The organism is Micromonospora reichwaldensis (genome assembly GCF_031845925.1).
Taxonomy (GTDB): Bacteria; Actinomycetota; Actinomycetes; order Mycobacteriales; family Micromonosporaceae; genus Micromonospora; species Micromonospora reichwaldensis.
On the sequence record NZ_JAVRFL010000002.1, the window covers coordinates 1 to 57671 of the forward strand.

The 57671-nt window shown below is 75.6% G+C and carries 8 protein-coding genes (1 of these 8 running past the window's edge); 6 read left to right on the forward strand and 2 right to left on the reverse strand.

From position 1 onward, the window contains the following. The 4 genes from RM555_RS01815 to RM555_RS01830 form a co-directional block, all read left to right on the forward strand. A partial coding sequence (locus RM555_RS01815; RefSeq protein ID WP_311410110.1) for a phosphopantetheine-binding protein occupies window positions 1–691 on the forward strand: 691 nt, incomplete at its 5' end. A gap of 244 nt (window positions 692–935) precedes the next feature. Continuing rightward, window positions 936–1796, forward strand: coding sequence for a metallophosphoesterase family protein (locus tag RM555_RS01820; RefSeq protein WP_311410111.1), 861 nt, complete (start codon window positions 936–938; stop codon window positions 1794–1796). Between the two features lie 324 nt (window positions 1797–2120). After that, window positions 2121–24725: a type I polyketide synthase gene (locus tag RM555_RS01825; RefSeq protein WP_311410112.1), complete on the forward strand. Its 22605-nt coding sequence runs from the start codon at window positions 2121–2123 to the stop codon at window positions 24723–24725. 26 nt (window positions 24726–24751) lie between these two features. Then, entirely contained in the window at window positions 24752–54580 is a 29829-nt protein-coding gene (locus tag RM555_RS01830; RefSeq protein ID WP_311410113.1) for a type I polyketide synthase, read from the forward strand. Between the two features lie 151 nt (window positions 54581–54731). On the opposite strand, the gene RM555_RS01835 is transcribed toward RM555_RS01830, so the two are convergent. After that, entirely contained in the window at window positions 54732–55133 is a 402-nt protein-coding gene (locus RM555_RS01835) for a hypothetical protein (protein WP_311410114.1), read from the reverse strand. Next, complete coding sequence (locus RM555_RS01840; RefSeq protein WP_311410115.1) at window positions 55126–55884, reverse strand: hypothetical protein; 759 nt, start codon at window positions 55882–55884, stop codon at window positions 55126–55128. The genes RM555_RS01835 and RM555_RS01840 overlap by 8 nt, the downstream gene beginning before the upstream one ends. 115 nt (window positions 55885–55999) lie before the next feature. Here RM555_RS01840 and RM555_RS01845 point away from each other — a divergent pair, with 115 nt between their 5' ends. Together RM555_RS01845 and RM555_RS01850 are read left to right on the forward strand one after the other, a co-directional pair. Then, a complete protein-coding gene (locus RM555_RS01845) occupies window positions 56000–56503 on the forward strand; it encodes a hypothetical protein (RefSeq protein ID WP_311410116.1) in 504 nt (167 codons plus the stop codon). A 71-nt stretch (window positions 56504–56574) separates the two neighbouring features. Further along, window positions 56575–57671, forward strand: partial view of a PrsW family intramembrane metalloprotease gene (locus RM555_RS01850; RefSeq protein WP_311410117.1) — the 5' portion only. Its footprint extends 274 nt past the window's final position; 1097 of the gene's 1371 nt are visible here — the first part of the coding sequence; its start codon is at window positions 56575–56577; the stop codon falls past the right edge of the window.

Here is a 57671-nt window from a genome sequence, read left to right on the forward strand (position 1 = left end):
GTTGCAGCGGGTGTTGGATGGTGGTGAGGGTCAGGTGGTGGTGGCGGATGTGCGGTGGGATCGGTTTGTGCCGTCGTTCACGGCGTTGCGTCCGTCGCGTTTGTTCACCGACATCCCCGAGGCACAGCCCGCACAGGCTGAGAAGACGCCGAAGGGTGAGGACCGCGGCGCGGCGTCGGCGCTGCGCGAGCGGCTCGCCGCCGCCTCCGGACCGGAGCGCGACCGCATCCTGCTCGACCTGGTCCGCAGCACCGCCGCGGCGGTGCTGGGACACGCCACGCCGAGCGGGATCAGGCCCGCCCGCGGCTTCCTCGAACTGGGTTTCGACTCACTCACCGCCGTCGAGCTGCGCAACCGGCTGACCGCCGCAACGGGCATCGGACTGCCCGCCACCCTCGTCTTCGACCATCCCACCCCGAACGCGCTCGCCGGTCACCTGCGGGCCGAGCTGGCGCCCGAGCAGCCGGCGTTGCCGATCGTGGCCGAGATCGAACGCCTCGACAAGCTCCTCGGTGGGCTGCCGGGCGACCAGGTCGACGACGCGGTCGTCGGTCGGCTGGAGGACCTGGTGGCCAGGTGGCGGGGACGACCCGCCGCCACCGCACCGGCGCCGGCCGCCACGCAGGAGTTGGAGTCGGCGAGCCGGGACGAGCTCTTCGACATCATCCAGCGGGAGTTCGGCAAGTCCTGAGCGGACACTGCCCGACCCCGGGCGGGACGGGCCGGGGAAGGGACACCCGACGGCGCCGGACGCCTGACCGGCGCCGTCGGGCAGGTGCGGCTGCCTAGGGGTGCGCGGACCCCGTCTAGGGGTGTGCCGGTGCGGGCCCGGCTCCGTAGGGTCGGAGCCCGTCAGGCCGTCTCGCCCTGCCCACCGGCAGCCGAGCGGTACGGATGTGGGTGCGTGCGGTACCCCGGATGGACGGGAGGTCCGCATGGCCGGATCCGGCCTGCCTCAGTTGCTCGCCATCAGTGACCTGCACGTGGTCCACGCGGAGAACAAGGCCATCGTCGAGCGGCTGCGGCCGGAGCGCGACGGCGACTGGCTCATCGTCGCCGGCGACGTCGGCGAGTTCGTCGCCGACATCGAGTGGGCGCTGGGACTGCTCAGCAGCCGGTTCGCCAAGGTGATCTGGGCCCCGGGCAACCACGAGCTCTGGACCCCCCGCGAGGACCCGATCCAGCTGCGGGGAGACGCGCGCTACCAGCACCTGGTGGAGCTGTGCCGCGGGCTCGGGGTGGTGACTCCGGAGGACCCGTACCCCGTCTGGGACCCGCAGGGCGACGACCCGGTCCTGATCGCGCCGCTGTTCCTGCTCTACGACTACAGCTTCCGGCCGGCCGGGACGTACACGAAGGAGCAGGCCCTGGCGCGGGCCCACGAGGTCGGCGTGGTCTGCACCGACGAGATCCTGCTGCATCCGGACCCGTACCCGACGCGCGACGCCTGGTGCCGGGCGCGGCTGGCCCTGACCGAGCGCCGGCTCACCGCCGAACGCAACGGGCTGCCCACCGTCCTGGTCAACCACTTCCCGCTCGTCCGCGAACCCACCCGGATCCTGCGGTACCCGGAGTTCGCGCAGTGGTGCGGCACCGAGGCCACCGCCGACTGGCACGTCCGGTTCGACGCCCGCGTCGCCGTCTACGGCCACCTGCACATCCCGCGCACCACCTGGTACGACGGGGTCCGGTTCGAAGAGGTCTCGGTGGGCTACCCACGGGAGTGGCGCCGCCGCTCGACGCCGCCGGGGCGGCTGCGCCGCATCCTGCCGGCGGTCGCCGGACAGCCCGCCTGAGCGCCGTCGCGATGCTGGTCACCGCTTCGTCCGGGACCCGTCGCGACGGCCCTCACGGGCCGGTCGATCAGGGGTTCTCTAGGGGTTGGGCGCGTGATGGGCGCTCAGTACCGTCCAGTCACGGTGGCGGGCATGTGTCGGCGGGACGGCCCGGCGTGGCGGGCGCCTGAGCAGGCACGACAACCGGAATCAGGAGCAGGTGTCGGGATCGTTGGCCGAACGGCCATGTCTCCACCCACCTGTGCACGAAGCCGGGCCGTCGGCGGTGGTGTGGTCAACGAATCGGCAGATTCCGATCGATAGCAAGCTCTGGGCGGGTGGGTCATGGCGGACGAAGACAAGCTCCTCGAACACCTGAAGTGGGTGACCTCCGAGCTCCGCCTGGCGCGCCGGCGCCTGACCGAGCTGGAGAACGAGGACGCCGAGCCGATCGCGATCGTCGGGATGGCCTGCCGGTTCCCCGGCGGGGTCGCCTCGCCGGAGGACCTCTGGGAGCTGGTCGCGGGCGGGGTGGACGCCACCGGCACCTTCCCCGACGACCGGGGCTGGGACCTCGACGGGCTCTACGACCCCGACCCGGACCACCCCGGCACCACCTACAGCAACCGGGGCGGCTTCCTGCGCGACGCCGGCCTGTTCGACCCGACCCTGTTCGGCATCTCGCCGCGCGAGGCGCTGGCCATGGACCCGCAGCAGCGGCTCCTGCTCGAGGTGACCTGGGAGGTCTTCGAGCGGGCCGGCATCGACGCCGCGTCGGTGCGGGGCAGCCGTACCGGGGTGTTCGTCGGCACCGCGGGGCAGGACTACACGTCGGTGCTGCGGCAGCTGCCCGAGGGCACGGAGGGTTACGTCCTCACCGGCACGGCCGCCAGCGTCATGTCCGGCCGGCTGGCGTACTCCTTCGGGCTGGAGGGCCCGGCCGTCACCATCGACACCGCCTGCTCCTCGTCGCTGGTCGCCCTGCACCTCGCCGGTCAGGCCCTGCGCGACGGCGAGTGCTCCCTCGCCGTGGCCGGCGGCGTCACCGTGCTCGCCACGCCCGGCGCCTTCGTCGAGTTCTCCCGACAGCGGGGGCTCGCCTCCGACGGCCGCTGCAAGGCCTTCTCCGCCGACGCCGACGGGACCGGCTGGTCCGAGGGCGTCGCCATGCTGCTCGTCGAGAAGCTCTCCGACGCCCGGCGCAACGGTCACCCCGTCCTGGCGGTGATCCGGGGCAGCGCCGTGAACCAGGACGGCGCGAGCAGCGGCCTCACCGCCCCCAACGGCCCCTCGCAGCAGCGGGTCATCCGGCAGGCGCTGGAGAACGCCCGGCTCAGCCCGTCCGACGTGGACGTGGTCGAGGCGCACGGCACGGGCACCCGGCTGGGCGACCCGATCGAGGCGCAGGCGCTGCTCGCCACGTACGGGCAGGGACGCTCCGCCGACCGGCCGCTGTGGCTGGGGTCGCTGAAGTCGAACATCGGTCACCCGCAGGCCGCGGCCGGCGCCGGCGGCGTCATCAAGATGGTGATGGCGATGCGGCACGGCGTGCTGCCGCCCACCCTGCACGTGGCCCAGCCGTCCCCGCACATCGACTGGTCGACCGGCGCCGTGTCCCTGCTGGACGAGGCCCGCCCGTGGACGGGCGGCGACCACGTCCGCAGGGCCGCCGTGTCGTCCTTCGGCATGAGCGGCACGAACGCCCACCTGATTCTGGAGCAGGCCCCGGCCCCCGACGCGGCTGCCGACGAGGCCGCCCCGTCGCGCCGTCCCGTCGTCGCGCCGGTGCTGCTCTCCGCCGCGCAGCCCGCCGCGCTGTCCGCCCAGGCCGACCGGCTGGCCCGTTGGCTGGGCGACGACGAGGAGCCGCGCCCGCTCGACGTGGCCTGGTCGTCGGTGGTGTCCCGCTCGACGCTCGACCGGCGTGCGGTGGTGCTCGCCGAGGACCGCGCGGGCCTGCTGGCGGGCCTGGAGTCCCTGGCGGCGGGAGCGCCGTCGGGCACGGTGGTCACGGGCCAGGCCGGGGACCGGGGTCCGCTGGCGGTGCTCTTCTCCGGCCAGGGCGCGCAGCGCGCCGGCATGGGCCGGGAGCTGTACGCCGAGTTCCCGGTCTTCGCCGCCGCGCTGGACGAGGCGTGCGGGCACCTGGACCGGGTGCTGCCGCGCCCGCTCAAGGAGGTGCTGTTCGCAGCCGAGGGTTCCGCCGAGGCGGAGTTGCTGGACCAGACCGCGTTCACCCAGGCCGGGCTCTTCGCGGTCGAGGTGGCGCTGTTCCGCCTGGTGGAGTCGTTCGGCGTGGTGCCGGACTTCGTGGGCGGGCACTCGATCGGCGAGGTCGCCGCGGCGCACGTGGCCGGGGTGCTGTCCCTCCAGGACGCCTGTCTGCTGGTGGCGGCGCGGGGCCGGTTGATGCAGGCGCTGCCCGACGGCGGCGGCATGCTCGCCGTGGCCGCCGACGAGGCGGCGGTGGTCGAGTCGATCGCCGGCCTGACCGACCGGGTCGGCGTCGCGGCGGTGAACGGCCCGGCCTCGGTCGTGGTCTCCGGCGCCGTCGACGCGCTGGACGAGCTGGAGCGGGCCTGGCGGGACCGGGGTGTGCGTACCCGCCGGTTGACCGTCAGCCACGCGTTCCACAGCCCGCTGATGGAGCCGGTGCTGGAGCGCTTCCGCGGCATCGTCGAGCGGCTGGACTTCGCCGCCCCCGCGCTGCCGATCGTGTCGAACCTGACCGGGGCGCTCGCCGACGCCGACGAGATCCGCACCGCCGACTACTGGGTGCGGCACGTGCGTGAGGCGGTGCGCTACGCCGACGGGATCGCGGCCCTGCGGGACGCGGGGGTCGACACGTTCCTGGAGGTCGGCCCGCAGAGCGTGCTGACCGCGATGACGGCGGACGCCCTGCCCGACGACGACGTGCTGACCGTCGCCGCCCAGCGCCGGGACCGGCCGCAGGCGCAGGCGCTGCTGGCGGCGCTGGCCGAGCTGCACGTGCACGGAGTGCCGGTCGCCTGGCAGGAGTGGTTCGCCGACACCGGGGCGCGGCGGGTGGAGCTGCCCACGTACGCCTTCCAGCGGGAGCGGTTCTGGCCCGAGGTGGTGCCGTGGCGCGTCGGCGACGTGTCGGGTGCCGGTCTGGGCGTGGCGGGGCACCCGCTGCTCGGCGCCGCGGTGCGCCTCGCCGGTGACGACGAGGTCGTGCTGACCGGCCGGCTGTCGGCGTCGACGCACCCGTGGCTGGCGGACCACGTGGTCGGCGGTGCCGTGGTGGTGCCGGGCACCGCCCTGGTCGAGCTGGCGGTGCGCGCCGGCGACGAGGTGGGCGCGTCGCGCGTACGGGAGCTGACCGTGGCGGCGCCGCTGGTGCTGCCGGAGTCCGGCGCGGTACGCGTGCAGGTGCGCGTCGGGGCGGCCGACGACTCCGCCGTCCGGTCGGTCTCCGTGTACTCCCAGCCCGAGGACGACGACGACTCCGAGTGGACGCGGCACGCCGACGGTGTGCTCGAACCGGTGTCGGCCGACGAGCCGGTCGTCGGCGCGTGGCCGCCGGCGGGCGCGACCGAGGTGGACCTGACCGGCTGGTATCCGGCGCTGGCGGAGCACGGCCTGTCGTACGGGCCGGTGTTCCAGGGCGTGCGGCGGGCCTGGACGGCCGACGGTGCGGCGTACGCCGAGGTGGCGTTGCCGGACGGCGCGGCCGGCGACGCGGGCGCGTTCGGGGTGCACCCGGCGCTGCTGGACGCCGCCCTGCACCCGGTGGCCCTGCTGCTGGCGGCGGAGCCGGCGGGCGGGCCCCGCGTGCCGTTCGCGTTCGAGGGCGTGCAGGTGCACGCCTCGGGCGCCAGGACGCTGCGGGTGCGGCTGACCCGGGACGGCTCCGGGGTGCGGCTGGTCGCCTGCGACGGCTCGGGCGCGCCGGTGGTGTCGGTGGACTCCCTGGTGCTGCGGGAGATGACCGCGACGGCGACCCGGAGCGGCGCCGCCCGGTCGCTGTACGAGGTGGCCTGGCAGGCCGAGCAGATCGACGGCGTCGACGACCTTCCGGGGTGGGCGGCGCTGGGCCGGCCGGCCACGGACGCGCTGCCGCAGGTGCCGGTCTTCGCGGACGTGGCGGCCCTGGCGGCGGGCGGGGCCACCGCCCGGCAGGTGCTGCTGACGGTGCCTGCCGGCGAACCCGGCGTCGCCGTGCCGGAGGCCGTGCGGACGGTCACCGGCGGTGTGCTGGACGTGCTGCGGTCCTGGCTCGCCGCCGAGCCGCTGGCCGACACGAGGCTCGTGGTGGTGACCCGGGGCGCGGTGGCCGCCGGGGACGACGACCAGGTCACCGACCTGGCCGCCGCCGCCGTCTGGGGCCTGCTGCGCTCGGCGCAGTCGGAGCACCCGGGGCGGATCGTCCTCGCCGACGTCGAGGGCGAGTTGACCCCCGCGACCCTCGCCGTGCTGGCCGGGGCCGCTGTCGACCCGTCGGTCTCCGGCGGCCAGCTCGCGGTGCGCGGCGAGCGCACCCTCGTGCCGAGGCTGGCGCGGCCGGTGGGCGACGAGCTGACCCCGCCGTCCGGGCCGTGGCACCTCGCCCCCGTCACTCCCGGCACCCTGGACGGGATCGGGCCGGTCCGGGCCACGCCCGTCGCCCTGGACGCGGGCCAGGTGCGCGTCGCGGTGCGCGCGGCCGGCGTGAACTTCCGGGACGTGCTGATCGGCCTGGGCATGTATCCGGATCCGGCGGCCGTGATGGGCAGCGAGGGTGCGGGTGTCGTGGTCGAGGTCGGCCCCGGCGTGACCGACCTGGCGCCGGGCGACCGGGTGATGGGCATGTTCGAACTCGGATTCAGCCCGCAGGCGGTCGCCCACCGCCAGCGCATCGCCAAGATGCCCGCCGGCTGGTCCTTCACCCAGGCGGCGTCCGTCCCCCTGGTCTTCCTGACGGCGTACTACGCGCTGCGCGACCTGGCCGGGCTGCGGTCCGGCGAGTCGGTGCTGATCCACAACGGCGCCGGTGGCGTCGGGATGGCCGCCATCCAGCTCGCCCAGCACCTCGGCGCCACCGTCCACGCGACGGCCAGCCCCGGCAAGTGGGGTGTGCTGCGGGGCCTGGGGGTGGCCGGGGAGCGGATCGCGTCGTCGCGGACCACCGAGTTCGAGCAGGTCTTCGGCGCGGCCACGGGTGGTGCCGGGGTGGACGTGGTGCTCGACGCGTTGGCCGGTGAGTTCGTCGACGCGTCGCTGCGGCTGCTGCCGCGCGGCGGCCGGTTCGTGGAGATGGGCAAGGCCGACGTGCGCGACCCGGAGACGGTCGCCACCGACCACCCGGGCGTGACGTACCGCGCGTTCGACCTGAACGAGGCGGGCAGCACCCGCATCGGCGAGATGCTCACCGAGATCCTCGACCTCTTCGCGCGGGGCGCGCTGCGTCCGCTGCCCGTACGGGCGTGGGACGTGCGTCAGGCCCGGCAGGCGCTGCGGTACGTCAGCCAGGCCCGCCACGTCGGCAAGGTGGTGCTGCGCGTCCCCGCGCCCGCCGACCCCGACGGCACCGTGCTGCTCACCGGCGCGGCCGGGACCCTGGCCGGCGTACTCGCGCGGCACCTCGTCGCCACCGGCCAGGCCCGCCGCCTGCTGCTGGCCTCCCGCCGCGCGCCCGGCCGGGACGACGCGTACGCCACGCTGGTCCGGGAACTGACCGACGCGGGCGCTGACGTCACCGCCGTGGCCGTCGACGTCAGCGACCCCGCGCAGGTCACCGAGCTGGTCGGCGGGATCGATCCGGCGCACCCGCTGACGGCGGTGGTGCACACCGCCGGCGTGATCGCCGACGCGACCATCGGTTCGTTGGACGAGTCCGCCCTGCGTACGGTGTTGGCGCCGAAGGTGGACGCCGGGTGGGCGTTGCACGAGGCGACCGCGCACCTGGACCTGTCGGCGTTCGTGCTGTTCTCCTCGGTGGCGGCCACCCTCGGCTCGCCGGGGCAGGGCAACTACGCCGCCGCGAACGCGTTCCTCGACGCCCTCGCGCAGCACCGCCGGCAGCAGGGGCTGCCCGGCACCAGCCTCGCCTGGGGCATGTGGGCCACCGACAGCACGATGACCGTGCACCTCGACGGCGACGACCAGCAGCGGCTGCGGCGGGTCGGGATGAGCCGGCTCTCCCCGGCCGAGGGCGCCGAACTCTTCGACGCCGCCCTGCCGGCGGTGCAACCGGTCGTCGTCGCGGCCCGCCTCCACGTCACCGGCGAGGCGAGCGGCGTACCGCCGCTGATGCGGCACCTGCTGCGCGGTGGCGGCCGACGCCGCGCCGCCACCGACCGGCCGAGCGCCGGGGCGTCGTGGCGGGAGCGGCTCGACGGGCTGTCCGAGGCGGACGCCCGCCAGGCGCTGGTCGACCTCGTCTGCGGCCAGGCCGCCACGGTGCTGGGGCACGCCTCGGCACAGGCGGTCCCCGCCGCCCGCGCCTTCAAGGACCTGGGCTTCGACTCGCTGACGTCGGTGGAGCTGCGCAACCGGCTGGGCGCCGCCACCGGGCTGCGGCTGACCGCCACGCTGGCCTTCGACCACCCCACCCCGGCCCGGCTCGCCGAGCACCTGTTCGCGCAGCTCGGCCGGGCCACCGGCGCCGGCACCGCCGTCCGTACGGTCGTCACCGCCGACGCCGACGAGCCGATCGCCATCATCGGCATGGCCTGCCGCTACCCGGGCGGCGTCGCCACCCCCGAGCAGCTGTGGCAGCTCGTCAGCTCCGGGTCCGACGCCATCGGCGGCTTCCCCACCGACCGCGGCTGGGACCTCGACCGGCTGTACGGCACCGACGGCGACCAGGCCGGCGGCACCGTCACCGACCAGGGCGGCTTCCTCTACGACGCGGCCGACTTCGACGCCGGCTTCTTCAACATCAGCCCCCGCGAGGCCCTCGCCATGGACCCGCAGCAGCGGCTGCTGCTGGAGACCGCCTGGGAGAGCTTCGAGTACGCCCGCATCGACCCCGCCGCCCTCGGCGGCACCGCCACCGGCGTCTTCATCGGCGCCGCCTCCTCCGGCTACGCCACCAGCGGCCGCGACGACCTGGACGGCCTCGAGGGGCACCTGCTCACCGGCACGGCGGGCAGCGTCGCCTCCGGGCGGGTCGCCTACATGTTCGGCCTCGAAGGCCCGGCGGTCACCGTCGACACCGCCTGCTCCTCGTCGCTGGTGGCGCTGCACCTCGCCGCCCAGGCGCTGCGCGGCGGCGAGTGCGACATGGCACTGGCCGGCGGGGTGGCGCTGATGGCGCAGCCCGGCATGTTCTCCGAGTTCTCCCGGCAGGGCGGCCTCGCCCCGGACGGGCGGTGCAAGGCGTTCGCCGCCGGCGCCGACGGCACCGGCTGGTCCGAGGGCGTGGGCATGCTGCTCGTGGAGCGCCTCTCCGACGCCCGGCGCAACGGGCACCGGGTGCTCGCCGTACTGCGCGGCTCCGCGATCAACCAGGACGGCGCGTCCAACGGGCTGACCGCCCCGAACGGCCCGTCGCAGCAGCGGGTGATCCGGCAGGCCCTGGAGAACGCGCGGCTGAACCCGGCCGACGTGGACGCCGTCGAGGCGCACGGCACCGGCACCGTCCTCGGCGACCCGATCGAGGCGCAGGCGGTGCTGGCCACCTACGGGCAGGATCGCGCCGACGCCGAGCCGCTCTGGCTCGGCTCGATCAAGTCGAACATCGGCCACTCCCAGGCCGCGGCCGGCGTGGCCGGCGTGATCAAGATGGTGCTGGCGATGCGGCACGGCGTGCTGCCGCCCACCCTGCACGTGGACGAGCCGTCGCCCCACGTCGACTGGAGCGCCGGGGCGGTCGCCCTGCTCACCGAGGCCCGTCCGTGGCCGGCGGTGCAGCGGCCGCGCCGGGCCGCCGTGTCGTCGTTCGGCATCAGCGGCACCAACGCGCACACCATCATCGAGCAGGCGCCCGACGAGCCGGCCCCGGCGACGACCCCGCCGGCGGGGGACCTTCCCGGCCTGGTCGGCCCCGCCGCCGTACCTCTGCTGGTCTCCGGCCGCAGCCCCCGCGCGCTCGGGGCGCAGGCCGCCCGGATCGGCGAACGGCTGGCCGGCGACGCCGACCTGGACCTGCGCGACCTCGGGTTCTCCCTGGCCGCCCAGCGGGCGCACCACCCGTACCGGGCGGTCGTCGTGGCCGCCGACCGGGACGACGCGGCCGCCCGACTGGCCGCCCTCGCCTCCGCCGACGGCACGCCGGCCGGCGTGGACGCCGCGTCGAAGGTCGTCTTCGTCTTCCCCGGCCAGGGCTCCCAGTGGAAGGGGATGGCGCTGGACCTGCTGGAGACCTCGCCGGTCTTCGGGCAGCGGATGGGGGAGTGCGCCGAGGAGCTGTCCCGGCTGGTGGACTGGTCCCTCACCGACGTGCTCCGGGAGGCGCCCGGGGCCCCGCCCCTGGACCGGGTGGACGTGGTCCAGCCGGTGCTCTTCTCCGTCATGGTGTCCCTCGCCCAGCTCTGGCGCTCGTGCGGCGTCGTGCCGGCCGCCGTCGTCGGGCACTCGCAGGGTGAGATCGCCGCGGCCTGCGCGGCCGGCGCGCTGACCCTCGCCGACGCGGTACGGCTCGTCGTGGCGCGCAGCCGTGGCCTGCTGGCCATCTCGGGCCGGGGCGGCATGGTCTCCGTCCCGCTGCCGGCCGCCGACACCGAGCAGCTCATCGCGCAGTGGCGGGGCACCCTCTCCGTGGCCGCCCTCAACGGCGCCGCCGCGACCGTGGTCTCCGGTGACGCGGCGTCGGTCGCCGAACTGCTCGCGCACTGCGCCGAGCGGGACATCCGGGCCCGCGCGATCGCCGTCGACTACGCCTCACACTGCGACCACGTCGACGCCGTACGCGACGACCTGGTGGCGGCGCTCGGCACGGTCGACTCCCGCTCGACCGGGGTGGCCTTCCACTCGACGGTCACCGGCGAGCCGATCGACACCGCCGAGCTCGACGCGGGCTACTGGTACCGCAACCTGCGGGAACCGGTCCGGCTCGCGCCGGTGCTGGACCAGCTGATCGACCAGGGCTTCCGGGTCTTCGTCGAGGTCAGCCCGCACCCCGTGCTGAAGGTGGTGGTGCAGGACGCGCTGGAGAAGGCCACCGGCGCCGTCGACGCGGGCGTCGTGGTCGGTTCGCTGCGCCGCGACGAGAACGGGCCGCACCAGCTCCTGACCGGCCTCGGTGACCTGCACGTCGCCGGGGTGCCCGTCGACTGGGCGGCGGTGTTCGCCGGCTCCGGCGCCACCGGCGTCGACCTGCCGACGTACGCCTTCCAGCGGGAGCGGTTCTGGCCGGCGGTGGATCACTCCGCCGGCGGCGACGTGTCGGGCGCGGGCCTGGGGGCGGCGGGACATCCGCTGCTCGGCGCGGCGGTACGCCTCGCCGGTGACGACGAGGTCGTGCTGACCGGCCGGCTGTCGGTGTCGACGCACCCGTGGCTGGCCGACCACGTGGTCGGCGGTGCGGTGCTGGCGCCGGGCACCGCGCTGGTGGAGCTGGTGGTGCGCGCCGGCGACGAGGTGGGCGCGTCGCGGGTACGCGAGTTGACGGTGGCGGCGCCGCTGGTGCTGCCCGCCGCCGGTGCGGTCCGCGTGCAGGTGCGCGTCGGCGCGGCCGACAGCTCCGGCGTCCGGTCGGTGGCGGTCCACTCGCAGCCCGACGGCGACCCGGAGGCCGAGTGGACGCGGCACGCCGACGGTGTGCTGGAGCCTGCCGCCGACGAGCCGGAGGTGGGCGCCTGGCCGCCCGCCGGGGTGCCCGAGGTGGATCTCGCCGGCTGGTATCCGGCGCTGGCGGAGCGGGGCCTGACCTACGGCCCGTCGTTCCAGGGGCTGCGCCGGCTGTGGGCCGCCGGCGACCACGCGTACGCCGAGGTGGCGTTGCCGGACGAGGCGACCGTCGACACCGACCGGTTCGCCGTGCACCCGGCGCTGCTGGACGCGGCGCTGCACCCCGTGGGGCTGCTGCTGGCGGACCGCTCCGGCGGGCCGCGGGTGCCCTTCGCCTTCGAGGGCGTGCAGGTGCACGCCTCCGGGGCCCGGGTGCTGCGGGTGCGGTTGACCCGGACGGGTTCCCGGGTGCGGCTGGTGGCCGGCGACGAGTCGGGCGCGCCCGTGGTGTCGGTGGACGCGCTCGCGTTGCGGGAGATGACCGCGTCCGCCGGCCAGGACCCCGCCGAGCGGGCGCTGTTCGAGGTGACGTGGCAGCCCGAGCGGGTCACGCCGGCGCGCGACGTCACCGGCTGGATGCTGCTCGGCGACACCGAGGTGCCGGCGGACCTGTCCATGCCGGCGTTCCCGACCGTCGACGACCTGGTCACGGCGATCTCCGGCGGCGTGGTCGAGGCGCCCCGCGCGCTGGTGCTCCCGGTCCGGGCGGAGACGCCGGACGCCGGGCTGCCCGACCTGGTGGGCACGGTCACCGCCCAGGTGCTGGACGTGCTGCGCTCCTGGCTGGCCGCCGAGGCCCTGGCCGACACGAAGCTGGTGGTCCTGACCCGCGGCGCGGTGCTCGCCGCACCGGCCGACGCGCTGCGGGACCTGGCCGGCGCGACGGTCTGGGGCCTGCTGCGCTCGGCGCAGTCGGAGCACCCGGGCCGGATCGTCCTCGCCGACGTCGACGGCGCGCTCACCCCGGCTGTCCTCGCGGTGCTGGCCGCGGTGGCCGAGGACCCGTCGGCCACCGGCGGCCAGGTGGCCGTACGCGGCGACGAGGTGCGCACCCCGCGCCTGGGCCGGCCCGTTGGTCCGGCCGCCGAGGAACTCGTCGCGCCGGCCGGGCTGTGGCAGGTCGGCGCGGTGAGCCCCGGCACCCTCGACGGGATCGGCATGGTGCCCGCCACGCCCGTCGCTCTGGACGCCGGGCAGGTGCGCGTCGCGGTGCGCGCGGCCGGCGTGAACTTCCGGGACGTGCTGATCGGCCTGGGCATGTATCCGGATCCGGCGGCCGTGATGGGCAGCGAGGGTGCGGGCGTCGTGGTCGAGGTCGGCCCCGGCGTGACCGACCTGGCGCCCGGCGACCGGGTGCTCGGCATGTTCGAGCCGGCCTTCGCCCCCGAGGTGGTCGCCGCCCGCGACCTCGTCGCGAAGATCCCCGACGGCTGGTCCTTCACGCAGGCCGCGTCGGTGCCGGTGGTGTTCCTGACCGCGTACTACGCGCTGCGCGACCTGGCCGGGCTGCGGTCCGGCGAGTCGGTGCTGATCCACAACGGCGCCGGTGGCGTCGGCATGGCCGCCATCCAGCTCGCCCGGCACTGGGGCGCGACGGTGTACGCCACCGCCAGCCCCGGCAAGTGGGGTGTGCTGCGGGGACTCGGTGTGGCCGGGGAACGGATCGCGTCGTCGCGGACCACGGAGTTCGAGCAGACCTTCGGCGCGGCCACCGCCGGCGCCGGGGTGGACGTGGTGCTCGACGCGCTGGCCGGCGAGTTCGTCGACGCGTCCCTGCGGCTGCTGCCGCGCGGTGGCCGGTTCGTGGAGATGGGCAAGGCCGACGTGCGCGATCCGCAGACGGTCGCCACCGAACACCCCGGCGTCACCTACCGCGCGTTCGACCTCAACGAGGCCGGACACCCGCGGATCGGCGAGATGCTGACCGAGATCCTCGACCTGTTCGCGCGGGGCGCGCTGCGGCCGCTGCCCGTACGGGCGTGGGACGTGCGTCAGGCCCGGCAGGCGCTGCGGCACATCAGCCAGGCCCGCCACATCGGCAAGGTCGTCCTGCGGGTGCCCGCGCCCGCCGACCCCGACGGCACCGTGCTGCTCACCGGCGCGGGAGGCGCCCTCGCCCGGGTGTTCGCCCGGCACCTGGTCGCCACCGGTCAGGCGCGGCACCTGCTGCTGGCCTCGCGCCGTGGCCCCGAGCAGTACCAGAACCTGGTCGAGGAGCTCACCCGGGCGGGTGCCCGGGTCACCGTCGGCACCGCCGACGTGACCGACCCCCGGCAGGTGACCCGGCTGCTGGAACTGGTGGATCCGGCGCACCCGCTGACGGCGGTGGTGCACACCGCCGGCGTGATCGCCGACGCGACCATCGGTTCGTTGGACGAGTCCGCCCTGCGTACGGTGTTGGCGCCGAAGGTGGACGCCGGCTGGGCGTTGCACGAGGCCACCCGCCACCTGGACCTGTCGGCGTTCGTGCTGTTCTCCTCGGTGGCGGCCACCCTCGGCTCCCCGGGGCAGGGCAACTACGCCGCCGCGAACGCGTTCCTCGACGCCCTCGCGCAGCACCGCCGCCAGCAGGGGCTGCCCGCCACCAGCCTCGCCTGGGGACTGTGGGCCACCAGCAGCGCGATGACCGCGCACCTGCACGGCAACGACCATCGCAAGGCGATCCGCGCCACCAGCGCCCCGCTGACCGACCAGCAGGGCGTCGCGCTCTTCGAGGCGGCACGGCAGCGCGGCAGCGCCCACCTCGTACTCATGAACCTGCCGCCGGCGAGCGCGCGCCCGGCCGGCGGCACCGTGCCCAGCCTGCTGCGTGACCTGGTCCGCACCTCCGCTCCGGCCCGCCGCGCGGTGGGTCGGGGCACGGCCGACACCGCGTCGGTGCGGGACCGCCTGGCGATGCTCAGCCCGGCCGAGCGGCGCAACCACCTGCTCGACCTGGTGGCCACGAACGTCGCCAGCGTGCTCGGGCACCGCTCCGCGGAGAACGTCGACCCCCACCGCGCCTTCAAGGAGTTGGGCTTCGACTCGCTCACCTCCGTCGAGCTGCGCAACCGGCTCTCCGCCGCGACCGGGCTGCGGCTGCCCGCGACCGTGGCGTTCGACCACCCGGCCCCCGCGGTGCTCGCCGACTTTCTCGACCGGGAACTGGGCGGCGGTTCGGACGCCGTCCGCCCGGCCGCGGTCGGTACGGCCGCCGCGCTCGACGAGCCGATCGCCATCATCGGCATGGCCTGCCGCTTCCCCGGCGAGGTGCAGACCCCCGAGCAGCTCTGGCAGGTGGTCACCGCCGGCGCCGACGTCATCTCGCCGTTCCCCACCGACCGGGGCTGGGACCTGGACGACCTGAGGGCCAGCGGCGGGGACGACACGTCCGTGCCCCGCCAGGGCGGCTTCCTGCACGACGCCGCCCAGTTCGACGCCGCCTTCTTCGGGATCTCGCCCCGCGAGGCGCTGGCCATGGACCCGCAGCAGCGGTTGCTGCTGGAGACGTCCTGGGAGGCCTTCGAACGGGCGGGGATCGACCCGCACGCGGCGCGGGGCAGCAGCACCGGTGTCTACGTCGGGCTCATCTACCACGACTACGCCTCCCAGGCCGCCGGAACCACCGACGAGGTGGACGGCTACGTCGGCAACGGCAGCGCGGGAAGCGTCGCCTCGGGACGCATCTCGTACCTGTTCGGCCTCGAAGGTCCCGCGGTCACCGTCGACACCGCCTGCTCGTCGTCGCTGGTCGCGCTGCACCTGGCCACCCAGGCGCTGCGGCAGGACGAGTGCCGGCTCGCGCTCGCCGGCGGGGTGAGCGTGATGTCCACCCCCGGCATGCTCACCGAGTTCTCCCGGCAGCGCGGCCTGTCGCCCGACGGTCGGTGCAAGGCCTTCGGCGCGGGCGCCGACGGCACCGGCTTCGCCGAGGGCGTCGGCATGCTCCTGCTGGAGCGCCTCTCCGACGCGCAGCGCAACGGCCACCGCGTCCTCGCCGTCGTGCGGGGCAGCGCGGTGAACCAGGACGGGGCCAGCAGCGGCCTGACCGCGCCGAACGGCCCCGCGCAGCAGCGGGTCATCCGGCAGGCGCTGGCGAACGCCCGGCTGAACCCGGGCGACGTCGACGCCGTCGAGGCGCACGGCACGGGCACCGCGCTGGGCGACCCGATCGAGGCGCAGGCCCTCCTGGCCACGTACGGGCAGGACCGGCCGCAGGACCGGCCGCTGTGGCTCGGTTCGATCAAGTCGAACATCGGTCACGCCCAGGCGGCGGCGGGCGTCGCCGGGGTGATCAAGATGGTGTTGGCGATGCGGCACGGGGTGCTGCCGCCGACCCTGCACGCCGACGAGCCGTCGCCGCACATCGACTGGACCGCCGGCGCGGTGGCCCTGCTCACCGGCACCCGGTCGTGGCCGGCCGTCGACCGGCCGCGCCGGGCCGCCGTGTCGTCGTTCGGCATCAGCGGCACCAACGCGCACACGATCATCGAGCAGGCGCCGGAGTTCGTCCCGCCGCCCGCCGGGCCGCCCGCGACGTCCCCCGTCGACCTCGTCGCGTGCGTCCTGTCGGCCCGCGACGACGCCGCCCTGCGCGAGCAGGCACGCCGGCTGCGGGGCCTGCTGGACGACGAACCGGACCTGACGCTCGCCGACGTCGCCCACGCGCTCGCCACCCGCCGCACGGCCTTCGAGCACCGCGTGGTGCTGCTGGCCCGGGACCGCGAGGACCTGCTCACCGCCCTCGACGCGGTGGCCGACGACCAACCCTCGGCCGCCGTCGTCCACGGCGTGGCCCGCGGCGGACGCACCGCGATCCTCTTCTCCGGCCAGGGCGCCCAGCGCCCCGGCATGGGGCGCGAGCTGTACGACGCCCACCCGGCCTTCGCCGCCGCCCTCGACGAGGTGTGCGGGCACCTGGACCGGCACCTGCCCCGTCCGCTGCGCGAGGTGCTGTTCGCCGAGGCGGGCACGCCGGAGGCGGAGCTGCTGGACCAGACCGTCTTCACCCAGGCCGGGCTGTTCGCCGTCGAGGTGGCCCTGTTCCGGCTGGTCGAGTCGTTCGGCGTCCGGGCGGACCTGGTGGCCGGGCACTCGATCGGCGAGGTGGCCGCCGCCCACGTCGCCGGGCTGTTCAGCCTCGCCGACGCCTGCGCGCTGGTCGGGGCCCGTGGCCGGCTCATGCAGGCCCTGCCGCAGGGCGGGGGGATGCTCGCGGTCGGCACCGACGAGCAGGCCGTCGTGGAGTCGTTGGCCGGGCTCACCGACCGGCTCGGCGTCGCGGCGGTGAACACCCCGACCGCCGTGGTGGTCTCCGGCGAGGTCGGGGCCCTCAACGAGGTGGAGCGGACCTGGCAGGACCGGGGCGTACGCACCCGCCGGCTGAACGTCAGCCACGCCTTCCACAGCCCGCTGATGGAGCCGATGCTGCGCGAGTTCCGGCAGGTGCTCGACACCCTGACGTTCTGCTGGCCGACCCTGCCGATCGTGTCGAACCTGACGGGCGAGATCGCCGACCCCGACGAGATCGGCACCCCCGACTACTGGGTCCGGCACGTGCGCGAGACCGTCCGGTTCGCCGACGGGGTCGCCAGCCTGCGTACGCGCAACGTCCGGGTCTTCCTCGAACTGGGCCCCGACGCGGTGCTCGCCGGCATGGTGCGCGGCTGCCTGCCCGACGACGGCGACACCCTCCCGGCGGCCGTGGTGGCGAGCCTGCGCCCGGGCCGTCCGGAACCTGTGTCGCTGATGAACGCGCTGGCGGAGCTGCACGTGCACGGCGTGCCGGTCACCTGGACCGACCTCCTGCCGGGCACCGCGACCCGCCCGGTGGACCTGCCGACGTACCCGTTCCAGCGGCAGCGGTTCTGGCCGGCGGTGGGGCGGCTGCGGGCCGGTGACGTCAGCGGCGCGGGCCTCGGTGTGGCGGGGCACGGCCTGCTCGGCGCGGCGGTCGACCTCGCCGGCGACGACGAGGTGGTGCTGACCGGCCGGCTGTCGCTGGCCACCCACCCCTGGCTGGCCGACCACGTGGTCTCCGGGGTGCCGCTGGTCCCCGGCACGGCGCTGGTGGAACTGGCCGTGCGCGCGGGCGACGAGGCGGGCATGTCCCGGCTGCGCGACCTGGCGGTGCTGACGCCGCTGGTGCTTCCCGACGCGGGCGCCGTGCGGATCCAGGTCCGGGTGTCGGCGGGCGAGGCGTCGCAGCGTCCCGTCGCCGTCTACTCGCGCCCCGACGACGACCCCGAGGCGGGCTGGCTCCAGCACGCCGAGGGTGTGCTGGAACCGGCGACGGCGGACGAGCCGAGGACGGGCACCTGGCCGCCGGCCGGCGCCACCGAGGTCGACCTGGCGGGCTGGTACCCGGCGCTCGTCGAACGCGGACTGGCGTACGGGCCGGTGTTCCAGGGTCTGCGACGCGCGTGGGTGGGCGACGGCGAGGTGTTCGCCGAGGTGGTCCTGCCGGACGACGCGGTGGCGGGCATCGACCGGTTCGGGGTGCACCCGGCGCTGCTGGACGCGGCCCTGCACCCGGTCGCCCTGCTGCTGGGCGAGGAGCCGGGCGGGCCACGGGTTCCGTTCGCGTTCGAGGGTGTGCAGGTGCACGCCTCCGGTGCCACGGTGCTGCGGGTCCGGTTGTCCCGCAGCGCCGCCGGCGTGCGGCTGGTGGCGTGCGACGAGGTGGGCGCGCCGGTGGTGTCGGTGGACTCCCTCGTCCTGCGCGAGCTGGCTGACACGGCCACGGCGGGTGTGGCGTCCCGGTCGATGTTCGAGGTGGTCTGGCAGGCGGAGGAGACCGAACCGGTCGACGACGTGTCGGGTTGGGCGGTGCTGGGCGGTCCGGCCCTGCCGGGCGTTCCCGGCGGTCCCTCCGCCGAGACGATCAGGCAGCTGCTGGCCGCGATCGACACCGGCACCACACCGCCGCGCCGACTGCTGTTCACGCCGACCGGGCCGGACGCCGGCGACGTCGACACGGCGCAGCGGGCCCGGGCCATGACGGCGGACGTGCTGGGCCTCGTGCAGGCGTGGCTGGCCGCCGACGTCCTGGCGGAGTCGAAACTGGTGGTGGTCACCCGACGCGCCGTGTCCGTCGGCGACGAGGACCAGGTGACGGATCCGGCCGCCGCGGCGGTGTGGGGTCTGCTGCGCTCGGCGCAGTCCGAGCACCCGGGCCGCATCGTCCTGGCCGACGTGGACCGTGGCGTGAACCCCAACGTGCTGGGCACCCTGACCCGCTACGCGGCCGACCCGACCGGCGGCCAGGTGGCCGTCCGCGGCGGCGAGGTCTTCGTGCCGCGCCTGGTCCGTGCGGTGGTTCCGGCGTCGGCGCAGGCGCCGGCCGTCGGTGACGGCGTGGTGCTGGTGACCGGTGGTACGGGCGCGCTCGGTGCGCTGGTCGCGGAGCACCTGGTGTCGGTGCACGGCGTGCGCTCGTTGGTGCTCGTGTCGCGGCGCGGCCCGGAGGCCGAGGGCGCCAGCGAGCTGACCGGTCGGTTGACCGCGCTGGGCGCCGACGTGCGGATCGTCGCCTGTGACGTGACGGACCGGGACCAGGTGTTCGGCCTGGTGGCGGAGATCGGCGCCGAGGGTCGGCTGGCGGGCGTGGTGCACACGGCCGGTGTCCTGGACGACGGTGTCGTGGAGGGGCTGACGGCGGAGCGGCTGGCGGGGGTGTTGGCGCCGAAGGTGTCGGCCGGGTGGTTCCTGCATGAGGCGACGGCGTCCCTCGCGCCGGATCTGGACCTGTTCGTGGTGTTCTCGTCGGTGGCGGGTGTGCTGGGCTCGCCGGGGCAGTCGGCGTACGCGGCGGCCAACGCGTTCCTGGACGGGCTGGCGGTGTGGCGGCGCAAGTCGGGCCTGCCCGCGGTCAGCCTGGCGTGGGGCATGTGGGACACCGCCGGCATGGCCGCGTCGATCGGTGGAGTCGAGCGGGCCCGGTCGGCACGCGCCGGCCTCCGGGGCATGAACGCCCGGACCGGTCTGGAGCTGTTCGACGCCGCCCTGGGCGCCGACCGGCCGGCCCTGGTGCCGGCCGTGATCGACGTGCCCGCGCTGCGCGCGGCGGCCTCCGGCGGGATGGTCCCGCCCATGCTGCGGGTCCTCATCGGCACGGCGAACACCCGCCGCCAGGCGGGCAAGGGCGGTGACGGCTGGGCCGACCGGCTCGCCAGGCTCAGCGAGGAGAACGGCCTCGCCGAGGTGGACCAGCTGGTGCGGGGTCTCGTCGCGCAGGTGCTGGGGCACGGCGGCGCCGAGGCGGTGCCGGCCGACCGGGCGTTCCGCGAGCTGGGCTTCGACTCGCTGACCGCCGTCGAGCTGCGCAACCGGGTCAACGGCGCGACCGGCCTGCGGCTGGCCTCGACCCTGGTGTTCGACTACCCGACCCCGCAGGCCCTGACCGCCCACGTGTACGCGGAACTGGTCGGCGAACGGCTCGCCGCCGTCGTCTCCGACGAGCCGGCCGCCGGCGACGCCGACGAGCCGATCGCGATCGTGGGCATGGCCTGCCGCTATCCCGGCGGCGTCCAGTCACCCGAGCAGCTGTGGAAGCTGGTCAGCACCGGCGGGGAGGGCGTCGGCGAGTTCCCGGCCGACCGCGGCTGGGACCTCGACACGCTCTTCCACCCCGATCCGGACCACCCCGGGACGTCGTACACGCGGCACGGCGGTTTCCTGTACGACGCCGGCGCGTTCGACCCCGCGTTCTTCGGCATCTCGCCGCGCGAGGCCCTGGCCATGGACCCGCAGCAGCGGTTGCTGCTGGAGGCGTCGTGGGAGACGTTCGAGTCGGCGGGGCTGGACCCGTCGCGGTTGCGGGGCAGCCGGACGGGCGTCTTCGCCGGCGTGATGTACCACGACTACGCGACGCGGCTCATGGAGCTGGCCGGCGAGGTCGAGGGCTACGTCGGCACCGGCAACTCGGGCAGCGTGCTGTCCGGCCGGGTGGCGTACACGTTCGGCCTGGAGGGCCCGGCGGTCAGCGTCGACACGGCGTGCTCGTCCAGCCTCGTGGCGCTGCACCTGGCGGTGCAGGCGTTGCGGTCGGGTGAGTGCGATCTGGCGTTGGCCGGTGGCGTGACGGTGATGGCGACGCCGGGGACGTTCATCGAGTTCTCGCGTCAGCGCGGGTTGTCGCAGGACGGCCGGTGCAGGTCGTTCGCGGCGTCGGCCGACGGCACGGGCTGGTCGGAGGGCGTCGGCGTGCTGCTGGTGCAGCGCCTCTCCGACGCCCAGCGGGAGGGCCGGCGCATCTACGCGGTCGTGCGGGGCACGGCCGTGAACCAGGACGGCGCGTCGAACGGGCTGACCGCCCCGAACGGCCCGTCGCAGCAGCGGGTGATCCGGCAGGCCCTGGCGAACGCCCGTCTGACCCCGGCCGACGTGGACGCCGTGGAGGCGCACGGCACGGGCACGACCCTCGGCGATCCGATCGAGGCGCAGGCCCTGCTGGCGACGTACGGGCAGGAGCGTCCGCAGGATCGGCCGTTGTTGTTGGGGTCGGTGAAGTCGAACATCGGGCACACGCAGGCGGCTGCCGGTGTGGCTGGTGTGATCAAGATGGTGCTGGCGATGCGGCACGGCGTCGTCCCGTCGACGCTGCACGTGGACGAGCCGTCGCCGCACGTCGACTGGTCGGCCGGGGCGGTCGCCCTCACCACCGAGGCGACGCCGTGGCCGGCGGTGGACCGGCCGCGTCGGGCGGCGGTGTCGTCGTTCGGGATCTCCGGCACGAACGCGCACGTCATCATCGAGCAGCCGCCGGCCGAGCTGGTCGAGGGCGAGATCGTCGCCGGGAACGTACCGCCGCTGGTGCCGGTGCTGCTGTCGGCCCGCGACGCCGCGTCGCTGGCCGCGCAGGCGGACCGCTGGGCGAGCTCGCTGGCCGCCGACGGCGGCGTACGCCCGCTGGACGTGGCGTGGTCGAGCGTGGTGTCCCGGTCGATGCTGGAACATCGTGCGGTGGTGGCCGGGACGGGCCGCGACGAGCTGCTGGCGGGCTTGGCGGCGTTGGCGGCGGGTGAGCCCTCCGGCGGGGTCTTCGTGGGCCCGGGTGGGCCCCGGGGCCAGCTGGCGCTGGTGTTCTCGGGCCAGGGCGCGCAGCGCGCCGGCATGGGCCGGGAGCTGTCCGAGGCGTTCCCGGTGTTCGCGGCCGCCCTGGACGAGGTGTGCGGACACCTCGACCCGTTGCTGCCTGGTGCGCTACGGGAGGTGCTGTTCGCCGAGGCGGGCACGGAAGAGGCGCAACTGCTGGACCAGACCGTCTTCACGCAGGCCGGTCTGTTCGCGGTCGAGGTGGCGCTGTTCCGCCTCGTGGAGTCGTTCGGGATCGTGCCCGACATGGTCGCCGGCCACTCGATCGGCGAGGTGACGGCCGCATACGTGGCCGGGGTGCTGTCCCTGGCCGACGCGTGCCAGCTCGTGGCCGCGCGGGGCCGGTTGATGCAGGCGCTGCCGGCCGGCGGCGGGATGCTCGCCGTGGCCGCCGCCGAGGACGCGGTGACGGAGTCGATCGCCGGCCTGACCGACAAGGTCGGTGTCGCGGCGGTGAACGGGCCGACGTCGATCGTCGTGTCCGGCGCGGTGGAGGCCCTCGACGAGATCGAGCGCGACTGGCGGGAGCGGGGCGTACGCACGCGCCGGCTCGCCGTCAGCCACGCGTTCCACAGCCCGCTGATGGAGCCGATGCTCGCCGAGTTCCGGGCGGTCCTGGACGGATTGACGTTCGCCGCGCCGGCGCTGCCGGTCGTGTCGAACGTGACCGGGGCGCTCGCCGACGCCGACGAGATCCGCACGGCCGACTACTGGGTGCGACACGTCCGCGAGGCCGTCCGCTACGCCGACGGGGTCACCGCCCTGCGGACCGCCGGGGTGGACACGTTCCTGGAGATCGGGCCGCAGAGCGTGCTGACCGCGATGGCGGCGGACATCCTGCCGGACGACGAGGACGTCCTGTCGGTCGCCGCCCAGCGTCGGGACCGGTCGCAGGCCCAGGCGCTGCTCGGCGCGCTGGCGGAACTGCACGTGCACGGCGTGCCGGTGACCTGGCAGGAGTGGTTCACCGACAGCGGGCCGCGGCGGGTCGACCTGCCGACGTACACCTTCCAGCACCAGCGCTACTGGCCGGAGCCGGCGAACAGGCCGCGTACGAGGACGACCGACAGCGTCGACGCCGACTTCTGGGCCGCCGTCGAGCAGGGCGACCTGAGCGCCCTCGCCACGCAGTTCGGCGACGACGGCGCCGCCCTGGACGCCCTCACCCCGGCCCTGCCGGTCCTGTCGACCTGGCACCGGGCACGTACGCGGCGGGCGGTCGTGGACGCGTGGTCGTACCGGGTCGGGTGGAAGCGGACCGACATCACCGCCGAGCCGGCGCGGCCCGGCGTGTGGCTGCTCGTGACGGCGGAGGACGACCTGACGGACGGCACCCGCGCGGAGGCGGTCACCAAGGCCCTCGCCGAGGTCGGTGCCGACGTGGTCCGGCTGACCGTCGACCCGGTCGGCACCGACCGGGCGGAACTCGCCCACCGGCTGGCCGACGCGCTGGCCGACGGGCCCGTCATCGGCGTGCTGTCCCTGCTCGGTCTCCGCGACCAGCCGCACCCCGCCCACCCGGCCGTACCGGTCGGGACGGCCGCCACGCTGCTGCTGCTCCAGGCCCTGCACGACGCCGGGGCGACGACCCGGCTGTGGTGCCTGACCCAGGGCGCGGTCAGCACCGGCGACGGGGACGCGGTGCACGGCGTCGCCCAGAGCGGGCTGTGGGGCCTCGGGCTCGTGGCGGGCCTGGAACACCCCCAGCTCTGGGGTGGACTGGTGGACCTGCCCGAGCAGGTCGACGCGACGGCGTGGGACCGGGTGGCGCGGGTGGTGACCGGCGCCGGCGACGAGGACCAGTTGGCCGTACGCCCCGCCGGGGTGTTCGTCCGCCGCCTGGTCCGGGCGGCACCCGCCGCCCCCGACACGGCGGAGCGGTGGCGGCCGTCCGGCACGGTGCTGGTCACCGGCGGCACCGGCGCCCTGGGCGCCCACGTCGCCCGCTGGGCGGCGGCCAACGGCGCCGCGCACGTCGTGCTGACCAGCCGCCGGGGCGAGCGCGCCCCGGGGGCGACGGAGCTGCGCGACGAGCTGACCGCGCTGGGCGTACGGGCGTCGGTCGTGGCCTGCGACGTGGCCGACCGCGACCAGGTGGCGGCACTGCTGGCCCGGCTGGACGAGGATCCCGCGCCGTTGACGGCCGTGGTCCACGCGGCGGGCGCCGGCGAGCCCGGCCTGATCGCCGACACCGACCTGGCCGCGTTCGCCGGCGTGCTCGACGGCAAGGTCGCCGGTGCGGTGCACCTGGACGCGCTGCTCGCCGACCGGCCGTTGGACGCCTTCGTGCTGTTCGCCTCCATCGCCGGGGTGTGGGGCAGCGGCGGGCAGTCCGCGTACGCCGCCGGCAACGCCTTCCTGGACGCGCTGGCGGAGCAGCGTCGCGGGCGGGGCGTGCCGGCGACCTCCGTGGCCTGGGGGCCGTGGGCCGACGGCGGCATGGCCACCGGCGAGGCCCAGCAGCTGCTGGCCCGGCGCGGCCTGACCGCCATGGCACCGGCCGACGCCGTGCACGCCATGCGGTACGCCGTCGGCCTGCCCCGGGCGGCGCTGACCGTGGTGGACGTCGACTGGGCGGTCTTCGCCCCGGCGTACGCCTCGGCCCGCCCCCGGCCGCTGCTCGACGACATCGCCGAGGCCCGCGAGGCGCTGCACGCCCAGGCCGGGCAGCAGCAGCCCGGCGGGGCCGTCGACGCCCTGCGGGAGCACCTGCTCACGCTGCCCCGGCCCGAGCGGGTCCGGCACCTGGTCGACCTCGTCCGCACCCACGCCTCCGCCGTGCTCGGCCACTCGGGCACGGACCGGGTCAAGCCGCAGCGCGCCTTCAAGGAGCTCGGGTTCGACTCGCTGACGGCGGTCGAGCTGCGCAACCGGCTGACCGGGGCCACCGGCCTGTCGCTGCCCGCGACCCTCGTCTTCGACTACCCGAACCCGGCCGTGCTCGCCGAGAACCTGCTCGACGGCCTGCTGCCCGAGGGGGCACAGGCGGACGGCGGCGACCCGGCGGAGGCGGCCGTCCGGCAGGCGCTCGCGGCGATCCCGCTGACCCGCCTGCGGGAGGCCGGGCTGCTGGACCTGCTGCTCAACCTCGCCGACGCCGACGGCGGCGACGGTGACGAGTCCACCGACGAGGACCTGGACCTCGACGACCTCGACACCGACGCCCTCGTCAGGCTGGCGCTTGACGGAACCGATTCCTGACCGTTGTCCCCAGTACGGAGCTCATGATGTCTACGTCCGCAGACAAGGTCGTCGAGGCGCTTCGCGCCTCGCTCAAGGAGACGGGCCGCCTCCGTCAGCTCAACCAGCAGCTGACCGCTGCCGCCCGGGAGCCCATCGCGATCGTCGCGATGTCCTGCCGCTACCCGGGCGGCGTCGCCAGCCCCGAGCAGCTCTGGGACCTGGTGGCCTCCGGCAGCGACGCCATCGGCGGTTTCCCGACCGACCGGGGCTGGGACCTGGCCAACCTGTACGACCCGGACGCCGACCGGGCCGGCCACTCCACCACCCGGGAGGGCGGCTTCCTCTACGACGCGGCCGACTTCGACGCCGAGTTCTTCGGCATCTCGCCGCGCGAGGCCGTGGCGATGGACCCGCAGCAGCGGCTGCTGCTGGAGACGTCGTGGGAGGCGTTCGAGCAGGCCCGGATCGCACCCGCGTCCATGCGCGGGCAGAAGGTCGGCGTCTTCGTCGGAACCGCCGCCAACGGCTACGGCGTGGGCCCGCAGACCGAGGTCGAGGGCACCGACGAGGGATACCTGCTGACCGGCACGGCCACCAGCATCGTCTCGGGACGGATCGCGTACGCCCTCGGCCTGGAGGGCCCCGCCGTCACGGTCGACACCGCCTGCTCGTCGTCGCTGGTGGCCCTGCACCTGGCCTGCCAGGCGCTGCGGCAGGGCGACTTCGACCTGGCCCTGGCCGGCGGCGTCTGCGTGATGGCCACCCCCGCCCCGTTCGTGGGCTTCTCCCGGCAGCGGGGGCTCGCCCCCGACGGCCGGTGCAAGTCGTTCGCCGCCGCCGCCGACGGCACCGGCTGGTCCGAGGGCGTCGGCATCCTGCTGGTGGAGCGGCTGTCGGACGCCCAGCGCAAGGGGCACCCCGTCCTCGCCGTGATCGCCGGCAGCGCCGTCAACCAGGACGGCGCGTCCAACGGCCTCACCGCCCCCAACGGGCCGGCCCAGCAGCGGGTCATCCGGCAGGCCCTCGCGAACGCCCGGCTGACCACGGCCGACGTGGACGCCGTCGAGGCGCACGGCACCGGCACCGTGCTCGGCGACCCGATCGAGGCGCAGGCGCTGCTGGCCACGTACGGGCGGGACCGGCCCGCCGACCGGCCGCTGCTGCTCGGCTCGATCAAGTCGAACATCGGTCACAGTCAGTCCGCCGCGGGCGTGGCCGGCGTGATCAAGATGGTGATGGCGATGCGGCACGGGCTCGTCCCGTCCACCCTGCACGTCGACGAGCCGACGCCCAAGGTGGACTGGTCGGCCGGCGAGGTGTCGCTGGTGACCGAGGCGACGCCGTGGCCGGTGACCGACCGTCCCCGCCGGGCGGCCGTCTCGTCGTTCGGCATCTCCGGCACGAACGCGCACACCATCCTGGAGGAGCCGCCCGCCGCCGACGCCGCGGCCCCCGCCGACGCCGGCCCGGCCCCCGCCCTGCCGGCGGTGCCCGTGCTGCTCTCCGCCCGGTCGGAGGCCGCGCTGAGGGCGCAGGCGGGCCGCTGGGCCCGGTGGCTGGACGACGACGCGACCCTCCGGCCGGTGGACGTCGGCTGGTCGTCGGTGGTGTCGCGCTCCGCGCTGGAGCACCGCGCGGTCCTCACCGCCACCGACCGCGAGGACCTGCTGGCCGGGCTGCGCGCCCTCGCCGCCGGCCAGCCGTCCGGCGCGGTGGTCGCCGCTCAGGCCGCCGACCGGGGCCCGCTCGCGGTGCTCTTCTCCGGCCAGGGCGCGCAGCGCGCCGGCATGGGTCGGGAGCTGTACGCCGAGTTCCCGGTGTTCGCGACCGCGCTGGACGAGGTGTGCGTGTACCTGGACGCGCTGCTGTCGCGCCCGCTGAAGGAGGTGCTGTTCGCTCCCGAGGGTTCCGCGGAGGCGGAGCTGCTGGACCAGACCGTGTTCACCCAGGCTGGGCTGTTCGCCGTCGAGGTGGCGCTGTTCCGGCTCGTGGAGTCGTTCGGGATCACGCCGGACTTCGTGGGTGGGCATTCGATCGGTGAGGTCGCGGCCGCGCACGTGGCCGGGGTGCTGTCCCTGGCGGACGCGGCGGCGCTGGTGGCGGCGCGGGGCCGGTTGATGCAGGCGCTGCCCACCGGGGGTGGGATGCTGGCCGTGGCGGCGGCCGAGGTCGACGTGCTCGCCACGTTGGACGGTCTGGCCGACGTGGGGATCGCGGCGGTGAACGGGCCGACGTCGGTGGTGGTCTCCGGTGCCGTCGACGCGCTGGACGTGGTGGAGCGGCTCTGGCGGGAGCGGGGCGTGCGTACGCGTCGGCTGACGGTGAGCCACGCGTTCCACAGTCCGCTGATGGAGCCGATGCTCGCCGAGTTCCGCACCGTCCTGGCCGGGTTGACGTTCGCCGCGCCGGCGCTGCCGGTCGTGTCGAACGTGACCGGGGCGCTCGCCGACGCCGAGGAGATCCGCACCGCCGACTACTGGGTGCGCCACGTGCGGCAGGCCGTCCGTTTCGCCGACGGGGTCACCGCGCTGCGCGCCGCCGGCGTGGACGCGTTCCTGGAGATCGGGCCGCGCAGCGTACTGACCGCGATGACCCGGGACGTGCTGAGCGGGCAGCAGCCGGCGGACGCCGACGACGACACCCCGGTCATCGCCGTGCCCGTCCTGCGCGCCGACCGCCCCGAGGCGCGGGCCCTGCTCGCCGCCCTCTCCGAGCTGCACGTCAACGGCGCGTCCGTCGACTGGCCGGCCCTCTACGCCGGCGCCGGCGCGACCCCGGTCGCCCTGCCCACGTACGCGTTCCAGCGGCAGCGCTACTGGCCCGAGCAGATGCCGGTCTCGGTCACCGGCCCGGTCAGCCCCGACGTGGTGGACGTCGAGTTCTGGTCGGCGGTGGAACGCTCCGACGTGGCGGCCCTCGCCGCGCAGTTCGGCGACGACGGGGCGGACGTCCTCGCCCCGGCCCTGCCGGTCCTGTCGTCCTGGCGCAAGGCCCGGCTGCGGGACGCGGTCGTCGACGGCTGGTCGTACCGGGTGGTGTGGAAGCGGACCGCCGCCCCCGCGCCGGTCACCCCGTCCGGCCGCTGGCTGCTTGTCGAACCGGCCGGCGACGCCCCCACGACGGAATGGGCCGAGGCGCTGGCGGGGGCGCTGACCGCCGCCGGCGGCGAGGTGTCCCGGCTGGCGGTGGACCCGACGGCGGAGCGCGACCAGGTGACGGCGCGGGTGGCCGAGGCCGTGGGGGACACCCCGTTCACCGGGATCGTGTCCCTGCTGGGCCTGCTGGACCGGCCGCACCCCGGCCAGCCGGCGGTGCCGCTCGGCACGGCCGCCACGATGACGCTGGTGCAGGCCCTGCACGCCGCCGACGTCGCCGCGCCGCTGTGGACGGTGACCCGGGGCGCGGTCGGCACCGGGGACGCCGACCCGGTCCGCAGCGTCGCCCAGGGCGGCCTGTGGGGCCTGGCCCGGGTCGCCGGGCTGGAACACCCGCAGCTCTGGGGCGGCCTGGTCGACCTGCCGGACGGGCCCGACCGGAGCGACTGGGACCACCTGGTGGGCGTCCTGACCGGGGGCGGTCCCGAGGACCAGGTCGCCGTACGGCCCTCGGGCGTCTTCGTGCGCCGACTGGTGCGCGCCACGCCGGCGGCCGTGGGCACGGTCGAGCGCTGGCAGCCGTCGGGCACGGTGCTGATCACCGGCGGCACCGGGGCGCTCGGTGCCCACGTGGCCCGCTGGGCGGCGGCCAACGGCGCGGCGCACGTCGTGCTGACCAGCCGCCGGGGCGAGCACGCTCCCGGGGCGGCGGAGCTGCGCGACGAGCTGACCGGGCTCGGCGCCCGGGTGACCCTGGTCGCCGCCGACATGGCCGACCGCGCCCGCGTCGAGGCGCTGCTGCGCGACGTCGACGCCGACCCGGCGCCGCTGACGGCGGTGGTGCACGCCGCCGGGGTGGGCCAGCTGAACATGCTGACCGACACCGACCTCGCCGGGCTGGCCGGGGTGCTGGACGGCAAGATCGCCGGTGCCGTGCACCTGGACGAGCTGCTGGGCGACCGGCCGCTCGACGCGTTCGTGCTCTTCTCCTCCATCGCCGGCATCTGGGGCAGCGGCGGACAGGCCGCGTACGCCGCCGGCAACGCCTTCCTCGACGCGCTCGCCGAGCGGCGCCGCGCCCGTGGCCTGGCCGCCACCGCCGTGGCCTGGGGTCCCTGGGCCGAGGGCGGCATGGCCAGCGGCGAGGGCCAGGAACTGCTGGCCCGGCGCGGCCTCAGCCCCATGTCGCCGGCCCAGGCCGTGTACGCGCTGCGCAGCGCCGTCGGCCGGGCCGTGCCGTCGGTGACCGTGGCCGACGTCGACTGGTCCCTGTTCACCCCGGCGTTCGCCGCCGCCCGCGCCCGCCCCCTGCTCGACGACATCGCCGAGGCACGCGACGCCCTGCGCGTGGTCGACGCCGAACCGGAGGACACCGCCGGCGGCGGGCTGCGGCAGCACCTGCTGACGCTGCCCCGCGCCGAGCAGGACCGCCACCTGACCGACCTCGTACGCACGCACACCGCCGCCGTGCTCGGCCACTCCGGCACCGAGCTGGTCAAGGCGAACCGGGCGTTCAAGGAGCTGGGCTTCGACTCGCTGACCGCCGTCGAGCTGCGCAACCGGCTCGGCGCCGCCACCGGGCTCACCCTGCCCACCACCCTGGTCTTCGACTACCCGAACCCGGCCGCCCTCGCCGACCACCTGTCGGCGACGCTGCGCCTGCACGAGGTCGACACCGTCACCACCTGGGGCCCCGCCGGGCCGGTGGACGACGACCCGATCGTCATCGTCGGCATGAGCTGCCGGTACCCGGGCGGCGTGGCCAACCCGGACGACCTGTGGGACCTGGTCGCCACCGGCCGCGACGGCATCAGCGGCTTCCCCGACGACCGGAACTGGGACATGGGCCGGCTGCTGGCCGTCGACGCGGACGGGCGACCCGTGTCGCACACCCGCGAGGGCGGCTTCGTCGACGGCGCCACCACGTTCGACCCCGGCTTCTTCGGCATCTCGCCCCGCGAGGCGGTCGCCATGGACCCGCAGCAGCGCCTGCTGCTGGAGGCGTCCTGGGAGGCCGTCGAGCAGGCCGGCATCGACCCGGACGAGCTGCGCGGCAGCCGTACCGGCGTCTTCGTCGGCGCCTCCCCGTCGGGCTACGGCACCACCGACACCCCGGCGGAGCTGGCCGGATACCAGCTCACGGGCGGCGCGCACAGCGTCATCTCCGGCCGGGTGTCGTACACCTTCGGGCTGGAGGGCCCGGCGGTGACGGTCGACACCGCCTGCTCGTCGTCGCTGGTGGCGGTGCACCTGGCCGCCCAGGCGCTGCGCGGCGGCGAGTGCGACCTGGCGCTGGCCGGCGGCGTCACCGTCATGGTGACCCCGGGCGCCTTCGTCGAGTTCTCCCGCCAGGGCGGCCTCGCGCCGGACGGGCGCTGCAAGTCCTTCGCCGCCGATGCCGACGGCACCGGCTGGTCGGAGGGCGTCGGCGTGCTGCTGGTCCAGCGGCTCTCCGACGCCCGGCGGCAGGGCCGCCAGGTGCTCGCCGTGATCGCCGGCAGCGCCGTCAACCAGGACGGCGCGTCCAACGGCCTGACCGCCCCCAACGGGCCCGCCCAGCAGCGGGTGATCCGGCAGGCCCTCGCGAACGCCCGACTGACCACGGCCGACGTCGACGCCGTCGAGGCGCACGGCACGGGTACGACCCTGGGTGACCCCATCGAGGCGCAGGCCCTGCTGGCGACCTACGGCCAGGGCCGCCCCGCCGACCGGCCGCTGCTGCTCGGCTCGATCAAGTCGAACATCGGCCACAGCCAGGCCGCCGCCGGTGTCGCCGGCATGATCAAGATGGTGCAGGCGATGCGGCACGGCCTGCTCCCGCAGACCCTGCACCTCGACGAGCCGACCCCCCACGTGGACTGGACCGCCGGCGCGGTGTCCCTGCTGGCCGAGTCGCGTCCCTGGCCGGCGGTGGACCGGCCGCGCCGGGCCGCCGTGTCGTCGTTCGGCATCAGCGGTACGAACGTCCACCTGATCCTGGAGCAGCCGCCCGCGCCGACCGGCGGGGACGAGCCGGAGGTCGAGGGCGAGCCGTCGCGGACGCCGTCCGTGCTGCCGGTGCTGCTCTCGGCCCGGGACGCGGCCGGGCTGTCGGCGCAGGCCGACCGCTGGGCGCAGTGGCTCCGCGGCACCCGGGCCTCGCGCCCGCTCGATGTGGCGTGGTCGTCGGTGGCGTCGCGGTCCGTGCTGGAGCACCGGGCGGTCGTGTCCGGGGCGACCCGCGACGAGCTGCTGGCGGGCCTCGACGCCGTGGCGGCGGGCGAGCCCTCGGCCGGCGTGCTCACCGGCCCGGGCGGTCAGCGCGGCCAGCTCGCCCTGCTCTTCTCCGGCCAGGGCGCGCAGCGCGCCGGCATGGGTCGGGAGTTGTCGGCGGAGTTCCCGGTGTTCGCCGCCGCGCTGGACGAGGTGTGTGCGCACCTGGATCCGTTGTTGCCGCGTCCGTTGCGGGAGGTGTTGTTCGCGTCGGCGGGTTCCGCTGAGGCGGGGTTGCTGGATCAGACGGTGTTCACGCAGGCCGGGTTGTTCGCGGTCGAGGTGGCGCTGTTCCGCCTCGTGGAGTCGTTCGGGGTCGTGCCCGACATGCTGGCCGGGCACTCGATCGGTGAGGTGACCGCCGCGCATGTCGCGGGCGTGTTGTCCCTGACGGACGCGTCTGCGTTGGTGGCGGCGCGGGGTCGGTTGATGCAGGCGCTGCCCACCGGCGGCGGGATGCTGGCGGTGGCGGCCGACGAGACTGCGGTGGCGGAGTCTCTCGCTGGGCTGACCGACCGGGTCGGTATCGCCGCGGTCAACGGGCCGGCCGCCGTGGTGGTGTCGGGTGCGGTTGACGCGCTGGACGAGGTGGAGCGGGTCTGGCGGGATCGGGGCGTGCGTACGCGCCGGCTGACGGTGAGCCATGCGTTCCACAGCCCGTTGATGGCGCCGATGCTGGCCGAGTTCCGGGCGGTTCTGGAGGGGTTGACGTTTGCCGCGCCGCTGTTGCCGGTCGTGTCGAACGTGACCGGTGCGCTGGCCGGCGACGAGATCCGCACGGCCGACTACTGGGTGCGGCACGTGCGCGAGGCGGTGCGCTTCGCCGACGGGATCACCGCCCTGCGTGAGGCGGGTGTGGACACGTTCCTGGAGGTCGGGCCGCAGAGTGTGCTGACCGCGATGGCCGGCGACGTGCTGCCCGGCGACGACGCTGTGCTGGCTGTGGCGGTGCAGCGCCGGGACCGGGCGGAGGCGCAGGCGCTGCTGCACGCCCTGGCGGAGCTGCACGTGCACGGGATGCCGGTGACCTGGCAGTCGTGGTTCGCCGACGCCGGCGCGCGCCGGGTGGACCTGCCCACGTACGCCTTCCACCGCGAGCGGTACTGGCTGCCGCCGGCCGGCCAGTCGGCCGACGTCTCCGGGGCCGGCCTCGGCGTGGCGCGGCACCCGCTGCTCGGCGCGGCGGTGTCGGTCGCCGGCGAGGACATGGTCGTGCTGACCGGCCGGCTGTCGGTGTCGACCCACCCGTGGCTCGCCGACCACGTCATCTCCGGCGCCGTGATCGTGCCCGGCACCGCCCTGGTGGACCTCGTCGTCCGGGCGGGCGACGAGGTCGGTGCCTCCCGCGTCCGCGAGCTGACCGTGCTCGCCCCGCTCGTGTTGCCCGCCACCGGCGGCGGCGTACGGGTGCAGGTCCGGGTCGGTCCCGTCGACGGGACCGGCAGCCGGTCGGTGACCGTGCACTCCCAGCCCGAGGACGACCCCGAGTCGGGCTGGACCCGGCACGCCGACGGCCTCGTCAACGCCCCCACGGCCGACGAGCCCACGGTGGGCGCGTGGCCGCCGCCCGGCGCGTCCGAGGTGGACGTCACCGGGTGGTACCCGGCGGTGGCCGAGCACGGGCTCTCCTACGGGCCGGTCTTCCGGGGCCTGCGCCGGGCGTGGACCGCCGAGGGCGAGGTGTTCGCCGAGGTCGCCCTCCCCGACGAGGTGCTCGGGGACCCGGCGGGCTTCGGGGTGCACCCGGCACTGCTGGACGCCGCCCTGCACCCCGTCGGGCTGCTGCCCGCCGACGAAGCCGGCGGCGGGGCCCGGGTGCCGTTCGCGTTCGAAGGCGTGCAGGTCCACGCGGTCGGAGCCCGGACGCTCCGGGTCCGTCTCACCGCCACGGGCAACTCCGTGCGGCTGGTCGCCGTCGACGAGACCGGTGTGCCGGTGGTGTCGGTGGACTCGCTGACGCTGCGCGAGCTGACCGGCATGGCGGCGCCGGCCGACGAGGCGCACCGATCCCTGTTCGAGGTGTCCTGGCAGCCCGAGCAGATCACCGCGCCCGACAGCGCGTACGGCTGGGCCGTGCTGGGTGACCGCCCGCTCGACGGCGCGCCGCAGCTTCCGGCGTACGCCGAGGTCGCGGCCGTGGCCACGGCGGTGACGGACGGAACGGCCCCCGCTCCCGCGGCGCTGCTGCTGCCCGTTCCTCCGGCGGCGCCCGGGGCGGACCTGCCCGACGCGGCGCGGTCGGTCACGGCGGACGTCCTCGGCGCGGTGCAGGCCTGGCTGGCCGCCGATTCCCTGGCGGACTCGCGGCTGGTCGTGGTGACCCGTGGCGCGGTGGCCACCGGCAGGAGCGACAGCGTCACCGACCTGGCGGGCGCCGCGGTCTGGGGCCTGCTGCGCTCGGCCCAGTCGGAACACCCCGGCCGGATCGTGCTGGCCGACCTCGAACCGGGTGTCGACCTGGACGCCGACCTGCTGGCCCTGCTCGCCGCCGCCACCGACGACCCCGCCCTCGGCGGGCAGCTCGCGGTGCGGGCGGGCACGGCGTACCTGCCGCGGCTGGTCCGCGCCACCGGCGACGCGCGCACCCCGGCGACCCTCGGCCGGGGAACCGTCCTCGTCACCGGCGGCACCGGCTCGCTCGGCGCCCTGGTGTCCGAACACCTCGTCACCGCGTACGGCGTGCGCTCGCTGGTGCTGGCGTCCCGCCAGGGCCCGGCGGCCCCCGGCGCCGACGACCTGGTGCAGCGGCTGGCCGCGCTGGGCGCGACCGCCCGGGTGGTCGCCACGGACGTGACCGACCGCGAGCGCGTCGGCGAGCTGGTCCGGGCGATCACCGCCGAGGACCGCCTGGCCGGGGTGGTGCACACCGCCGGCGTCCTCGACGACGGCGTCGTCAGCGGGATCACCGCCGAGCGGCTGGCGGACGTGCTGGCCCCAAAGGTCACTGCGGGCTGGTGGCTGCACGAGGCGACCGCCGAGCTGGACCTCGACCTGTTCGTGCTCTTCTCCTCCGTCGCCGGGGTGCTCGGCTCTCCCGGCCAGGCCGCCTACGCGGCCGGCAACGCCTTCCTGGACGCCCTCGCCGTGCTGCGGGCGCAGCGCGGGCTGCCCGCGGTCAGCCTCGCGTGGGGCATGTGGGACACGGACGGCATGGCCGCGTCGATCAACGACACCGACCGGGCGCGGGTGACCCGGGCCGGTCTGGTCCCGATGACCGCCCCGGTCGGGCTCGGGCTGTGGGACGCCGCCCTGGCCCACGGCGGCGCGGCGCTGGTGCCGGCGGTGGTCGACCTGCCCGCCATGCGGGCGCAGACCGCCGCCGGCCGGGTGCCGGTGATGCTGCGGGCCCTGGTGGGACCGGGCACGAAGCGCCGCCGCTCCGGCTCCGGAGCCTGGGTCGACCGGCTGGCCGGGCTCGACCCGCAGGAGGCGCGCACGCAGGTGGCCCTGCTGGTCCGGGGGATGATCGCGCAGGTCCTCGGTCACGGCGGCGCCGAGGCGGTGCCGGCGGACCGGGCGTTCCGGGAACTGGGCTTCGACTCGCTGACCGCCGTCGAGCTGCGCAACCGGATCAACGGCGCGACCGGGCTGCGGCTCACGTCGACGCTCGTCTTCGACTACCCGACCCCCGGCGCCCTGTCGGAGCACCTGTACGAGCAGCTGTCCGGCCAGGTCGCCGACCAGCAGCAGGCCGTACGGGCGACCACCGTCGACGAGCCGATCGCGATCGTGGGCATGGCCTGCCGCTACCCGGGTGGCGTGACGAACCCGCAGCAGTTGTGGGACCTGGTCGCCGCCGGGGCCGACGGCATCGGCGAGTTCCCCACCGACCGGGGTTGGGAACTCGACCGGCTCTTCCACCCCGACCCGGACAACCCCGGCACGTCGTACACCCGGCACGGTGGCTTCCTGTACGGAGCCGCCGAGTTCGACCCGGACTTCTTCGGCATCTCGCCGCGTGAGGCGATCGCGATGGACCCGCAGCAGCGGCTGCTGCTGGAGACCTCGTGGGAGACGTTCGAGTCGGCCGGTCTCGACCCGCAGCGGTTGCGCGGCAGCCGGACCGGCGTGTTCGCCGGCCTGATGTACCACGACTACGCCTCCGGCGTGCAGGACCTGCCCGAGGGCGTGGGCGGTTACCTCGGCACCGGCACCTCCGGCAGCGTGCTGTCCGGCCGGGTGGCGTACACGTTCGGCCTGGAGGGGCCGGCGGTCACCGTGGACACGGCGTGCTCCTCGTCGCTGGTGGCGCTGCACCTCGCGGTGCAGGCGCTGCGCTCCGGCGAGTGCGATCTGGCGCTGGCCGGTGGCGTGACGGTGATGGCGACGCCCGGGACGTTCATCGAGTTCTCCCGGCAGCGTGGTCTGTCGGCCGACGGCCGCTGCAAGTCGTTCGCCGCGTCGGCCGACGGCACCGGCTGGTCCGAGGGCGTCGGCGTGCTGCTGGTGCAGCGCCTCTCCGACGCCCGGCGCGAGGGCCGGCGGGTCCTGGCGGTGGTACGCGGATCGGCGATCAACCAGGACGGCGCGTCGAACGGGCTGACCGCCCCGAACGGTCCCTCGCAGCAGCGGGTCATCCGGCAGGCGCTCGCGAACGCGCGGCTCACCACCGCCGACGTGGACGCCGTCGAGGCGCACGGCACCGGCACCACCCTCGGCGACCCGATCGAGGCGCAGGCCCTGCTGGCCACGTACGGGCAGGACCGGCCGGAGGACCGGCCGCTGTGGCTGGGCTCGATCAAGTCGAACATCGGCCACACGCAGGCCGCCGCCGGGGTGGCCGGCATCATCAAGATGATCATGGCGATGCGCCACGGGCTGCTGCCGTCCACGCTGCACGTCGACGAGCCGTCCCCGCACATCGAGTGGAGCGCCGGGGCGGTCTCCCTGCTCACCGAGGCACGCGACTGGCCCGTGGCGGGCCGGCCGCGCCGCGCGGCGGTCTCGTCGTTCGGAGTCAGCGGCACCAACGCGCACGTGATCATCGAGCAGCCCTCCGCCGAGGCGGAGCCGACCCGAAGCGAGGGCGCGCCGACGCCCGCCGCCGGGTCGCTGCCGGCCCCGGTGCTGCTGTCGGCCCGGTCCGAGGCCGCCGTCGCGGCCCAGGCGGAGCGCTGGGCCCGCTGGATCGCCGGCGACGAGGACCTGCGCCCCGTCGACGTCGGCTGGTCGTCGACCGTCAGCCGGGCCGTGCTGGAGCACCGCGCGGTGGTCACCGCGACGGACCGGGACGAGCTGCTGGCCGGGCTGCGCGCCCTCGCCGCCGGCGAGTCGGCCGCCACCGTGGTCGCCGGCACGGGCACGACGCGTACGCAGCTGGCTGTGCTCTTCTCCGGCCAGGGCGCGCAGCGCGCCGGAATGGGCCGGGAGTTGTCCGAGGCGTTCCCGGTGTTCGCGGCCGCGCTGGACGAGGTGTGCGCGCAGCTCGACCCGCTGCTGCCGCGCCCGCTGCGGGAGGTGCTGTTCGCCGAGGCGGGCACCCCCGAGGCGGAGTTGCTGGACCAGACCGTCTTCACGCAGGCCGGGTTGTTCGCGGTCGAGGTGGCGCTGTTCCGCCTCGTGGAGTCGTTCGGGGTCGTTCCCGACGTGGTGGCCGGCCACTCGATCGGCGAGGTGACGGCCGCGTACGTGGCCGGGGTGCTGTCCCTGGCCGACGCGTGCGCCCTCGTGGCCGCGCGGGGCCGGTTGATGCAGGCGCTGCCCACGGGCGGCGGCATGCTGGCCGTGGCCGCCGCCGAGGACGCCGTGGCGGAGTCGATCGCCGGGCTGACCGACCGCCTCGGCATCGCGGCCGTCAACGGGCCCACCGCCGTGGTCGTCTCCGGTGCCGTCGAGGCCCTGGACGAGGTGGAGCAGGCCTGGCGGGACCGGGGCGTGCGTACCCGCCGGCTCACCGTCAGCCACGCGTTCCACAGCCCGCTGATGGCGCCGATGCTCGACGAGTTCCGCGCCGTCCTGGCGGGGCTGACGTTCCGGGCGCCGCTGCTGCCGGTCGTGTCGAACCTGACCGGCGCGCTCGCCGACCCGCAGGAGATCACCCGCGCCGAGTACTGGGTGCGGCACGTGCGGGAGGCCGTCCGCTACGCCGACGGCATCGCCGCCCTGCGGGCCACCGGCGACACCTTCCTGGAGATCGGCCCGCAGAGCGTCCTGACCGCGATGAACGCCGACCTGCTCGCCGAGGACGCGCTCGCGGTGGCCGTCCAGCGCCGGGACCGTCCCGCCCCGCAGGCACTGCTGCACGCCCTCGCCGACCTGCACGTCCACGGCGTCCCGGTGACCTGGACGCAGTGGTTCACCGACGCCGGCGCCGCCCGGGTCGACCTGCCGACGTACGCCTTCCAGCACCAGCGGTACTGGCTCGGCGCGGGCCAGGCGCGTACCGCCGACGTGTCCGGCGCGGGCCTCGGCGTGGCCGGGCACCCGCTGCTCGGCGCGGCGGTCACCGTCGCCGGCGCGGACATGGTGGTGCTGACCGGCCGGCTGTCCCTCGCCACCCACGCGTGGCTCGCCGACCACGTCGTCTCCGGCGCGGTCATCGTGCCCGGCACCGCCCTGGTGGAGTTGGCCGTCCGGGCCGGCGACGAGGTGGGCGCGTCGCGGGTGCGGGAGCTGACCGTGGCCGCGCCGCTGGTGCTGCCGGAGGCCGGCGCGGTGCGGGTGCAGGTGCGCGTCGGCGCGGCCGACGACGCCGGCACCCGGGTCGTGGCGGTGCACTCGCAGGTTGAGGGCGACCCGGAGGCCGACTGGGTCCACCACGCGGAGGGCGTGCTGGAGCCGGCGACGGCCGACGAGCCGAGCCTGGGGGAGTGGCCCCCGACCGGCGCGTCCGAGCTGGACGTCGCGGGCTGGTACCCGACGCTTGCGGAGCACGGCCTGACGTACGGGCCGGTGTTCCAGGGGCTGCGCCGGGTGTGGACCGCCGGCGACGACGTGTACGCCGAGGTGGTGCTGCCGGACGAGGCGGCGACGGAGGCGGCGCGCTTCGGCGTGCACCCGGCCCTGCTGGACGCCGCCCTGCACCCGATCGGGCTGCTGCCCGGCTCGGAGGGTTCGGGCGGGGCGCGGGTGCCGTTCGCGTTCGAGGGTGTGCAGGTGCACGCCTCGGGTGCGCGGGTGCTGCGGGTGCGGCTGTCGCGCGCGGGCTCGGCGGTGCGGCTGGTCGCGTGCGACGAGTCGGGCGCGGCCGTGGTGTCGGTCGACTCCCTCGCCCTGCGCGAGCTGACCGGCGTGACCGCTGCGGGCGCGGCGGCCCGCTCGATGTTCGAACTCACCTGGCAGGCCGAGGAGATCGCCGCCGCCGGGGACCTCTCCGGGTGGGCGCTGGTCGGCTCGCCGGCAACCGCCGACCTGCCGGCGTACGGCGACGTCGCGGCGCTCGTCGCGGCGGTCGACGCCAACCGGACGGTCGCACCGAAGGCGCTGCTGCTGCCGCTCGACGCGCCGGAGAGCGCCGTCCCCGACGCGGTACGCGCGGCGACGTCGCAGGTGCTGGCGACCGTCCGGTCCTGGCTGGCGGCGGACGTGCTGGCGGAGTCGCGGCTGGTGGTGGTGACCCGGGGCGCGGTGGCGGTTGCGGCGGACGACCGGGTGTCGGACCTGGGCGGTGCGGCGGTGTGGGGTCTGCTGCGCTCGGCGCAGTCGGAGCACCCGGGTCGCATCGTCGTGGCGGACGTCGATGGCGACGTGGATGCCGGGACGTTGGCTGTCCTGGCGGCAGTGGCCGACGAGCCGGTGGCGTTCGGTGGTCAGGTCGCGGTGCGCTCGGGTGGGGTGTTCGTGCCGCGTCTGGTGCGCGCGGTCGCCCCGGCGTCGGCGCAGGCGCCGGTCGTGGGTGACGGTGCGGTGCTGGTGACCGGTGGTACGGGTGCGTTGGGTGCGCTGGTGGCGGAGCACCTGGTGTCGGTGCACGGCGTGCGGTCGCTGGTGCTGGTGTCGCGGCGCGGCCCGGAGGCCGCCGGTGCGGGCGAGTTGTCGGAGCGGCTGTCGGCGCTGGGTGCGTCGGTGCGGGTCGTCGCGTGTGACGTGACGGACCGGGACCAGGTGTTCGGTCTGGTGGCGGAGATCGGTGCCGAGGGTCGGCTGGCGGGTGTGGTGCACACGGCCGGTGTCCTGGACGACGGTGTCGTGGAGGGGCTGACGGCGGAGCGGCTGGCGGGGGTGCTGGCGCCGAAGGTGTCGGCGGGTTGGTTGCTGCACGAGGCGACGGCGGGTCTGGATCTGGATCTGTTCGTGGTGTTCTCGTCGGTGGCGGGTGTGCTCGGTTCGCCGGGTCAGTCGGCGTACGCGGCGGGTAACGCGTTCCTGGACGGGTTGGCGGTCTACCGGCGGCAGGCGGGTCTGCCGGCGGTCAGTCTCGCGTGGGGCATGTGGGACACCGCCGGCATGGCGGCGTCGATCGACGAGGCGGATCGGGCGCGGTCGGCGCGGGCTGGCCTGACGCCGATGAGCGCCGAGGTCGGGCTGGAGCTGTTCGACGCCGCCTTGGTGGCGGAGCGGCCGGCGTTGGTGCCGGCCGTGATCGACGTACCGGCGATGCGCGCAGCGCTCGGCGCCGGCCCGGTGCCGGCCGTGCTGCGTACCCTGATCGGGTCGACGGCGGCCCGGCGACGGGCCGCGCGGGGCGGCGACTGGGCCAACCAGCTCGCGGGCCTGGCGCCCGACGAGGCGCGCGCCCAGATCGACGTGCTGGTGCGGGGCCTGGTCGCGCAGGTGTTGGGGCACGGTGGCGCGGAGGCGGTGCCGGCGGACCGGGCGTTCCGGGAGCTGGGCTTCGACTCGCTGACGGCGGTGGACCTGCGTAACCGGTTGAACGCGGCCACCGGGCTGCGGCTGGCCTCGACGCTGGTCTTCGACTACCCGACCCCGGCCGTGCTCGTCGACCACCTGCACGAGCAGGTCTCCGGGCAGATCACCGCCCGCCAGACGGCGGTGCTCACCGCCAGCACCGACGAGCCGATCGCGATCGTGGGCATGGCCTGCCGCTACCCCGGTGGCGTCGAGAGCCCGGACCAGCTGTGGGCGTTGCTGGCCGGCGGCGGCGACGGGATCTCGGAGTTCCCCACCGATCGCGGCTGGGACCTGGAGAGCCTGTTCGACCCGGACCCGGAGCACAGCGGCACGTCGTACACGCGCCACGGTGGCTTCCTCTACGGGGCCGCCGACTTCGACCCCGGCTTCTTCGGGATCTCGCCGCGCGAGGCCCTGGCGATGGACCCGCAGCAGCGGTTGCTGCTGGAGGCGTCGTGGGAGTCGTTCGAGTCCGCCGGTCTGGACCCGCAGCGGCTGCGGGGCAGCCGGACGGGTGTCTTCGCCGGCGTCATGTACCACGACTACGCCTCCCGCCTGATGGACCTGCCGCCGGACGCCGAGGGCTTCGTCGGCACGGGCACGTCGGGCAGCGTGCTGTCCGGCCGGGTGGCGTACACGTTCGGCCTGGAGGGGCCGGCCGTCACCGTGGACACCGCCTGTTCTTCCAGCCTCGTGGCGCTGCATCTCGCCGCGCAGGCGTTGCGTTCCGGTGAGTGCGATCTGGCGTTGGCCGGTGGCGTGACGGTGATGGCGACGCCCGGCACGTTCATCGAGTTCTCCCGGCAGCGGGGTCTGTCGCAGGACGGCCGGTGCAAGTCGTTCGCCGCGTCGGCCGACGGCACCGGCTGGTCCGAGGGCGTCGGCGTGCTGCTCGTGGAGCGGCTGTCGGACGCGCGGCGCAACGGGCACCGCGTGCTGGCGGTGGTGCGGGGCACGGCCGTGAACCAGGACGGCGCGTCGAACGGGCTGACCGCGCCGAACGGCCCGTCGCAGCAGCGCGTGATCCGGCAGGCCCTCGCGAACGCCCGGTTGACCACCGCCGACGTGGACGCCGTGGAGGCGCACGGCACGGGCACGACCCTCGGCGATCCGATCGAGGCGCAGGCGTTGCTGGCGACGTACGGGCAGGAGCGTCCGCAGGACCGGCCGCTGCTGCTGGGGTCGGTGAAGTCGAACATCGGGCACACGCAGGCGGCTGCCGGTGTGGCTGGTGTGATCAAGATGGTCATGGCGATGCGCCACGGTCTGGTGCCGGCGACCCTGCACGTGGACGAGGCGTCGCCGCACGTGGACTGGACGGCCGGGGCGGTGGCCCTGGCGACGGAGCCCACTCCGTGGCCGCAGGTGGGTCGGCCGCGTCGGGCGGCGGTGTCGTCGTTCGGGATCTCCGGCACGAACGCGCACGTGATCATCGAGCAGCCGCCGGCCGAGGCGATCGAGGGCGAGATCGTCGCCCGCGACGTGCCGTCGGTCGTACCGGTGCTGCTGTCGGCCCGCGACGCCGCCGCGCTATCGGCGCAGGCGGGCCGGTGGGCGCGCTGGCTGACCGCCGAGGAGGCCCCGCGTCCGCTGGACGTGGCCTGGTCCTCCGTCACCACCCGGCCCGCGCTGGAGCACCGGGCGGTCGTCACCGCCGCCGACCGGGACGACCTGGTCGCGGCGTTGACCGCCCTCGCCGACGGCGAGCCCACCGGTACGGTCGTCTCCGCCGCCACCGGCCAGCGCGGCCAGCTCGCCCTGCTCTTCTCCGGCCAGGGCGCGCAGCGCGCCGGGATGGGCCGGGAGCTGTCCGTCCTGTTCCCGGTGTTCGCCGCCGCGCTGGACGAGGTGTGCGGACACCTCGACCCGCTGCTGCCGCGCCCGCTGCGGGAGGTGCTGTTCGCGTCGTCGGGTTCGGCCGAGGCGGAGCTGCTGGATCAGACCGTCTTCACGCAGGCCGGGTTGTTCGCGGTCGAGGTGGCGCTGTTCCGTCTGGTGGAGTCGTTCGGGGTCGTACCGGACATGCTGGCCGGTCACTCGATCGGCGAGGTGACCGCCGCGCATGTCGCGGGCGTGCTGTCCCTGGCCGACGCGTGCGCTCTCGTGGCCGCGCGGGGCCGGTTGATGCAGGCGCTGCCCACCGGCGGCGGGATGCTGGCCGTGGCCGCCGACGAGGCCGCGGTGGTCGAGTCGATCGCCGGGCTCGCCGACCAGGCGGGCATCGCGGCGGTCAACGGACCCACCGCCGTGGTGGTGTCGGGTGCGGTTGACGCGCTCGACGAGGTGGAGCGGGTCTGGCGCGACCGGGGCGTGCGCACGCGCCGGCTGACGGTGAGCCACGCGTTCCACAGCCCGCTGATGGAGCCGATGCTCGACGAGTTCCGCACGGCCCTGGACGGGTTGACGTTCTCCGCGCCGCTGCTGCCGGTCGTGTCGAACGTGACCGGTGCGCTGGCCGGCGACGAGATCCGCACTCCGGAGTACTGGGTGCGGCACGTGCGCGAGGCCGTGCGCTTCGCCGACGGGATCACCGCCCTGCGTGAGGCGGGTGTGGACACGTTCCTGGAGGTCGGCCCGCAGAGCGTGCTGACCGCGATGGCCGCCGACGTGCTGCCCGCCGACGACGCCGTGCTGGCCGTCGCTGTGCAGCGCCGGGACCGGGCGGAGGCGCAGGCGCTGCTGCACGCCCTGGCGGAGCTGCACGTGCACGGGATGCCGGTGACCTGGCAGCCGTGGTTCGCCGACGCCGGCGCGCGCCGCGTCGACCTGCCCACGTACGCCTTCCAGCACCAGCGCTACTGGCCCACCGCCAACCGGGCGCGTACGGGCGACGTGTCCGGGGCCGGGCTCGGCCGCACCGAGCACCCGCTGCTCGGCGCGACCGTGGACCTGGCTGGCGACGACGAGATGGTGCTGACGGGCCGGCTCTCCCTGGCCACGCACCCGTGGCTGGCCGACCACACGGTCTCCGGGCTGACGCTGATCCCGGGCACCGCCCTGGTCGAGCTGGCCGTGCGGGCCGGCGACGAGGTGGGCCTCTCCCGGCTGCGGGAGCTGACCATGGCCGCCCCACTGGCCCTCCCCGGAACGGGAGGCGTGCGGATCCAGGTGCGGGTGTCCACGTCGGAGTCGCCGCAGCGTCCCGTCGCCGTCTACTCCCGCCCCGACGACGACCCCGAGGCGGGCTGGACCCGGCACGCGGAGGGCGTGCTGGAGCCCTCCACCGCCGACGAGCCGGACCCGGTCGCCTGGCCCCCCGCCGGCGCGGCGGAGGTGGACCTCGCCAGCTGGTACCCGACGCTGGCGGAACACGGCCTGACGTACGGGCCGGCCTTCCAGGGGCTCCGGCGTGCCTGGACCAGCGGCACCGAGGTTTACGCCGAGGTGGTCCTGCCGGACGACGCCGCGACGGAGGCCGCCGGATTCGGCGTGCACCCGGCGCTGCTGGACGCCGCCCTGCACCCGATCGGGCTGCTGCTCGGTGGCGAGGAGTCGGGCGGGCCACGGGTGCCGTTCGCGTTCGAGGGCGTGCAGGTGCACGCCTCGGGGGCGGGGGCGCTGCGGGTACGCCTGACCCGCGACGGCTCCGGGCTGCGGCTGGCCGCGTACGACGAGGTGGGCGCGCCGGTCGTGTCGGTGGACTCCCTCGTCCTGCGGGAGCTGACCGGCGTGGCCGCGCCGGGCGTGGCCTCGCGGTCGCTGTTCGAGCTGCGGTGGCCGGCCGTGGAGGCCGCGCCCGCCGGGGAGCTTTCCGGATGGGCGCTGGTGACCGGCGGCCGGGAGCTGGTGGCACCCGTCGGAGTGCCCACGTACCCCGACGTGGCGACGGTCGCGGGGGAGGAGTCCGTCCCCCGGACGCTGCTGCTGCCGGTGTTCCCCGCGCCCGGGTCGGCGGCGACGCCGGAGTCGGTCCGGGCGGTGACCTCGGACGTGCTGGCGACGGTGCGGTCCTGGCTCGCGGCGGACGCCCTGGCGGACTCGCGGCTCGTGGTGGCGACCCGGGGCGCGGTGTCCGTCGGCGACGACGACCGGGTGACCGACCTGGCCGGTGCGGCGGTGTGGGGTCTGCTGCGGTCGGCGCAGTCGGAGCACCCGGGCCGCATCGTCCTCGCGGACGTCGACGACGACCCGGATGCCGCGCTGGTGGCCCTGCTGGACGGCGTCCTGCGGGAACCGGCCGCGACCGGCGGCCAGCTCGCCGTCCGCGAGGGCGCGGTCTACTCGCCGCGCCTGGTCCGGGCCGCCATCACGGCCGCGCAGACCCCCAGCCTGGGCGACGGGTCGGTGCTGGTCACCGGCGGCACGGGTGCGCTCGGGGCCCTGGTGGCGGAGCACCTGGTGTCGGTGCACGGCGTGCGGTCGCTGGTGCTGGTGTCGCGGCGCGGCCCGGAGGCCGCCGGTGCGGGCGAGTTGTCGGAGCGGTTGTCGGCGCTGGGTGCGTCGGTGCGGGTCGTCGCGTGTGACGTGACGGACCGGGACCAGGTGTTCGGTCTGGTGGCGGAGATCGGTGCCGAGGGTCGGCTGGCGGGTGTGGTGCATACGGCCGGTGTCCTGGACGACGGTGTCGTGGAGGGGCTGACGGCGGAGCGGCTGGCCGGGGTGCTGGCGCCGAAGGTGTCGGCGGGTTGGTTCCTGCACGAGGCGACGGCGGGTCTGGATCTGGATCTGTTCGTGGTGTTCTCGTCGGTGGCGGGTGTGTTGGGTTCGCCGGGTCAGTCGGCGTACGCGGCGGGTAACGCGTTCCTGGACGGGTTGGCGGTGTACCGGCGGCAGCTCGGGTTGCCGGCGGTCAGTCTCGCGTGGGGCATGTGGGACACCCCCGGTATGGCCGCGTCGATCGAGGAGGCGGACCGGGCGCGGTCGGCGCGGGCTGGCCTGACGCCGATGAGCGCCGAGACCGGGTTGGAGCTGTTCGACGCCGCCCTGGGCGCCGACCGGGCGGCCCTCGTACCGGCCGTGATCGACGTGCCCGCGCTGCGGGCGGCGACCTCCGGCGGCCCCGTGCCGGCCGTGCTGCGCACCCTGATCGGCGTGACCAGCACCCGCCGCCAGGCGGGGCAGGGCGGTGGCGGCTGGGCCGACCGGCTCGCCGGGCTGACCGAGGACGAGGGCCGCGCCCAGGTCGACGTGCTGGTGCGGGGCCTGGTCGCGCAGGTGTTGGGGCACGGCGGTGCGGAGGCGGTGCCGGCGGACCGGGCGTTCCGGGAGCTGGGCTTCGACTCGCTGACGGCGGTGGACCTGCGTAACCGGTTGAACGCGGCCACCGGGCTGCGGCTGGCCTCGACGCTGGTCTTCGACTACCCGACCCCGGCGGTGCTCGCCGACCACCTGTGGTCGGAGTTGGCCGGGGTGCGCCAGAGGACCGCCGGCCCGGTCGCCGGCACGGTCGTCGGCACCGACGAACCGATCGCGATCGTGGGCATGGCCTGCCGCTACCCGGGCGGGGTGGAATCCCCCGACGAACTGTGGGAGCTGCTGGCCGGCGGCGGCGACGGGATCTCCGAGTTCCCGGCGGACCGGGGCTGGGACCTGGAGTCGCTCTTCGACCCGGACCCCAACCGCAGCGGTACGTCGTACACGCGCCACGGTGGCTTCCTCTACGGGGCGGCCGAGTTCGACCCGGGCTTCTTCGGGATCTCGCCGCGCGAGGCCCTGGCGATGGATCCGCAGCAGCGGCTGCTGCTGGAGGCCTCGTGGGAGTCGTTCGAGTCGGCCGGGCTGGACCCGCAGCGGCTGCGGGGCAGCCGGACCGGTGTCTTCGCCGGCGTGATGTACCACGACTACGCCTCCCGGCTCATGGACCTGCCGACCGAGGTGGAGGGCTACGTCGGGACCGGCACCTCCGGCAGCGTGCTGTCCGGTCGGGTCGCCTACACCTTCGGGCTGGAGGGCCCGGCGGTCACCGTCGACACGGCGTGCTCGTCGTCGCTGGTGGCGCTGCACCTCGCCGCGCAGGCGTTGCGCAGCGGCGAGTGTGATCTGGCGTTGGCCGGTGGCGTGACGGTGATGGCGACGCCGGGGACGTTCATCGAGTTCTCGCGGCAGCGGGGCCTGTCGCAGGACGGGCGCTGCAAGTCGTTCGCGGCGTCGGCCGACGGCACGGGCTGGTCCGAGGGCGTCGGCGTGCTGCTCGTGCAGCGCCTCTCCGACGCCCAGCGCGAGGGCCGCAAGATCTACGCCGTCGTGCGCGGCACCGCCGTCAACCAGGACGGCGCGTCGAACGGGCTGACGGCCCCGAACGGTCCGTCGCAGCAGCGGGTGATCCGCCAGGCGCTGGCGAACGCGCGGTTGACCCCGGCCGACGTGGACGCCGTGGAGGCGCACGGTACGGGCACGACCCTCGGCGATCCGATCGAGGCGCAGGCGTTGTTGGCGACGTACGGGCAGGAGCGTCCGGGGGACCGGCCGCTGTTGTTGGGGTCGGTGAAGTCGAACATCGGGCACACGCAGGCCGCCGCCGGTGTCGCTGGTGTGATCAAGATGGTCATGGCGATGCGCCACGGGCTCGTCCCGCCGACCCTGCACGTGGACGAGCCGTCACCGCACATCGACTGGACGGCCGGGGCGGTGGCCCTCGCGACGGAGGCGACGCCGTGGCCGCAGGTGGGTCGGCCGCGTCGGGCGGCGGTGTCGTCCTTCGGCATCTCCGGCACCAACGCGCACGTGATCATCGAGCAGCCGCCCGCCGAGACGATCGAGGGCGAGATCGTGGCCCGCGACGTGCCGCCGGTCGTACCGGTGCTGCTCTCCGCGCGCTCCGACGCGGCCCTGGCCGGCCAGGCGGGCCGGTGGGCGCGCTGGCTGACCGCCGAGGAGACCCCGCGTCCGCTGGACGTGGCCTGGTCCTCCGTCACCACCCGGCCCGCGCTGGAGCAGCGCGCCGTCGCCGTGGTGGCCGACCGGGACGACCTGCTCGCCGCGCTGCGGGCCCTCGATGCGGGCAAGCCCTCCGGGGCCGTCGTGACCGGCTCCACCGCCGTACGCGGCCAGCTCGCCCTGCTTTTCTCGGGTCAGGGTGCGCAGCGCGCCGGGATGGGTCGGGAGTTGTCGGCGGAGTTCCCGGTGTTCGCCGCCGCGCTGGACGAGGTGTGCGGACACCTCGACCCGCTGCTGCCGCGCCCGCTGCGGGAGGTGCTGTTCGCGTCGTCGGGTTCGGCCGAGGCGGAGCTGCTGGATCAGACCGTCTTCACGCAGGCCGGGTTGTTCGCGGTCGAGGTGGCGCTGTTCCGCCTCGTGGAGTCGTTCGGGGTCGTGCCGGACATGCTCGCCGGGCACTCGATCGGCGAGGTGACCGCCGCGCATGTCGCGGGCGTGTTGTCCCTGGCCGACGCGTGTCAGCTTGTGGCCGCGCGGGGTCGGTTGATGCAGGCGCTGCCCACGGGTGGCGGGATGCTGGCCGTGGCGGCCGACGAGGCCGCGGTGGTCGAGTCGATCGCCGGGCTCGCCGACCAGGCGGGCATCGCGGCAGTCAATGGACCCACGGCCGTGGTGGTCTCGGGTGCCATTGACGCCCTCGACGAGGTGGAGCGGCACTGGCGCGACCGGGGCGTGCGTACGCGCCGGCTGACGGTGAGCCACGCGTTCCACAGCCCGCTGATGGAGCCGATGCTGGCCGAGTTCCGGGCGGTCCTGGAGGGGTTGACGTTTGCCGCGCCGCTGCTGCCGGTCGTGTCGAACGTGACCGGTGCGCTGGCCGGCGACGAGATCCGCACTCCGGAGTACTGGGTGCGGCACGTGCGCGAGGCGGTGCGCTTCGCCGACGGGATCACCGCCCTGCGTGAGGCGGGTGTGGACACGTTCCTGGAGGTCGGGCCGCAGAGCGTGCTGACCGCGATGGCCGCCGACGTGCTGCCCGCCGACGACGCCGTGCTGGCCGTGGCCGTGCAGCGCCGGGACCGGGCGGAGGCGCAGGCGCTGCTGCACGCCCTGGCGGAGCTGCACGTGCACGGCGTGCCGGTGACCTGGGCGCAGTGGTTCGCCGACGCCGGCGCGCGCCGCGTCGACCTGCCCACGTACGCCTTCCAGCACCAGCGCTACTGGCCGGAGGGCACACCGACGAAACAGGCCGCCCCGGAGGGCGGCGACGCCGAGTTCTGGGCCGCCGTCGAGCGTGGCGACCTGGCCGCCCTCGCCGCCGAACTCGGCGACGACACCGAGGACCTGGACGCGCTCGGCCCGGCCCTGCCGCTGCTGGCGCGCTGGCGTCAGCACCGGTCGCGGGACACCGCCCTCGACGGGTGGTCGTACCGGATCGGGTGGGAGCCGGTGCGGCCGGCCCCGGCGACCCGGTTGTCCGGGCGGTGGCTGGTCGTCACCGTCGACAGCGGCGCCGACGCGGGCGTGGCGAAGACCCTCACCCAGGCGGGCGCCCGGGTGGACACGCTCACCGTGTCGTCCACCCTCGCCCGCGCCGAACTGGGCGAGCGGCTGAGCCGGATCAGCGGGGACGGCTGGGCCGGGGTGCTCTGCGTGCTGCCCCGCCAGGACCGGCCCCTGGCCCACACCCCGGCGCTACCCGCCGGCGCGGCCGCCCTGCTCACCCTCACCCGGGCGCTCACCGACACCGGCCTGCCGGGACAAGTGTGGGCGTTGAGCCGTACCGCGATGCCGGTCACGGCCGGGGAGCGGGCCGGCGACGTCTGGGCGGCCCTGGCCTGGGGCCTGGGCCGGGTCGTCGCCCTCGAACAGCCCGACCGCTGGGGCGGCCTGATCGACCTGCCCGACCGCGCCGACCGCGGCGCCCGCGCCGGGCTCGTCGCGGTCCTCGCCGACGGCACCCTGGACCAGGTGGCCGTCCGCCGCAACGGCCTCTTCGGCCGGCGGCTGGTGCCGGCCGCGCCGCCCGCCGGGTCGGGTTGGCGGCCTGCCGGGACGGTGCTGGTGACCGGCGGTACGGGTGCCCTCGGTCGGCACGTGGCCCGCTGGTTGCTGGCCAACGGGGCGGCCGAGGTGGTGCTGGCCTCGCGGCGGGGCCCGGCGGCGCCGGGCGCGGCCGAGCTGGTCGACGAGCTGGGTGCGGTGCGGGTCGTGGCGTGCGACGTCACCGACCGGGCCGCGGTCGACGCCCTCGTGGCGGACCTGCCCGGGCTGACCGCCGTCGTGCACACCGCCGGGGCGTCCGGCGGCACCACCCCGGCGTACGAGGTGACCGACGGCGAGCTGTCGGAGACCCTGGCCGGCAAGGTGCTCGGCGCCATGCACCTCGACGCCGCCTGCCGGGGCCGGGACCTCGACGCGTTCGTGGTCTTCTCCTCCGTCGCCGGCGTCTGGGGCGGCGGCGGCCAGGCCGGCTACGCGGCCGGAAACGCCCTGCTCGACGCGCTCGTCGCCGCCCGCCGGGCGGCCGGCCTGCCCGCCACCGCCCTGGCCTACGGCCCGTGGGCGGAGGACGGCATGGCCTCCGGCGAGACGGCCGACGGCCTGCGCCGCCGCGGGTTCAGCCCGCTCGCGCCCGACGCCGCCGTCGCGGCGCTCGGCCGCTGGGTGAACGCCCCCGAGGCGGCCCCGGTGATCGTGGACGTCGACTGGTCCCGGTTCGTCACGGCGTTCACCGCCGCGCGGCCGAGCCACCTCTTCGACCGGGTCGCCCCCGCCGTCGCCGAGGAGCCGGAGCGGCCGGAGAGCGCCGCCGCCACCGACGGGCTGCGGGCCAGGCTCGCCACACTGCCGGCGACCGGCCAGGAGGCGCTGCTGGTCGACCTCGTCCGGGCGGAGGCGGCGGCCGTCCTCGGCCATCCCACCACCGACCAGGTGCCGGCCGGCCGGGCGTTCCGGGAGCTGGGCTTCGACTCCCTCGCCGCCGTGCAGCTGCGCGACCGGCTGGGCCGGGTCACCGGCCTGACCCTGCCGTCGACAGTGGTCTTCGACCACCCGTCGGCGGCGGAACTGGCCCGCTTCCTGCGTACCGAAATCGTCATCGGCGCGGACGGCGGACCGGTCACCGGCGGCGTGGCCTCGGCCCGGCCGCCGGCGGACGAGCCGATCGCGATCGTCTCCATGGCCTGCCGCTTCCCCGGCGGGGTGTCCTCGCCGCAGGAGCTGTGGCGGCTGCTGGCCGACGGCGTGGACGCGGTGACGCCGATGCCCACCGACCGGGGCTGGGACCTCGACGCCCTGTTCGACAGCGACCCGGAGCGGGTCGGCACCAGCTACACGCGCAGCGGCGGCTTCCTGCGGGACGTGGCCGGCTTCGACGCCGCGTTCTTCGGGATCAACCCGCGCGAGGCCCTCGCCATGGACCCGCAGCAGCGGCTGCTGCTGCACACCACCTGGGAGGTCTTCGAACGCGCCGGCATCGACCCGCACCGGGTCCGTGGCTCCGCCACCGGCGTCTTCATGGGCACCAACGGGCAGGACTACGCCACGCTGCTGCTGGGCGCCCGCTCCCAGGTGGAGGGCTACCAGGCGACCGGCAACGGCGCGTCGGTGGTCTCCGGCCGCCTGGCGTACTCGTTCGGGCTGCACGGCCCGGCGGTCACCGTCGACACGGCCTGCTCGTCGTCGCTGGTGGCGCTGCACCTGGCCGCGCAGGCCCTGCGCAGCGGCGAGTGCGACCTCGCCCTGGCCGGCGGCGTGACGGTGATGTCGACCCCGGGCGCGTTCCTGGAGTTCTCCCGGCAGCGCGGCCTCGCCGCCGACGGGCGGGTCAAGGCGTTCGCCGAGGCCGCCGACGGCACCGGCTGGGGCGAGGGCGTCGGCGTCCTGCTGCTCCAGCGGCTCTCCGACGCCCAGCGCGACGGCAACCGGATCCTCGCCGTCGTACGGGGCAGCGCCGTCAACCAGGACGGCGCGAGCAACGGCCTCACCGCGCCGAACGGGCCCGCGCAGCAGCGGGTCATCCGGCACGCGCTGGACAACGCCGGCCTGACCACGGGCGACGTGGACGTCGTCGAGGCGCACGGCACCGGCACCACGCTCGGCGACCCGATCGAGGCACAGGCGCTGCTGGCGACGTACGGCAGGGACCGCTCCGCCGAGCGGCCGCTGTGGCTCGGGTCGGTGAAGTCGAACATCGGCCACACCCAGGCCGCGGCGGGCGCCGCCAGCCTGATCAAGATGGTGCTGGCCCTGCAACACGAGGTGCTGCCGGCGACCCTGCACGTCGACGCGCCGACCCCGCACGTCGACTGGTCCTCCGGCACGCTGGCGCTGCTCACCGAGGCACGACCGTGGACCACCACCGACGGGCCGCGCCGGGCCGGCGTCTCCTCGTTCGGGATCAGCGGCACCAACGCGCACGTGATCATCGAAGAGGCCCCGCAGCGGCCGGAACCGGTCGCCGCCGACGGGGAAGGGCCCGAGGCGACCGACGGGCACGGCGACGCGCGACACGACCACCGCGCCGTGGCCCTGCCGTGGCCGGTCTCCGCCGCCGACCTGCCCGCGCTGCGCGAGCAGGCCGGCCGGCTGGCCGACCGGGTCGCGACGGACGAGGACCGCGCCGACCTGGTCGCCTGGGCGCTCGCCGACGGCCGGGCCCACCTCGGCCGGCGGGCCACCGTGGTCGCCGCCGACCGGGAGACCCGGCTGGCCGCGCTGCGGGCACTGGCCGGTGGCGAGGACCACCCCGCGCTGGTCACCGCCCGACGGCACGGAGGCGGCCTCGCGGTCCAGTTCTCCGGCCAGGGCGCCCAGCGCCCCGGCGCCGGCCGGCAGCTGTACGACACGTTCCCCGTCTTCGCGGCGGCCCTCGACGAGGTCTGCGCGGCGCTGGACCACCAGCTGCCGCAGCCGCTGAAGCCGGTGCTGTTCGCGGCCGAGGGCAGCGCCGAGGCCGCGCTGCTCGACGAGACGGTGTTCACCCAGGCGGGGCTCTTCGCGCTGGAGGTGGCCCTGTTCCGGCTGGTCGAGTCGTTCGGCGTGGTGCCCGGGCACGTCGCCGGGCACTCCATCGGCGAGATCACCGCCGCGCACGTCGCCGGGGTGCTGTCCCTCGCGGACGCCGCCACGCTGGTGGCCGCCCGGGGCCGGCTCATGCAGGCCCTGCCCGCCGGGGGCGGGATGCTCGCCGTCGCCGCCGACGAGGCGGCCGTGGTCGAGTCCCTCGCGGGGCTGACCGACCGGGTCGGCGTCGCCGCCGTCAACGGCCCCACCGCCGTGGTGCTCGCCGGGGCCCTCGACGCCCTCGACGGGCTGGAGCGGACCTGGCGGGAGCGCGGCGTACGCACCCGGCGGCTGCGGGTCAGCCACGCGTTCCACAGCCCGCTGATGGAGCCGATGCTGGCCGAGTTCCGCGCCGTCCTCGACGGGCTGACGTTCGCCGCGCCGCTGCTGCCGATCGTGTCGAACCTGACCGGGCGGCTCGCCGAGCCCGACGAGATCCGTACGCCCGACTACTGGGTGCGCCACGTCCGGGAGGCCGTCCGGTACGCCGACGGGATCGCCGCGTTGCGCGACGCGGGCGTCGACACCTTCCTGGAGCTCGGCCCGCAGGCGGTGCTGACCGCGATGACCGCCGGCCTGCTGCCCGGCGACGACGACGGTACGGCCGTGGCGGCGCTGCGCGCCGGCGTCGACGAGCCGGCCGCCCTGCTCGCCGCGCTGGCCGTCGTGGACGGCACCGGGCGGGACGTCGACTGGGCGGCGGTGCTCGCCGTGCTGGCCGGCCCCCGTCCGGATCCCCGCCGGCTGCCCGAGCTGCCCACGTACGCGTTCCGGCCGCAGCGCTACTGGCCGACCCTCGACGCGGCACCGACGCCGGCCGCCGACCCGGTCGACGACGCGTTCTGGCGGGCCGTCACCGACGGCGACCTGGGCCGCCTCGGCCTCGACCCGGACCAGCCGATGCGCGAGCTGCTGCCGGAACTGGAGTCGTGGCGGCGCCGCCAGCACCTCGACGGCACCCTGGCCGGCTGGCGGTACCGGGTCACCTGGGAGCGCCGGGCGCTGACCGGCGCCGACCCCGGCACGTGGCTGGTGGTGGCCCCGCCGCACCAGGTCACCGACCGGGTGCTCGCCGCACTCACGGCCGGCGCCGCCACGGTGCACCTGCTGACCGTCGACCCGGCCACGGCCACCCGCGACGGCCTGGCCGCCGACCTCGACCGGCTCGCCGCCGCGCACCAGCCGACGGCGCTGCTCTCCCTGCTGGCGCTGGACGAGGCGCCGCACCCGGAGCAGACCGCGCTGCCGACCGGCCTGGCGGCGAACCTGCTGCTCGTGCAGGCGCACACCCGCCGTTCCGGCCCGCCCGTGCCGCTGTGGCTGGCCACCACCGGCGCCGTCGCCGTCGACGACGAACCGGTCGCGCACCCGACGCAGGCCACCACGTGGGGCCTCGGCCTCGTCGCCGCGCTGGAGCACCCCCGGCACGTCGGCGGAGTCGTCGACCTGCCGGCGGGCCCGGCCGAGGCGGCGTACGCGGCCCTGGCCGCAGCCCTGGTCAACGTCGACGGGGAGGACCAGCTCGCCGTCCGGGAGGCCGGCGTGCACGCCCGACGCCTGGTCCGCGACACCGGGCGACCGGCGGCGGGCGGCGGGTACCGGCCGAACGGCACCGTCCTGCTCACCGGCGGGACCGGCGCCCTCGCCCGGCACACCACGGACTGGCTGGGCCGCCAGGGCGCGGAGGTGCTCCCGCTGGCGGAGCCGGCGACGGGCAAGCTCGGTGACCTGATGGAGCAGCTCGCCACCGAGAGCCGGCCGGTGACGGCGCTCGTGCACGTGCCGGCGGAGACCGGGTCGGTGCCGCTGGCCGAGCTGACCCTCGCCGGCCTGGCCGCCGACCTGGCCGCGACCGTCGGCGACGTCCCGAGGTACGCCGACGAGCTGGCGCACCGGCCGCTCGACGCGTTCGTGCTGTGCACCTCCACCACGGGGGTGTGGGGCGCGGGCGGCCGGGCCGGCCAGTCCGCCGGCGACGCGCTGCTGCACGCGCTCGCGGCGAACCGGCGGCACGGCGGACTGGCGGCGACCGCCGTGGCGTGGGGCCCGTGGAGCGACGACCCCGAGTCGCCCGAGCTGGCGCAGCTGCGCCGGCGGGGCCTGCCGGGCCTGCCCCCGGAGCTGGCCGTCGAGGCGTTCGGGCAGGCGCTGCGCGCGGAGGCGGAACTCGTGGTCGCCGACGTGCGCTGGGACCGGTTCGTGCCGACGTTCGCGTCGATGCGGCCGTGCCCGCTGCTGACCGGGGTCCCCGAGGCGGGCGCGGCGATGCCCGCCGACGACGACCGCCAGCCGGCGGACGACGAGGCGGCGACCGCGCTGCGGGAGCGGCTGCGCCCGCTCAGCCCCGGCGAACGGGAGGGCGTCCTCGTCGAACTCGTCGGCAACCTGGCGGCGGCCGTGCTCGGTCACCCCGGGGGCGGAGGGCTGGAGCCCGACCGGGCGTTCCGCGAGGTCGGCTTCGACTCGATGACGGCCGTGGAGCTGCGCAACCGGCTCCGCGCCGCCACCGGCGTCCAGCTGCCCGCCGGCGTGGTGTTCGACTACCCGACGCCGGCGGCGCTCGCCCGGCACCTGCGCGACCAACTGGTCGAGGACGGCGCCGCCGCGGCGGCCCCGCTGCTCGCCGAGCTGGAGCGGCTCGACGGCGTCTTCGCGTCCGACGCGCCGGACCGGCTGACCCGGCAGAAGCTGCTGGTGCAGTTGCAGGCGTTCGTCGCCCGGTGGGGCGACGAGCGTGGTCCCGTCGAGGAGAAGCCGGCCACGCACACCCTCGACGACGCCACCGACGCCGAGATCTTCGATTTCATCCACCGCGAGCTGGGTGGCCCCGGAGGCAGCCTGCCGGGGCTGTAGGAACGGGACGGCGCGACCGTCGTCGGCGGTCGCGCCGCCCGTGGTCGGGCGGGGGTTCCGCACCCGCCCGGCCACGGTCCGCGGGGACGGCGTGCCGGAGCGTTCAGCAGGCCGCCAGCGCTGCCGCTGCGGACCTCGACCAGGGCGTTACTCAGAACACGAGTTCCTCGGCCACCAGTGAGCTCTCGCGGAGCAGTTCCTCGTCCCGGTGCGGCACGGCGTAGCCGCGTTCGCGGATCAGCGCCAGGAACTCGTCGGGGAGAGCCACCCGGTGCCGGTGGACGTGGTACGCGAGATCGTCGCGCCACAGCCAGTCACCGTCGGTGCGGATCGTCGACCCGTTCATGACCTGTCGCGCCGAGTCGAACGGGTCGTCGGCCAGGTCCATCATGTCGATGAGGACGTAGCCGCCCTTGAGGTAGCGGACGACCTCGTCGACATCCGGCAGCTCCTCGGCGGAGACGTTGTCGAAGATGCTCTCCTGGACCAGGCCCAGGCCGACGGGTCCCAGCTCGCGGAACATCCCGGCGAACCGCAACGCCGGCTTACCCATCGGTCCCCCCGCCGGGATAGAAGGTCACCCACTGGCCGCCGTTCCTGATCCGAGGAACCTGCCCCGCTGGACCATACCGGTTCACACCGACCGCGTCGGTGGGCGCCATGACGGTCACCCCCAGCGCGTCCGCGACCTGCTGGGCCGGCGGCGCGACCCCCGCGTCGGGCGCCACGGTGCCCGAGTGGCAGGACACCAGGCGCACCGGGCCGCCGCCGTAGTGCGGATTGCCGCGGATCGCCTCGGCGATCTGCGCCGGGTGGGTGTAGTTCGACGGGTGGGCGGCACCGTCCGCCCCGACGACGCCCGGCCGGAAGAGCCCGTTGCGCTCACCGTGCACCACGACGTCGTGGTAGCCGGGCTCGGGTGCGACGGCGTCGAAGTTCCGCAGGGTCGACTCGTCGTAGCCGATCGCCGTGGCGCCGGGGCGGTGGTAGACCGGGTCGCCGCCGGCGAGGTGCGAGTCCGGCGGCCGGGTCGGCGACTGCGGGTGCGCGCGGGCATCGGCCCAGTCCGACCTGCGGCCCATCGGATCCGTCGTCGCCGGTATTCCCATGAGGGCGTTGAGCACCTGTGGGAAGAACACGGCGAACGCCGTGTAAGCGGCGAGGGCGGCGCCACCGAGCACCGCAGCCGCGGCGATGCCGACGACGGGGACCGCTCCGTAGCAGCCGGCGAGGCTGTCGGCCATCCCGCCACAGTCGATGGGTACGCCCTCGGCCAGCACCTCGACCGACTCCGCCGCAGACATGGCCTCCCCATCCGAGCGTCGGAATTGAGCCACGTGAAGGCGTAAGCGCGTGCACGTGGGGGACCGTCGCTTCGGGTTAGGCTAGGTTAACCCACCACCGTGGACGGAGGAAGCCGTGTCAGACGGGGCCGCGCCCACGGGAGACGGGGCCGCGCCCACGGACGACGACCTTCCGGTGCGCGTGATGACGGTCCTCGGCCTGATCGCGGTGATCGTCATCCTCGCCTCGGCCGGCGTCCTGGCCGTGTCCTGGCCGGGCACCCCACAGCGTTCTCCCGCCTTGGCGATCCGGCTGCACGCGTACGACCTGGCCACCGCGCGCATCGTCGATCGACCGCAGAAGAGGTTCCGACAGGGGCAGATTCCGGCAGCCACCATCGACGAGGGTGTGGCCGGGGCAGCAGCCACGCGACCCGCGCGGGCGAGCTGGTACGACGCCTTCGGCCACCGGACCAACAGCGTGGACCTGCCGGATCTCGACGACCTGCGGGCCACGCCGGTGCCGTTGAGCGCCACCTCCGCCGTGCCCGCGGGGACCTACCAGTTCGTGCTGGCCACCGTCCGGGGGAACCGGGCGGAGGAGGTGCTCGTCTGGGTGCACGTGGAGATCGAGCGATGACGGAGACGACCACGCAGCCGAGCGGCACCCCGCCGGCCGGGTCGGTGGACCGACCGGTGGTACCGGACCCTGTGGTGGCGGACCCGACGGCGCCGGCTGCGTACCGGCTCGACCGGCTCGGCGCCGCGCTCACCACCGGTGAGGCGTTGCTGGTGATGATCGCCGTGGCGTCGCTGGTCGCCGTCATCCGGGACGACGGCACCGGGGTACGCGTCCTTGGCATGGTCAGCCTCGGGGCCGCCGGCGTCTCGCTCTTCATCGCCTGCATCGCCGCCGTCGTCGTCGCCATGACCTCTGCCACGGGTGGCTCGCCACGTGGCCGCTTCAAGACCTGGGCCGTCGGTGGTGCACTGGCGTTCGCCGCGCCGGCCCTCCTGATCGTGCTTCTCACCCTCCTCCAGGTGGGAATCGCCTGGCGGGGGGCGCTGCTGAGCATCCCGACGACCCTCTTCGCGCTGTGGACGTTCCGCCGGATGCAGCGCAACCGCAAGCCACCGTGGCGACTGGTCGGGGCCGCCTTCGCCTGGGGCCTGTTCGTCGCCGCCTACTTCGCCCAGATGGTCGAGGGCATCCTGCACGTCGTCATCACGGCAGAGCTCATGCCGGGCACCGCGTCGATCGTCAGTCACGCGGCCGCCGCCGCGGTCCCCGAGGAACTGGGCAAGGGCGCCGGGGTCCTCGTGATCGTCCTGCTCGCCTGGCGGCGCGTCGACGGCATGCTCGGTGGCATCGTCATCGGCGCCTGCGTCGGAATCGGCTTCCAGTTCGCCGAGTCGATGTCCTACATGACCGGGGACTTCGGCACCGTGCTCTACCAGCACTGGTACCGGCAGGTCACCGGGCTCCTGGTCAGCCATGCCACCTACACGGGGATCATCGGCGCCGGCATCGGACTCGCCATGCAGTTCCGCGACTGGCGACGGCGGGCGGTCTGCGTTGGCAGCGGCTTCGCCGTCGCCATCGCGGCCCACCTGATCTGGGACATCTTTGCAATGGGCCGCCTGTACTGGGAGTCCGACAATTCCCTGCTCCAGTTGTTCGTTGTGCAGCCGCTGAACCTCATCGTCCTCAAGGGGCCGGCGTTCGCCATCCTGCTGTTTCTCATCATCATCGCCCTGCGTCAGGAAACCAGGTCACTGCATCGGCAGCTCCGCGGTGAGGCGTGCGA

Excerpts from the sequence above, each read along its gene's own strand:
- RM555_RS01820 (WP_311410111.1), top strand. The coding sequence starts at position 936 with ATGGCCGGATCCGGCCTGCCTCAGTTGCTCGCCATCAGTGACCTGCAC.
- RM555_RS01825 (WP_311410112.1), top strand. The coding sequence starts at position 2,121 with ATGGCGGACGAAGACAAGCTCCTCGAACACCTGAAGTGGGTGACCTCC.
- RM555_RS01840 (WP_311410115.1), bottom strand. The coding sequence starts at position 55,884 with ATGTCTGCGGCGGAGTCGGTCGAGGTGCTGGCCGAGGGCGTACCCATC.
- RM555_RS01830 (WP_311410113.1), top strand. The coding sequence starts at position 24,752 with ATGTCTACGTCCGCAGACAAGGTCGTCGAGGCGCTTCGCGCCTCGCTC.
- RM555_RS01835 (WP_311410114.1), bottom strand. The coding sequence starts at position 55,133 with ATGGGTAAGCCGGCGTTGCGGTTCGCCGGGATGTTCCGCGAGCTGGGA.